Below are 57,671 nucleotides of genomic sequence, written 5' to 3' on the forward strand. Positions count from 1 at the left end.
ACGCAGCAGATTGTCCATCATGCCACAGGTGGTAAAACGCTGGAGTTTGCCGATGGCAGCGCGCTGGATGTCGATTTCATCGTCTTCTCCACCGGTATTCGCCCGCAGGATAAGCTGGCCAAACAGTGCGGCTTAACGCTGGGCGAGCGCGGCGGCATCGCCATTGACGATCGCTGTCAGACCAGCGATCCGGCGATTTATGCGATCGGTGAATGTGCCGCGTGGCAGAACCGTATTTACGGCTTAGTCGCACCGGGCTACAAGATGGCGCAGGTTGCCAGCGATGCCGTGGTTGGCCGCGACAACCTGTTTGCCGGTGCAGACATGAGCGCCAAGCTGAAACTGCTGGGCGTGGATGTCGGTGGCATTGGTGACGCGCATGGCCGCACGCCGGGTGCGCGCAGCTACCTGTGGCTCGACGAGCAGAAAAACATCTATAAGCGCCTGATTGTCAGCGAGGATAACCTCACATTACTGGGCGCGGTATTGGTGGGAGATACCAGCGATTACGGCAATCTGTTGCAGCTGGCGCTGAATAACATCCCGCTACCGGAAAATCCGGAAGGGCTGATCCTACCGGCAGGCAGCGGCGATAAACCGGTAATGGGCGTTGATTCGCTGCCGGATAGCGCGCAAATCTGCTCCTGCTTTGACGTGAGTAAAGGCGATATCGTCAAAGCCGTGCAGGGTGGTTGCCATACCGTAGCGGCGCTGAAAGCCGAAACGCGCGCGGGTACCGGCTGCGGCGGCTGTATTCCACTGATTACGCAGGTGCTGAACGGTGAATTGAGCCGTCAGGGCATCGACGTTAACAATCATCTGTGTGAGCACTTCCCCTACTCGCGTCAGGAGCTGTATCACCTGATTCGCGTGGAAGAGATCACATCGTTTGACGCGCTGCTGGCCAAATATGGTCAGGGCTACGGCTGCGAAGTGTGTAAGCCCACCGTGGGTTCGCTGCTGGCCTCCTGCTGGAACGAGTACGTGCTGAAGCCGCAGCTGGCACCGCTGCAGGACAGCAACGATCTGTTCCTCGGCAATATCCAGAAAGATGGGACTTACTCGGTGATCCCGCGCTCGGCCGGCGGTGAAATTACCCCGGAAGGGTTGATGGCGATTGGCACCGTGGCGCGTCAGTACAATCTCTACACCAAAATCACCGGCTCGCAGCGTATTGGCCTGTTTGGCGCACAGCGTGACGATCTGCCAGCTATCTGGACGCAGCTGATCGCGGCCGGTTTTGAAACCGGACAGGCGTATGCCAAAGCGCTGCGCATGGCGAAAACCTGTGTGGGCAGCGTCTGGTGCCGCTTTGGCGTTGGCGACAGCCTTGGCTTCGGTATTGAGCTGGAAAACCGCTACAAAGGCATTCGTACCCCGCACAAGATGAAATTTGGCGTCTCCGGCTGCACGCGCGAGTGCGCGGAAGCACAGGGTAAAGATGTCGGCATCATCGCCACCGAGAAAGGCTGGAACCTGTATGTGTGCGGTAATGGCGGCATGAAACCACGTCATGCCGATCTGCTGGCTGCCGATCTCGATCGCGACACGCTGCTGAGCTATCTCGATCGTTTCATGATGTTCTACATCCGCACCGGCGACCGCCTGCAACGCACTTCGCTGTGGCTGGAAAGCATGGATGGCGGCATCGATTACCTGCGCAGCGTCATTGTTGACGACAAGCTCGGCCTGAATGCGCAGCTGGAGAGCGAACTGGCACGTCTGCGTGGCGAAGTGATCTGCGAATGGACAGCAACGGTGCAAGATCCTCAGCAGCAGGCTCACTTCAACACCTTTATCAACAGCGACCAGCGCGATCCGCTGGTGCAGCATATTAACCAACGCGAGCAGCATCGTCCGGCACGTCCCGACGAGCGCATTGCGGTCACTCTGATTGAGGAGATTGACGCATGAGCCAGTGGCATTCCGTGTGTGAACTCAAGCAAATCCTGCCTGCGACCGGCGTGTGTGCGCTGGTCAAAGGCCAGCAGATTGCTATCTTCCGTCCACGTGACGATGAACAGCTCTACGCATTGAGCAATATCGATCCTTTCGCCCAGGCCAGCGTGTTATCACGCGGCCTGATTGCTGAGCACCAGCAAGCGCTGTGGGTGGCTAGCCCGCTGAAAAAGCAGCGCTTCCGCCTAAGTGATGGCTTCTGCCTGGAAGACGAAGCACGTTCGGTGGCGAGCTATCCGGTGCGAGTCAGCAAAGGCCGGGTTGAGATTTGTGCCTGACCGCATTCCTTTACTTAATGAGACGTCACTATGTTTACTGACACCCTGAATAAATGTGCCGCCAATGCGGCACGCATTGTGCGTACCGCGCAGCACAGCCCGCTGGCCTTCTGGATCGGCTCGGCGATGGCTGGTGCTTACGTTGGTTTGGCCATCATCCTGATTTTCACCTTGGGCAATCTGGTCGATCCGGCTTACCGTCCGCTGCTGATGGGCGCCACCTTCGGGATCGCGTTGACGCTGGTGATCATCGCCGGTTCCGAGCTGTTCACCGGTCATACCCTGTTCCTGACCATTGGCGTGAAAGCCGGCACCATCAAGCAAGGCCAGATGTGGTGTGTACTGCCGCAAACCTGGCTGGGGAATTTAATCGGCTCCGTGCTGGTCGCACTGATCTATTACTATGCGGCAGGCCCATTGCTCCCCAATGCTGGCTCGCTAATTCATAGCGCCGCGCTGGCGAAAACCACGCAGCCAGCCATGGCGCTGTTCTTCAAGGGCGCACTGTGTAACTGGCTGGTATGCCTGGCAATCTGGATGGCACTACGCACCGAAGGCACGGCGAAGTTCATCGCGATCTGGTGGTGTTTACTGGCGTTTATCGCTTCCGGCTATGAGCACTCCGTAGCCAATATGACAGTCTTTGCACTGTCGTGGTTTGGTCAGCATAATGCGGACCTCACTTTGAGCGGCATCGGCCACAATTTGCTGTGGGTAACGCTGGGCAACATGTTCTCCGGCATGGTGCTGATGGGTCTCGGTTATTGGTATGCCACCCCGCTGGCGCAGCGTCCACAGGCCGAAGCGCAAGCCACGCCGCTCAAAGCGGTATAACCATTTTCAGCCCGCCCCGTGCGGGCTTTTTTTAGGATGAGCTATGGACTACTTTCCGCTGTTTTGCCGCCTGCAAGGCAAACGCTGTTTGCTGGTAGGAGCGGGAGATGTAGCAGAACGCAAAGCGCGTTTGCTGCTGGATGCCGGTGCCGATCTGCACGTTGGCGCGCTGGATTTCTCCCCCGCGTTTCAGCAGTGGGCACAACAGGGAAAGGTGACCTTATTAACCGGCGCGTTTGATGATGGCTGGCTGGACTCGTGCTGGCTGGTGATTGCCGCCACCAATGATGATGCGGTCAATCAGCAGGTGGCTTTCGCAGCCGAGCAGCGTCGCATCTTCTGCAATCTGGTGGATGCGCCGCAGGAAGCCAGCGCGATCATGCCATCGATTGTCGATCGCTCACCGCTGATGATTGCCGTTTCGTCCGGCGGCCGCGCGCCGGTGCTGGCACGTTTGCTTCGGGAGAAGCTCGAAGCGATGCTGCCACAGCATCTCGGAGAGCTGGCGTCCCTGGCCGGTTCGTTGCGTGGCCGTGTGAAGCGCACCTTTGCCAGCATGGCGCAGCGCCGCGCGTTCTGGGAACGCTTCTTCGTGAGCGATCGTCTGGCACAAACCCTGGCGAATGGCGATCGCCCACGTGCTGATGCCATCGTCGATAACTTGTTCGATGCCCCGCTGTCGCAGCAAGGTGAAGTGGTGCTGGTCGGCGCCGGGCCGGGTGATGCCGGATTGCTCACGTTGAAAGGTTTGCAGCATATTCAGCAGGCCGATGTCGTGGTGTATGACCGCTTGGTTTCAGAACCGATTCTCAATCTGATACGTCGCGATGCTGAGCGCATCTTTGTCGGCAAACAGGCCGGTCATCACTGCGTACCCCAAGCGCAAATCAACCAGGTTTTACTCGAACAGGCGCAAAGCGGCAAACGCGTAGTACGCCTTAAAGGCGGCGATCCCTTTATCTTTGGGCGCGGTGGTGAAGAGCTGCAGTTGCTGGCACAACACCATATTCCGTTTAGCGTGGTGCCAGGCATCACGGCCGCATCGGGCTGTGCTGCCTACAGCGGCATTCCGCTTACGCATCGCGACCATGCGCAGAGCGTACGATTCGTGACGGGCCATTTACAGCAGCATGGCGAGATTGAATGGCGCAAACTGGCGGCGGAGCAGCAAACGCTGGTGTTCTATATGGGGCTGGCGCAAGCGCCGGAAATCCAACAACAGCTGTTGCAGCACGGCATGGATGCCGCTATGCCGGTGGCGATCGTACAGAACGGCACCACGCCGCAGCAACGCGTGGAAACCGCAACGCTGGCAGAGCTGGCGACGTTGGCGCAGCAGTTTGAAAGTCCAGCGCTGATTATTGTCGGTCGCGTAGTGGCGCTGCGGCCTCAATTACGCTGGTTCTGAACCACCAGACCATCGCACAAATAAAAACGGCGGATCATGATGATCCGCCGTCGCGTTCTCGCCGGCCAACCGCTTAGGGTTGTGCGACAAAACCTACCGCTTCGTACACTTTCTTCAGCGTTTCCTGCGCATGCGCGCGGGCTTTCGCTGCGCCATCGCGCATCACCTGATTCAGTAGCGCTTCGTCGTTACGGAAACGATGATAGCGCTCCTGCAAGTCGGTCAGCATGCCTGAAACGGCATCCGCGACCGCGCCTTTCAGATGGCCATACATTTTGCCTTCAAACTCCTGTTCCAGCTCGGCTATGGTTTTACCGGTTACGCCCGCCAGAATATCCAGCAGGTTAGAAACACCGGCCTTCTCTTTGACGTCGTAGCGCACCACTGGCGGCTCAGCAGAGTCTGTTACCGCGCGCTTGATCTTCTTCACCACTGCGGTGGTGTCTTCCAGCAGACCAATCACGTTATTACGGTTGTCGTCTGACTTAGACATTTTCTTGGTCGGTTCAAGCAGCGACATGACGCGCGCGCCTGATTTCGGAATGAACGGCTCCGGCACTTTGAACACATCGCCGTACAGCGCATTGAAACGCTGCGCGATATCGCGGCTCAGTTCCAGATGCTGCTTCTGATCTTCGCCCACCGGCACCTGATTGGTTTGATACAGCAGAATGTCAGCTGCCATCAGCACCGGATAATCAAACAGGCCCGCGGTGATGTTTTCCGAGTAGCGCGCTGATTTATCTTTGAACTGCGTCATGCGGCTCAGCTCGCCGAAGTAGGTGTAACAGTTCAGTACCCAACTCAGCTGCGCATGTTCAGGCACGTGCGACTGAACGAAGATGGTGCTTTTCGCCGGATCGATGCCGCAGGCAAGGTACAACGCCAGCGTATCCAGCGTGGCTTTACGCAGCGCAACCGGATCCTGGCGGACGGTGATGGCGTGCAGATCGACGATGCAGTAAATGCAGTGGAAATCATCCTGCATCTGCACCCACTGACGCAGCGCACCCATATAGTTGCCAATGGTCAGTTCACCGGAAGGCTGGGCGCCGCTGAAAACGATGGGTTTGCTCATGTTATGTCCTGATAATCACAGCCCGATAGCGGGCAAAAGTTCGTCAAAAGAGTCGAGAGTTAAATCGGGATGGCTGGTCGCAATTGGCTCACCGTAGTTGTAGCCAAAAGTCATACCGATGTTCGGTACGCCTGCCGCCTGGGCTGCGAGAATATCATTGCGCGAATCGCCGACAAACAGCAATTGTCCGGGAAGCACGCCAAAATGGCCGAGCACAAGGAAAATGGCCGCTGGATGCGGCTTTTTCACAATCACATCATCGCCGCCAATAATCTGGGTAAAGTAGTCAGCAATGCCGAGCGACTTCAACAATGGCGCGACAAACGGCGTAGGTTTGTTGGTGACTATGGCCAGCGGCAGGCCTTTTGCCTGCAGCGCCGCCAGCGTCTCTTTCACCCGCGGGAACAGGGTGCTGCCCGCTTCCACCGTTTCGGCATAGTACTTATCGAACAGCGCACGCGCATCGCGCTGCTCTTCAGCATGCGGTTCGCGACCCAACGCCCAGGTCAGCGCGCGGGTCATCATCACATCCGCGCCGTTGCCAATCCAGGTTGATGCTAACGCCACACCCGGCGGCGGCAGTTGCAGATCGCCCAGCGCGTGATCGATCGCCTGCGCCAAACCCGGTGCGCTATCCACCAGCGTCCCGTCGAGATCGAACGCCAGCGCGCGGATATCAGTGAAATGAGCCATTAACTTTCTCCAGTTCGCCACGCATTTCATCGATCACTTTTTTGTAATCGGGGTGACCAAAGATCGCGGAACCGGCAACAAACATATCGGCACCGGCGGCAGCAATCTGGCCGATGTTGTCGATCTTCACGCCGCCATCCACTTCCAGGCGAATGTTGTAGCCGCTTTGATCGATCAGGCGACGCGCTTCGCGCAGTTTGTCGAGCGTGCCGGGAATAAAGGATTGCCCACCAAAGCCCGGATTCACCGACATCAGCAGAATGATATCCAGCTTATCCATGACATAGTCGAGGTAGTCGAGCGGTGTAGCAGGATTAAATACCAAGCCGGCTTTGCAACCGTGCTCTTTGATCAGCTGCAGCGTGCGATCAACATGCTCGCTGGCTTCCGGATGGAAAGTAATGAAGGTGGCGCCAGCTTTCGCGAATTCCGGGATCAATGCATCCACCGGCTTTACCATCAGATGCACATCAATAGGTGCAGTGATACCGTAATCGCGCAGCGCTTTCAGCACCATCGGCCCCATCGTCAGATTGGGAACGTAGTGGTTATCCATCACATCGAAATGGACGACATCGCCACCTGCCGCCAGCGCTTTGGCTGTGTCTTCACCTAAACGCGCGAAGTCAGCAGACAGAATTGAAGGGGCCAGTAAAAATTGTTTCATCCGATTCTCCCAATTTTGTGCGCCAGCCGGAGCTGGCGTAATGCCTTGGTCGCGGACGAAACAGGCTAGCGGAAAAGCGCTAGCAGTTCGTCGACCTGTGTGCGACCACTTATGCTTCGGCTGATGGAACGCCGGGCTTTAACTACGTGTAAATCCGCATTCTGGTACCACTCACGCGTGAGCACCGTATCGTGATTAGAAATCAGCACCGGTATGCGGTTTTGTTGCGCCAGCTTATTGGCCAGTTCCGCCAGATGTTGCTGCTCACGCAGGCTAAAACTGTTGGTGTGGTAAGCGGTAAAATTCGCTGTCGCCGACAGCGGCGCGTACGGCGGGTCACAATAAACCACCGAGCCCGCTGGGGCGTTAGTCAGAGTAACATCGTACGATTCACAGACAAAGGTCGCTTTTTGCGCCCGTTCGGCAAACCACAGCAGTTCAGCTTCCGGGAAATACGGCTTACGGTAGCGACCAAAAGGCACATTAAACTCACCGCGCAGATTGTAACGGCAAAGACCGTTGTATCCGTGGCGATTGAGATAGAGGAACAGTACGGCGCGCTGATATTCATCTTTGCTGGCATTGAATGCGATGCGCTGCGCGTAGTAGGTTTCCGCCGTATTACCTTCGGCATTGAAAAGCTGGCGTGCGTCTTCAATGAACGCCGCAGTACGCGTTTTGACGATGTTATAGAGATTGATGAGATCGCCGTTGATGTCCGCCAGGTGATAGCGGTCATAATCGGTGTTGAGGAATACTGAACCAGCGCCGACAAAGGGTTCGATTAAACAATCACCTTGTGGCAAATGACGACGGATGTCATCAAGGAGCGGGTATTTCCCTCCGGCCCATTTCAGAAAAGCGCGATTTTTTTTCATGCTGTCGTGGTTATTACATCTTAATGATTGGCTGTGGTGAAACCGACAGCAGCTCTGCGCTTAAAACGGGGCCGCACCTGCGCGGCCCCACATCAATTACTGACTTTCTTTTTTCACCTGGCTAAGCGGTTTGACCCACGGATTCGCGGCACGCACTTCTGCTGGCAACGATGCCACCGCGCGTTTCGCATCGGCTGGCGTAGCATAAGCTCCGCTCACCAGCACATACCAGGGTTCACCGTTGCGCGTGGTTTTATACACGTGATAACCGCTCAGGTTTTGTTTTCTCGCCCAGGCATTCAGGCTCTCTTCTTTCGACGCACCGCTCAGCTGCAGCGTGTAATTGCCGCCCGACGGCAGCGATTTGCTGGCGCTGCTGCTTGCAGGCGCAGCATTGCGCGCCGGCGTAGTGTGCGTCTTGCTCTCTTTTACCGGTGCGGGTTTGGTCGCGGCCGGTGCTTTGTGCGTGTTGCTGGCAGCGTGAGTCTCACGTGCGCCATTGCTGGTGTTACGCGACGGCGTTTCCGCATGCATCACCGGCGGCGTCATCGCTTTACCATTACCGCTTACCGTTGCCGGTGCCGTTGGCAGCGAGCTATTGCCCTGTGCACCTTGGGCTGCGGCATCAACAGAACCTTGCTGATTATTCAGCGCCGTATTCAGATCGCCTGGGAGGGTGACACGCTGTTGATTTGCTGGAGTATCCACGGGTGCAGCCTGAGTCGGCGTTGAAGAGACCGATGGCATAGAGATGGACTGGGAATCATTGCCCGCTGGTGCAGCCGTTCCCGCCGTGTTTTGCGGTGCGCTGCCTTCAGCAGAAGGTGTAGCGTTTTGCTGACCGCTCATGGACGTCGAACCTGAGAGATCGATGTTCTTTTCGCTGCCACTGGCAGAAGGTGCTGCGCCGCTATTGGCGTTATTCGTCGCGGGTTTCTTCTCATCCGGACCGGTCAATGCCGAACCGATACCCAGCACCACCAACAGCAGAACCAGAATACCAATGCCCATCATCATATGCTGACGAGAAACCGGCACTTTAACTTTCGGCGCAGAAGACGATTTACGTGGCCGCGTTGGACGGCGGTCACTGGCGTCAGGTTTTAACTCGTCTTCCGGTTTGAACTCATCCATTTAGCCTCCTCCGTAAAACGACGCGCTTCCCACACGCCGCATCACCACTCATCACTTCTAATAATCAGGGTTTCTGGCAATCATTAATTGCTGCCAGCACCATATCATGTGCAACACCGGCACGCACTTCAGAGCGGCCAATAGCGAGAGGCAGCACCAAACGCAACTCGCCAGCCAACACTTTTTTATCGCGCATCATGTGTGGCAGATAATCTTCCGCTGCCATGCTTGCCGGACCGTGCACCGGCAAACCGGCACGCAGCAACAGCGCGATGATGCGATCGGTATCGGCAGAGGTGAACTGCCCTAAACGTTCAGCGGTGCGCGCAGCCATCACCATGCCAGCCGACACGGCTTCGCCGTGTAGCCAGTTGCCGTAGCCCATGTGCGCTTCAATCGCATGACCAAAAGTATGGCCCAGATTAAGCAGTGCGCGTACGCCGGTTTCACGCTCATCCGCCGCAACCACTTCAGCTTTTAACTCGCAGCAGCGGCGGATGCAGTACGCCATGGCTTTTTCATCCAGCGCCAGCAGAGCATCAAGATTATGCTCCAGCCATTGGAAGAATTCGCCATCAAGAATAATGCCGTATTTGATCACTTCTGCCAGACCGGACGCTAATTCGCGCGGCGGCAGCGTGGCCAGACAATGCGTATCCACCACGACAGAGGCGGGCTGATAGAACGCCCCAATCATGTTTTTGCCGAGTGGATGGTTGACCGCGGTTTTGCCACCGACGGAGGAATCAACCTGAGACAGCAACGTGGTCGGCACCTGAATAAAGCGCACGCCACGCTGATAGCTGGCTGCGGCAAATCCGGTTAAGTCACCAATCACTCCACCACCGAGTGCAATCAGCGTGGTATCTCGTCCATGCGGCTTTTTAAGCAGCGCGGTGAATACCTCGTCCATGACCGCCAGCGTTTTGTACTGCTCACCATCAGGCAAAATGACCTGATCTACCTTTACGCCGGCATTGCTAAGGAGCGCTGACAGAGGTTCGAGATAGATCGGCGCCAGTGTCTGGTTTGTCACCAGCATGGCATTGTCGCCTGCTTTGAGCGGCCAAAAAGAAGCCGGATCGTTAAACAGTCCGGCAGCGATGGTGATGGGGTAACTGCGATCCCCGAGTGAGACAGTGATCTTCTCCATGATGACCGATACCTATTGCTGAGCCCTCAGGGCGCTGGATTAGTTCTTTTCCAGCATGTTGATGATCTGATTGGCCACCACTTTTGCACTCTGATCGTCAGTGCGAATAGTGACATCAGCGATCTCTTCATAAAGCGGATTACGTTCACCTGCCAGCGCTTCCAGTACTTCGCGCGGCGGTGATTCAACCTGCAACAGCGGACGCTTTTTATCACGCTGGGTACGAGCAAGCTGCTTTTCGATGGTGGTTTCAAGGTACACGACCACACCGCGGGCGGAGAGACGATTACGGGTCTCGCGGGATTTGACTGAGCCGCCACCTGTCGCCAGGACAATGCCCTGCTTCTCGGTCAGCTCATTAATGATCTTTTCTTCACGATCGCGGAAGCCTTCTTCGCCTTCCACATCAAATACCCAGCCTACATCCGCTCCGGTGCGTCGCTCAATTTCCTGATCGGAATCGAAAAATTCCATATTGAGTTGCTGAGCCAACTGACGACCAATAGTGCTTTTGCCGGCACCCATCGGCCCAACCAGAAAGATATTGCGTTTCTCTGCCATTTTATCGGTATTACTAAGAATTCGTTGATGATACCCCGCGTTCAGCATAGCTGGCGGGACAGGAACTGAGACCTCATGAGCGTTAACAAGAGTCAGACGGAAAATTATCTCAACACTCATGGCCGTTTGGCAACCGAATAAATTGCCCCCGGCGACCTCTTAACAGGACCGGTCTGTGGTTCGCGAGACGGTAACGCACCTCCGCTAATCCATCCTATTTCACGCTACAGGTCCGCTGGCTGGGGTCATTCACCCTAATCACTTACCTGGGTAAGCACTGTGAATTCACTCATTTAACGCCTTCCTGCAACGCGAATTATTTTGGAGATATTTCTTTTGACGCCAGTATCGCTTGTGACCGACGTCATTCGGAAGGTTATTCTGCCGCGTTCCGTTACACCGTTTTGAAAATCGCTAAACCTTGTAAGCTAATTCCTGCCCTGCGTCAACGCAGTTGGCCTCACAGAACGAATTTTCCGCTTTATCCGGCGGAAAGCGCTGCTTCCCTGACCAGTCTGGGGGTAATAAAGATAACCAGCTCCTTTTTTTTCTGTTCGTCGGTCTGATGGCTGAACAAATTTCCCAGTAGCGGTAGCTCGCCCAGCCAGGGGACGCGTTTTGCACTCTGCGTACGCTGCTGCTGGAAAATACCGCCGAGCGCTAAAGTTTCGCCATCACGCAGTGTTACCTGGGTTTCAATCTCCTGCTTATCGATGCTGAGCACCTGATTATCGCCAATATTCACGCTGCGCCCGGGTAAATTCTGGCTCAGTTTTAATTTGAGCTGTATTCGACCGTTACCCAGCACCACGGGCGTCACCTCCATGCCCAGCACCGCCTCTTTAAATTCGATCGCCGTTGCCCCGCTGTTGCCAGACTTCACCTCATAAGGGATTTCCGTACCTTGTTTGATCGTGGCGGTTTGTTGATGGGCGGTAAATAGCCGCGGGCTGGCGATAATTTCGATTTGGTTCTCCTGCTCTAGCGCGCTTAACTCCAGGTTTAACAGTTCACCACTAACCTGACCAAGCGTGACGCCGGCACGAAGCGCCGGATTACCCACCGCCAATGGAATATCCAACAGGGGATTTCTCAGCCCCTGAGTGACAACATCTGCCGGAGATGTGCCCCAGTTAACGCCGAGTTCACGCAGATGTTCTTCGTTGATGGTGACGATATGCGCGGCAAGTTCCACCTGCTCCAGCGGTAAATCCAACGCTTTTATCCACCGCTCGGTCTCACGTAGCGCTTGTGCAGTATCGCGCAGCAGCAAACTATTGGTGCGACTGTCCACGGTGACGCTGCCGCGCGCTGTCATCAGCGAGGGCTCAGCCTGCAGGCTGCGGTAAATATCGCTGGCGCTGGCGTAATGCAGCGTCACGCTTTGCTGCTCCAGCGGGGTTTGTTGCTGTTTCTCTTCACGCTCGGCCTGTGCCTGCTGTATCTGCAGCTGTTGCCAGCTTTCCGGGTAGACCAGCAGCACGCCTTCTTCCTGCACGACGGTGAGTTTTGCCATCTGCGTCACTAATGCCAGCGCGCGTTGCCAATCAACGTTATCTAACCGCAGCGATAACCGGCCCTCAACGCCCGGCGCAATGAGCAAGTTAATCTCCTGATAATCCGCTAGCGCCTGCAAAATGCGCTCAACCGGCGCATCGTCAAATACCAGACTTAAGCGATCGTCACTGGCGCGCAGCGGCGCGCTTAGGCACAGCAACATCAGTACCATCATCCATTTCATAAAAACCTCCTTTTATTACCCATGTTATTTGCTGAAGTGGACAGCGTTGGACGGCACTTAACACCAGCGTGTGTGCCGTTAGCTGCTGCACTCGCCAGGGCGGCAGCGGAAAAGGCTGGTTCTCAATGAGCCGATGGCTTTTACCTTGCGGTGAAATCAGCCATGCCACGTAGTGCGGCGGCACGCCAACAATGCCTTGCAGGCGCCAGCCTTCCGGTGCACTGGCCGGTGCCTGACATAGGTTCTCGGTCAGCGGCTGAAAGGGATCGCGTGCCAGCGCCAGAGAGGTACATAGCAGTAACAGCAAGCCGCTACTCCGCATCGTCACTCTCCAGCCAAAACTGCGTGTTCAATACGCCTTGCTCTGCTTGCAGCTGAAAACGTTGCGGCACGGGTAAAGAGGTGCTGGCTAACTCGCTAAACAGCGGCAAAAATTGCGGCCAAATCAGTCGCAGCTGAAGCTGCTGTGGCTGGCTGTCCGGCTGCCAGGCTTCCAGCTGCTTACCGCGTGCAGCCACGATTTTTTCCAGAGTTTGTGGTGCTTCGCTGCCCGTTACGGGTTGTTGCAGCGCAACTATCTCCGCCTCTAAGGCAGCAATGCTGGGGAGAGAAGTCAGTTTTTGCTGTCGCTGTTGCTGCTGTTGTTCCATCTGCTCAATCTTTCGCTCTTGTGCCTCACGCATTAGCTGCTGCGGACGAAGCAGCACGAGCCACGCCAGCGCGAAGAGCAGCAGTGACGGCAACATCGCCCCGGCAATGCGCCACGGTAGCGTCAGCGTCAGCCAGCGCTGCAGGAGATCATTCATCTGCCAACTCCTGCACGCGTGCATGCAGAGCAAAACGGTAGTCGCCGCTGACCTGCCGTTGCACACCGCCCTGCCTCACACTGGAAAAAAGCGGCTGCGTCATTAGCTGGTGGCGAAAGTCACTCACGGCCGCCATGCTCTGCGCCTGACCTTCCAGCATGAGTTGCCCTTGTCGACGTTCGAGTCGGTTCAGCCACAAGGTTTCAGGCATCAATTCCGGCAGCTGCTGCCAGAAACCTTGCCAGCGCCGATGCTGGGCCTGTCGTTGCTGCTCGGCGCGCTGCGTCTGCAGCAATGATTCACGCTGTTGAAGCAGGGATTGCTGCTTTTCCAGCTGTTGTTGCAGCGCGTTAAGGATAAAAGTGATATCCATCAGCTGCTCCAACTGCTGCTGTCGCGTAGCGAACCCGCGCCACCACAGCATTAGCAGCATGAACAAGGTCAACATTAAGGTGAGCGTCAGCAGCGTTATGCTCTGTTTTCGCTGGCGCTGCTGCTGATGCAGGCGCCAGGGCAGTAAATTGACCGCCAGCATCATGAATCCTCCGGTCGCAGAGCCAAACCCAGCGCGACGGTAAAATCACCTTCCTGCGCAGGTAAAGGTGGTTGGAGATAGTGCAGCAGCGTCAACGGCTGACAGCGCTGAACCTGCGCTTCCGGCAAGACGGCTGTTGATGTGCAAAATACGGTTTCCATCTGCGGGAACGTTTCATGCAATAGCGCAAACGTGAGGGGTTCAGTGGCTGCGCCAGACGAGGTGCTTTCACCGGCGAGCGTCCATAACCAGTGATCACTGAGCGGATGAATCAGCAGCTGGTTATGTCGCAAAGGCATGCGCATGGCGATTTGCGTGAGCGCCAGACTGCTCAACTCGAATACGTCTGGTTTCAGGCCCGCCTGCTGCAAAGGAGCCAGCCATTGCGCAATCACTTCGCGCCGTGCGGCGGTGACACACAGCTGCGAGGCTTTACCCGGCAAACGGTAATCCAGCGACAGCGAAGCGGGCTCAACAGGAAACAGACGTTGCGCGGAAGCCGCTACATAGCGACTCAGGGCAGGCTCACGTAGCGAGGTTTCAGGCAGCGGCAAGGTGCGTTGCAATACCAGCTGCGGCGGCAGGCCAACGCGCAGTGAGTAACGCTTCGGCAGATGGCGCTGCCAGCGCCCTAACATATCCAGTAACGCAGGCGTGGTTTGCAGCACGCCGTTTCTTAACGTATCTTGCGGCAGCGTTTGTTGCCACCAATGTCGCAACTGCCAACCGTGACGTCGGCGTTCAATGCCAAGGGCACAGATTTGCCCGTTTTGGATGTCCAGTCCGATTTGCCAGCGCTGAAAAGCCATGTGCGCGATCTCCTTATCGTTGAAGGTAATGAGCTCCAATACCCGGGCAACTTCAAGTCTGACGGGTATATCAAAGCGTCAGGCTTGTCTTTATACTACCGCGCGGTTGCTTATAAACTGCTCAAACGACAACAGATGGGAATTCTCAGGTGAAGTTCGTAAAGTATTTATTGATCCTTGCAGTGTGTTGCATTTTGCTGGGAGCCGGCACGGTTTATGGTTTGTACAAATACATAGAGCCGCAGCTGCCCGATGTGAACACATTGAAAGATGTGCGCCTGCAAACCCCTATGCAGGTTTACAGCGCAGATGGCGAACTGATCGCCCAGTATGGTGAGAAGCGTCGTGTCCCGCTAACGCTGCAGCAGATGCCGCCTGAACTCATCAAAGCGTTTATTGCCACCGAAGATAGCCGTTTTTACGAGCATCATGGTGTTGATCCGGTGGGCATCTTTCGTGCAGCCAGTATCGCGCTGATGTCCGGCCATGCTTCGCAGGGTGCAAGTACCATTACCCAGCAGTTGGCGCGTAACTTCTTCCTCAGTCCGGAACGCACTTTGATGCGTAAAATTAAGGAAGCGTTCCTGGCCATTCGCATCGAACAGCTGCTAAGCAAAGATGAAATTCTTGAGCTGTACCTCAACAAGATCTATCTCGGCTATCGCGCTTATGGCGTTGGCGCTGCAGCGCAGGTCTATTTTGGCAAATCGATTGATCAGCTGTCGCTGAGCGAAATGGCGGTGATTGCCGGCTTGCCAAAGGCACCGTCGACTTTCAACCCGCTTTATTCTCACGCGCGTGCGCTTTCACGTCGTAATGTGGTGCTGGCGCGTATGCTGGATCAAAACTACATCACCCAGCAGCAGTATGACGAAGCCCGCAACACGCCGTTGACGGCCAGCTATCACGGCCCGGAAATCGCGTTCTCAGCACCATACTTGAGTGAAATGGTGCGCCAGGAGATGGTGAAGCGCTACGGTGATGGCGCGTATGAAGATGGCTATAAGGTTTATACCACCGTCACCCGTCGTCTGCAGGAAGCCGCGCAGCAGGCCGTGCGTAACAATGTGCTGGCATATGACATGCGCCACGGCTATCGCGGCCCGACCAATGTGCTGTGGAAACCAGGCGAAGCCAGTTGGGATAGAACCCGAATTCTTAAGGCCCTGAAAGATCTTCCTACTTACGGTCCACTCAACGCAGCCGTGATTACCAGTGCTAATGCCGAAGAAGCCACTGCAACGTTGAAAGATGGCAGCAGTGTTTCCATAGGAATGGCGGGCGTGCGATGGGCGCGTGCTTACAAATCGGATACGCTTCAGGGACCCACACCGCGCAGCCTGACGCAGGTGCTGCAAGCGGGCCAGCAGATTTGGGTACGCAAGGTAGACAATGCCTGGTGGCTGGCTCAGGTGCCGGTGGTGAACTCCGCTCTGGTTTCGCTCAATCCAGAAGATGGTGCTGTTCGCGCGTTAGTCGGTGGCTTCGACTTCAACCAGAGCATGTTCAACCGTGCCACACAAGCGCTGCGTCAGGTCGGTTCCAATATTAAACCGTTCCTCTATACCGCAGCGATGGATCGCGGTTTAACGCTGGCTTCCATTTTGAATGACGTGCCGATTTCGCGCTGGGATGCCGGTGCAGGTGCCGACTGGCGTCCGAAAAACTCACCGCCAACTTACGCTGGTCCGATTCGTTTGCGTCAGGGCCTGGGCGAGTCGAAAAACGTGGTGATGGTGCGTGCGATGCGTGCGATGGGCGTTGATTACGCGGCAGAGTATCTGCAGCGTTTCGGCTTCCCGGCGCAGAACATCGTGCATACCGAATCGTTAGCGTTAGGCGCGGCGTCGTTCACACCATTGCAGGTGGTGCGCGGCTACGCCGTAATGGCTAACGGCGGCTTCCTGGTCGATCCGTACTTCATCACTAAGATTGAGAATGAACAAGGCGGCGTGATCTTCGAAGAGAAACCCAAAATTGCCTGCCCGCAGTGCAACTTGCCGGTGATCTATGGCGACACGAAAAAGTCTGTCGCACTGAATGAAGAGAGCATAGAGAATGTTGCCACCTCCGATCAGTCGCAGAACCAGACCGTGCCGCAGCCAGAACTTGAGCAGGTGCCTGCGCAACCGCAATCGGGTGGCGATCAGCAATATGCACCGCACGTCATCAATACGCCACTGTCGTTCCTGATCAAGAGCGCGCTGAACAGTAATATCTTTGGTGAACCCGGCTGGATGGGAACGGGCTGGCGCGCGGGCCGCGACCTGAAACGTAATGATATCGGAGGTAAAACCGGTACCACTAACAGCTCGAAAGATGCGTGGTTCTCCGGTTACGGCCCGGGTGTTGTCACGTCGGTGTGGATTGGCTTTGATGATTCACGCGCACTGGGTCGTTCAACCATGTCAGGTGCGATTCCGGATCAAATCTCCGGCTACGAAGGCGGCGCGAAGAGTGCGCAACCTGCGTGGGACGATTATATGAAATCAGCGCTGGAAGGCGTACCGGTGCAACCGCTGACTCCGCCAGATGGCGTGGTCACTGTTAATATTGATCGCAGTACCGGCAAACTGGCCAATGGCGGTAACTCGCGCCAGGAGTATTTCATCAACGGTACGCAGCCAACGGAATATTCGGTTCATGATGTCGGCACTACCATCATGGACAATGGCCAAAGCCACGAACTGTTCTGATTAAAAAAGCCGGCAAATCTGCCGGCTTTCTTTTTTAGACGAGACTGCAATGTTAATAGCTTAAGCGGCCCTGCTTCACCAGCCACTCACGCACCATAAACAGAGCGCTGACATTACGTGCTTCGCGGAAGTCGGGTTCTTCCAGCAGTGCCAGCAGATTCTTCAACGGCCAGCGATGGACAATCAACGGTTCCGGCTCATCGCCTTCCAGCTTCTCTTCGTACAAGCCTTCCGCCACCACAATATTCATTTTGCTGGAGAAGTAAGACGGCGCCATGGTCAGCTTGCCCAGCGCTTCCAGCTTAGTGGCACCGAATCCCGCCTCTTCTTTCAATTCACGATCGGCAGCCTCAAATGCGCTCTCGCCGGGATCGATCAGCCCTTTAGGAAAACCCAGTTCGTAGCTTTCCAGGCCTACCGCGTATTCCTGAATCAGGATCACGTCATCACCGATAATTGGCACAATCATCACTGCTTCACGATCGGAAGGCTTCATACGCTCATAGACACGGCGCTCGCCATTGCTGAAAGCGAGGTCGACCGCTTCAATAGTGAATAAGCGGGAGCGGGCAACCGCTTCCACATTGAGGATGTCAGGTTTTTTCATGGGGGTTTTCATATCAGCCTCAAACTTAGCACAACCCTGTGAAACGTGATGACGCCAGCATACCTAAGCCCGAACCATTGTGCGACTCACCGTGTAGGTAAACTATGGTGACACATATCCACTTACTGCTACTAACAACTTCTTGTTATCTATGAAGTTAAAAATTCACAATAAGTCAACGGTGTTTTGTTAAATTCAGAAAATACCGATTTTTAATTGAGTCGCAGCTCGTTAACATCCCGTTAAGGAATAATCTAACAAACTATAATTAAATGATTTTGCGCGTTATTTTATCTGACTTTTCCCTTGTCAGAATGACATCTGCTCGCCAAAATTGACTTGTATTGATGGATTCATCGGGAGTACATCGTAAACGTGAAGGCAGTTTTTTGGCTGGATTGAGCAAAGCATGAGCACTTACATTGTCATTCTGGCTGTCATGCTCGCCTGTTCGTTACTTGCAGGTATCGGCTACTGGTACGCTATGCGGCATCGTCCGCCGTTGGCGAAACCGCTGCCGTTTATCAGTCCTCCAAATCGCAAACTCACCGATGAAGAACGCAGCGCGGTAGAAAAGTACATTGCGCTACTGGCAAAACATCATGACCAGCAGAGTTCACGATCCGCAAAGAAGCCGCGTGAATCCGAAGCGTTAACGCTCACCGCGCAGAGCAATAATGTTTATCCCGTCACCCGCGCGATTACACGCTATGGCCTCTCCACCGACGATCCGCAGAAATGGCGCTACTATCTCGATGAAGTAGAAGTGCATTTGCCGCCGCTGTGGGAGCAGTACATCGCGGATGAAAACTACGTTGAACTGATTCGCACGCAAACCCTGCCGCTGGTGATTTCGCTTAACGGCCATTCGCTGGTGAATTACGCGATTGAACAACCGGCGCTGCCCCCGCTGGTGCGCCCTATATCAACCAACGCTTCAATTCGTAAAGAAGAGAGCGAAAACGTTGAACTGCTGCAGGTGCGCAAAGAGACCGCCGAAGAGTATCAGCTATCTCGCGCAGACGGCACGCGCGAAGCGGTAGCGATCTGTTTCGCTTTCCTGCTGTTCTTCCTTAGTCTGGTACTGCCCGGCAGCTTAATGGTGTGGATTGCGGTGCTCGGCTGCCTGATGATCGCCGTCAGCCTGTGGTTTCTCTACCGCTTCCCGGGTGCGAAAGGCCTGCGCGACGTGCACTGTCTGCGCGGTGCGCCAAAGCGCTGGGGCTTGTTCGGGGAATCAAACCAGGAGCAGAGCAATATCTCCCTCGGCATTATCGATCTCATCTACCCCGCGCACTGGCAGCCTTATGTAGCGCATGATTTAGGCCAGACCACCGATGTAGAGATGTACCTTAATCGTCAGGTGGTGCGTCAGGGGCGTTTCCTGTCACTGCAGGACGAAGTGCGTAACTTCCCGGTACAGCGCTGGCGTAAAAATCTGGTGCTGGCGTGCGGTTCGCTGCTGGTGCTGGTAATGCTCTTTACCTGGATTCCCCTCAGCATGCCGCTCAAACTCAGCTTTGCATGGGTGAAAGGCACTGAAAGCATTGAGGTCAACAGCGTAGACAAACTCAATGCCCTGCCCTTACACATTGGTGACAGCCTGAAAGTCGGCGGTACCGGCATGTGTTCGGTGCCAGGTAACTATCAAAGCAACCGCAGCTACGCTTACATGCCGTTCGACTGCTCAGCCATTTACTGGAACAACGCGCCTGCGCTGCCCCTGCCGCAGTCCGATATTATCGATAAAGCAGCGGCGCTGCTTGATACCACCACGCGCCAGCTGCATCCGGAAACCAATACCGATCCAAAACTTAATCCGCAGCTAGCCTCGGCGATTCAAAAATCCGGCATGATTCTGCTGGATGATTTCTCCGATCTCGTACTGAAAACGCAAGAGCTGTGCAGCCAGCAACAGGATTGCGTACGCCTGAAAAATGCGCTGGTGAACCTCGGTAATGCCAAAGATTGGGATTCGCTGATTCACCGCGCAGATTCCGGCAAACTTAATGGCATGAACGTGCTGCTGCGCCCGGTAAGTGCGGAAGCGCTGGAAAACCTGGTCAACACCGCGACGTCAACCTTCTTCTCGCGTGAAACGCGTCGCGCTGCGGAAAATCTCAATAGCCCGCCGCCGGGTGGCTTCCTGATTATCAGTGATGAAGGCCGCCAGATGGTGACGCAGCCGCAGCCATCAGTATCGCTGTTTGATCTTGACGCCCCCTCGCAGTGGCGCGAGCTACAGCGCATGTCGGAAATGCTGCTGCATACGCCTTTCGCCGCCAGCGGCATCATCACCAGCATTACCACCGATGCTAACGGCACGCGCCATATCGCACTGCATAATGAGCCGGATGCCATGGCGCAATGGCGCTATTTAGGCACCGCGTTGCTGATGCTGGTGCTGATTGCCAGCGCGGTCATCAACGGCTTGCTGGCGCTGCGTCGCATTCATCGTAATCGTCTGCGTATGGCCGAAATCCAGCAGTATTACGACAAGTGCTTCAACCACAATCTGAACACGATGCAGAGCGTGCGCTCGCTGTTCTGAGCCCTCCCCTTCTGTGCTACCCTGTCGCCCACTTTTTTGCGGCGAGAACGAAAATGCAGGTTACGCTTAACTGGTCAGAGATTGATACCGTGCTGCTGGATATGGACGGCACGCTACTCGATCTCGCTTTCGATCGTCACTTCTGGCTGGAACACGTTCCTGAAACGCTGAGCCGTGAGCGCGCTATCACGCTGAGCGAAGCGCATCAGCTTATTCAGCAGAAGTATCAGGCCGTGGTGCATACGCTAAACTGGTATTGTCTCGATTACTGGTCGCAGGAGCTGGCGCTGGATATTCGTGCCATGACGTGGGAAAAGCGCCAGCGCGCGGCGATGCGTGAAGATACCCTGCCGCTGCTGCAGGCGCTGCGCGCCGCCGGCAAACGCACCATTTTGTTAACCAATGCGCATCCTTATAATCTTGATGTGAAGCTGGAGCAGACCGGATTAGCTGCCCATCTTGATTTATTACTTTCTACCCATACCTTTGGATATCCGAAAGAGGATCCGCGTCTCTGGCAGGCCGTCCAGCAGCACACCGCGTTTGATAGTTCGCGCACGCTATTCATTGATGACAGCGAAGCGATTCTGGATGCGGCGACAAGCTGGGGCATTCGCTGGTGCTTAGGCGTCAGCAATCCGGATTCCGGTCGGCCCGATCAATCTTTCCAGCGTCATCCGGCGGTACGAGATTATCGTCAACTGTGTGAGACGCTGCGTTAAAGCAGGAGCCGCAATGAAAGAAAAAATCAGCGAAGGCGTCCGCCTCGACAAATGGCTGTGGGCCGCACGCTTCTACAAAACGCGTGCGCTGGCGCGCGAAATGGTGGAAGGCGGCAAAGTGCATTACAACGGTCAGCGCAGCAAGCCCAGCAAATTAGTGGAGCTAAACGCCGAGTTGACGCTGCGCCAGGGCAATGACGAACGCACCGTGGTGATCACCGCGGTCACCGATCAACGTCGTCCTGCAACTGAAGCGCAAACGCTGTATGCCGAAACCGACGCCAGTATCGAAAAGCGTGAGAAAACCGCACTAGCGCGCAAGATGAATGCGTTAACCATGCCGCACCCCGATCGCCGCCCGGATAAGAAAGAGCGCCGCGATCTGATGAAGTTTAAATTGTCGGGCGATAAATAACGCGCCCCCAACGTGAGAAACACTATGTCTGCAAACGATCAACTGCACCGTTACCTGTTCGAAAATGTCGCCGTGCGCGGCGAGCTGGTTAACGTGACGGAAACCTGGCGTGAAATGATCAAAAATCACGATTACGTCGAGCCGGTAAAAACCTTGCTGGGCGAACTGCTGGTGGCCACCAGCTTGCTAACCGCTACGCTGAAGTTTGATGGCGATATCACCGTGCAGCTGCAGGGCGATGGCCCGCTGACGCTGGCGGTGATCAACGGTAACAACCGCCAGGAGCTGCGTGGCGTGGCGCAGGTGAAAGAAGATGCCGAGATCGCACCGGGCAGTAGCCTGAAAGAGATGGTGGGTAACGGCTATCTGGTGATCACGATTTCACCAAAGAAAGGTGAACGTTATCAAGGCGTGGTGGGTCTGGAAGCGGACACCCTTGCAGGCTGCCTGGAAGATTACTTCATGCGTTCAGAACAGCTGCCAACCCGCCTGTTTATCCGCACCAGCGAAAAAGGCGCAGCGGGCATTTTGCTGCAGGTACTGCCTGCGCAAGAGCCAAGCCTGGATGATTTCAATCACCTCGCCACGTTGACCGAAACCGTAAAAAGCGAAGAACTGATTGAGTTGCCTGCCACCGACGTACTGTGGCGCCTGTATCATCAGGAAGAAGCCACGGTGTTTGATCCATCACCGGTAAGCTTCAAATGCACTTGCTCACGCGAGCGCTGCGGCGAGGTGCTGAATACGCTGCCGGTTGAAGAAGTGGACGAAATCCTCGCAGAAGATGGCAAAATCGACATGCACTGCGACTACTGTGGTTCGCATTATGTTTACGATGCGGTAGATATTGCTGCCATTCGTAACGCGCCAACCAACAATAGCGATCAAGTGCATTAATTACCTGCCGGGCGGTTTATCCGCCCGCATTTCCTTCTGAACGTATCCCTATCATTTATCACGGTTATTAGCTAAATAACGCTGACTTTAATTACATAAGTGGCAGATTTCTCTACTTGTCACGTTCCAGCTCGCATTTCTGACTATCTTCTCTTTTCCGCTGTGCTCATAAGAGTACACTGCGCGCGATCTGCCCTGCGCGGCTATGCGCGGCAGGAGGCAGAATCCCCCATAAAAATACGCAGTAACAGATACCGATTAAAGGAGCAGTCACATGCGCGTTAACGGCCTGACATCGCAAGACCTCGCCTCTATGGGCATCAGCGGCACCACCGAAGTGGTGTACAACCCTGATTTCGACACCCTGTTTCAGGAAGAAACTCGCCCAGAGCTGGAAGGTTATGCGCGAGGCATTCTGACGCAGAGCGGCGCGATTGCCGTGGATACCGGCATCTTCACCGGTCGCTCGCCCAAAGATAAATACATCGTACGAGACGACACCACGCGCGACACGCTGTGGTGGAACGATGTCGGCAACGGCAAAAATGATAACCAGCCGCTGTCACAGGAAACCTGGCAGGCGCTGAAAGATCGCTGCACGCAGCAGCTTTCCGGCAAACGTCTGTTTGTGGTTGATGCGTTCTGCGGTGCCAACCCCGACACGCGCCTGAGCGTGCGCTTCGTAATGGAAGTCGCATGGCAGGCGCACTTCGTCAAAAACATGTTTATTCGTCCGAGCGAAGCAGAGCTGGCTGACTTCAAGCCGGATTTCGTGGTGATGAACGCCGCGCAGTGCACCAATCCGGACTGGCAGGCGCAGGGTCTGCACTCCGAAAACTTCGTTGCTTTCAACCTGACCGAGCGCATGCAGCTGATTGGCGGCACCTGGTACGGCGGCGAGATGAAGAAAGGTCTGTTCGCTATCATGAACTACCTGCTGCCGCTGAAGGGCATCGCGTCGATGCACTGTTCGGCGAACGTCGGCAAAGCGGGCGACGTGGCGGTATTCTTTGGCCTGTCCGGCACCGGCAAAACCACGTTGTCGACCGATCCGGATCGCCAGCTGATTGGCGATGACGAACACGGTTGGGATGACGATGGCGTGTTCAACTTTGAAGGTGGCTGCTACGCCAAAACCATCAATCTTTCTGAGCAGGCGGAGCCGGAAATCTATCGCGCCATCCGTCGTGATGCTCTGCTGGAAAACGTGGTGGTACGCGCCGATGGCAGCGTTGATTATGCCGACGGCAGCAAGACCGAAAATACCCGCGTCTCCTACCCAATTGAGCATATCGAGAATATCGTGCAGCCGGTTTCAAAAGCGGGCCATGCGAAGCGGGTGATTTTCCTCACCGCCGATGCTTTTGGCGTGCTGCCGCCGGTTTCACGCTTAACGCCGGAGCAGACGCAATATCACTTCCTTTCGGGCTTTACCGCCAAACTGGCCGGCACCGAGCGCGGCGTAACGCAGCCGACGCCCACCTTCTCCGCCTGCTTCGGCGCGGCGTTCCTGACGCTGCATCCCACACAATATTCCGATGTGCTGGTAAAGCGTATGGAAGCGGCCGGTGCGCAGGCCTATCTGGTAAATACCGGCTGGAACGGCAGCGGCAAGCGTATCTCGCTGAAAGACACGCGCGCCATCATCAACGCCATTCTGGCCGGTGAGCTGGATGATGTTGAGACCGAAACGCTGCCGGTGTTCAACCTGCAGATGCCGAAAAGTTTACCGCAGGTGGAGAGTGCCATTCTCGATCCGCGCCGCAGCTGGCCGACAGAAGCCGCCTGGCAACAAGCCGCGCAGGATCTGGCGCAGCGCTTTATCACTAACTTTGAGAAGTACACGGATAACGAGGCGGGGAAAGCGCTGGTGCAGGCGGGTCCGCAGCTGTGATGTGAAACCCAGGTGGGCATAAATGCCCACCTACAAACCCACCGTAGGGGCGCATTCATGCGCACCTGGCATCAGACACTATGATTAATACTCACCACCGCAGTACTGCCGCTGCCTTCGGGGATCGGCAACCACGCGCGAATACGTAATCCACCGCGATCGCTTTCACCAATCTCCAGCGAACCGTCGTGCGCATCAATAATACGCTGCACAATTGCCAGACCGAGGCCGGTGCCGCTGGTGCTGCGTGCGCTATCGCCGCGCACAAACGGCTGGAACAGATGCTGTAGCTGATCCGGCTTAATGCCCGGACCATCATCTTCCACCTGGAACCACGCGCGGTTCAGCTCTTTGCCGCTGCTAACCTTAATCCAACCGTTACCGTAACGCGCCGCATTGACCACCAGATTCGCCAGCGCGCGCTTAATCGACAGCGGGTTAATATCCAGCATTAAATCTTCGGACATCACCGCGTTCTCAATTTCACGCTCGTAGCCGCTCTCTGCCGCAACCACTTCACCCAGCACGCTGTTCAGGTCGGCACGTTCGGTCTGCATCTCTTGCCCGGTGCGCAGATAATCGATGAACTGCTCGATGATAGCGTTGCACTCTTCGATATCTTTGTTGATCGACTCCGCCAGATAACCATCCTGCTCACCCATCATTTCGGTGGCAAGGCGGATACGCGTCAGCGGCGTACGCAAGTCATGACTGACACCAGCCATCAGCAAGGTACGGTCGTCGGCCAACTGCTTCACGCCGGCCGCCATTTGGTTAAACGCACGCGTCACCGAACGCACTTCAGATGCGCCATACTCGCGCAGCGGTGGTGGAATAATGCCTTTCCCCACCTGCAACGCCGCATGTTCTAAATCGACCAGGGGTCGGTTTTGGATGCGGATAAACAGCCAGGCTCCGCCTATCGCCAGCAGCATAATCGCCAGCGTGTAGCGAAACAGCGGTGAGAAGTCGCCCTGATGGATTTCAGTGAGCGGTACGCGCACCCAGATATCCGGCGACAGCCAAGTTTTCAGCCACACCACCGGCGAGTTCTTATTCACTTCAACGCGCACATCGGTGGGGCCACCCAGCTGTTGGCCCATCTGTTCACTGAGGAATTCGTAATGCTGCGCCCAGCGCAAACCGCTCTCTTCCGCCGCCGCGTTGGTATACAACGAGATGCCCAGCTCACGATAAATTTCGCGTCGGAAAGCCGGGGGCACTTCCAACTGAGTTCCATCTTCCAGCTGCAGCCGATCGGTCATCAACATACGCACTTCGTACGCGAGAACCTTATTGAACTGCTGCAAACTGGGAAGAATGGCGAAATTGAGCACCACCAGATAGGTCGTTACCAGGCTGACGAACAGCAAGGTAACGATCAATAACAAGGTGCGGGCAAACGAACTGCGGGGTGAGAAGCGCAATCGCCTCATGCTTTGCTGCCGTCCGGAACGAATACGTAGCCAAGACCCCAAACGGTCTGGATGTAGCGTGGATGCGCCGGATCTTCTTCCACCATACGACGCAGACGAGAAATCTGCACATCGATGGAGCGTTCCATCGCACTGTATTCGCGACCGCGCGCCAGATTCATCAGCTTATCGCGTGATAACGGCTCACGTGGATGGCTCACCAATGCTTTCAGCACGGCAAACTCACCGCTGGTTAGCGGCATCGGCTCATCTTCGCGGAACATTTCGCGGGTACCGAGATTCAGCTTGAACTTTCCGAAAGCGATAACCGCTTCTTCCTGCGAAGGCGCGCCTGGCAGTTCATTGGCCTGACGACGCAGCACGGCACGAATACGCGCCAGCAGCTCACGTGGGTTAAACGGTTTAGGAATGTAGTCATCCGCACCGATTTCCAGACCCACAATACGATCCACTTCTTCACCTTTTGCGGTGACCATAATGATCGGCATGGGGTTACTTTGACTGCGCAGACGACGGCAGATAGACAAACCATCTTCGCCCGGAAGCATTAAGTCGAGCACCATCAGATGGAAGGATTCACGGGTTAACAGTCGATCCATTTGCTCGGCGTTGGCAACGCTACGCACCTGAAAGCCCTGCTCGGTGAGATAGCGTTCCAGCAACGCACGCAGACGCATATCGTCATCGACGACCAGAATTTTGTAGTTCTCTTGCATGTTCAACTCCCAAAGGCGCCATTGCCTGAGCCAATATTGTTAAAAAAAGAGGCCCCAGTGTGACAGTCATTAATGGTTTATATTCTAGCCGAAATTGTTACAAAGCATATTAAACAGCAGCTTATATTTATTTTTAGCCCTGAAATGCGCTTCGCTTCGCGTTTTTTATCTGTGCTTTCAAGCCGCTTAGCGCTTATCTGAAAATTCGGCGCTTTTTCTTTCTGTTACTGGAATATTACACATTAAATCGCGGCCAGAACGGCATTCAGCGTGATTTGACTTAAGGTTACGGTGCAGAATATCCCTGTACTGCGTCAAAGGCAGCATAAAATCTCGCGCCTGTCCTTTGTACCGCACATCTGCTCTCGGAATAATTCCACAGTGGAAAAAAACAAGGCCAGCGTTAAATAAAGCTAGATAAATCAGTCGATAACCGCCCCTTTCTTATCACAACACGATCTCCGACACTGCAATCGTACCTGCTGTTATTGAGTTCATGTGGAGAAAGAAAGATGAAAAAAACCGTTATTCTGCTGGGCGCACTGATGCTGACCAGCATCACTCAGGTTCAGGCTGCTACCAGCGCGGGCGAAGCGGCTGGCGCGCAGGCATCCACCACCGCGAAAGGTAATTCTGACGCTATTGGTATCGGCGCCGTTGGTGCATTGCTCGGTGTGGCCCTGGCCACCATGGGCGGCGGCGATAAAGGTAGCAGTGGTACCTCAACCACCACCGCGACCGCGCCAGGCAAATAATACGTACGCACACATCCGTCGTAGGGTCGCCATTCATGGCGACCAGCGCCCTATCTTTAAGGCACATCCTTCACATAATCAATGCTGTTCACAAACCACAGCTTCTGCCCTTCCGGCGTATTCACCAGCACTTCATCATCCACTTCTTTCTTGATGAGCGCGCGCGCCATGGGCGAATCGATCGAGATGTACTCTTTCATCGTCTCGCCGTAAATCTCATCCGGCCCGACAATGCGGAAACGTTTCACATCGCCCTGCTCGTTCTCCACCTGCACCCAGGCACCAAAAAACACATTGCCTTCCTGCTGCGGCGCGTAATCGACGATTTTCAGATCGGCGAGACATTTACGCAGGTAGCGTACCCGGCGATCGATCTGGCGCAGCAGACGCTTGTTGTAGGTGTAATCGGCGTTTTCTGAGCGATCGCCCAGGCTAGCCGCCCAGGAGACAATTTTGGTAATTTCGGGACGCTTTTCGTTCCACAAATGGTCGTGTTCTGCGCGCAGCTTGTTATAGCCTTCGCGGGTAATCAGTTGGGTTTTCATAACGTCAACGCGTTTCTTCACAGCAAAGAGGCTAACAATAAGCGACAGCGTCGCCACCATCAAGACGCAGGCCAGGATGTGCGCGCTGCATTCAGAAAAAGACGGATTCACCGGCCTGCGGCTGGCAATTTTCGCCCTCAGCCCGTATAACTGTCCCCTATTTTCTAACCCTGTTTAAGCATTGTTAATGATGATGAAAGATTCACTGAGCCAGATTATCGCAAGTGAGCTGAAGGCACGCGCCGACCAGGTTGATGCCGCCGTACGCTTACTTGATGAAGGGAACACCGTGCCGTTTATCGCACGTTATCGTAAGGAAGTAACCGGCGGGCTGGACGACACCCAACTGCGTCAGCTGGAGAGCCGCCTTGGTTACCTGCGCGAATTAGACGATCGCCGCCAGTCGATTCTGAAATCTATCGACGAACAGGGCAAACTCACGCCTGAACTTGCCACCGCCATCAACGGCACGCTCAATAAAACCGAGCTGGAAGATCTTTACCTGCCGTACAAGCAGAAGCGTCGCACGCGTGGACAGATCGCCATTGAAGCCGGGCTTGAGCCGCTGGCGGAAACGCTGTGGCAGGATGCGTCGCAGGATCCCGAGCAGCTGGCCGCTGGCTACGTTGACGCCGACAAAGGCGTCGCCGACGTGCGCGCCGCGCTCGATGGCGCACGCTACATCCTGATGGAACGCTTTGCGGAAGACGCCACGCTGCTGGCGAAAGTGCGTGACTATCTGTGGAAAAATGCGCATGTAGTATCACGCGTGGTGGAAGGCAAAGAGGAGGAAGGCGCGAAATTCCGCGACTACTTCGATCACCACGAAGCGCTGAGCGGCGTGCCGTCGCACCGCGCGCTGGCCATGTTCCGCGGACGCAATGAAGGCGTGCTGCAACTGTCGCTGAATGCCGATCCACAATTCGAAGAAGCCCCGCGTGAAAGCTATGGCGAAACGCTGATTGCCGAACACCTCAACCTGCGCCTGAATAACGCCCCGGCAGACAGCTGGCGCAAAGCGGTGGTGAGCTGGACGTGGCGCATCAAAGTGCTGTTGCACCTCGAAACCGAATTGATGGGCACCCTTCGTGAGCGCGCTGAAGATGAAGCCATCAACGTATTTGCGCGTAACCTGCACGATTTGCTGATGGCCGCACCGGCGGGTATGCGCGCCACCATGGGCCTTGATCCGGGCTTGCGTACCGGCGTCAAAGTCGCGGTGGTGGATGCTACCGGCAAGCTGGTCGCCACCGATACCATTTATCCGCACACCGGCCAGGCTGCCAAAGCCGCCACCGCTGTTGCCGCGCTCTGCGCCAAACACCAGGTTGAACTGGTGGCAATTGGTAACGGCACCGCTTCACGCGAAACCGAACGCTTCTTCCTTGACGTGCAAAAACAGTTCCCGCAGATCAAAGCGCAAAAAGTGATCGTCAGCGAAGCTGGCGCATCGGTTTACTCCGCGTCGGAATTGGCCGCGCTGGAGTTCCCGGATCTCGACGTCTCGATTCGTGGCGCGGTTTCCATTGCACGCCGCCTGCAGGATCCGCTTGCTGAACTGGTGAAAATCGATCCGAAATCCATCGGTGTGGGCCAATATCAGCATGACGTCAGCCAAAGCCAGCTGGCGAAGAAGCTGGACGCGGTGGTGGAAGACTGCGTAAACGCCGTAGGCGTCGATCTCAACACCGCCTCTGTGGCGCTGCTGACGCGCGTAGCAGGCTTAACCCGCATGATGGCGCAGAATATTGTCAGCTGGCGCGATGAGAACGGTCGCTTCCAGAATCGTCAGCAGCTGTTGAAAGTGAGCCGTTTGGGTCCGAAAGCCTTTGAGCAGTGCGCCGGCTTCCTGCGCATCAACCACGGCGATAACCCGCTGGATGCTTCAACGGTGCACCCGGAAGCTTATCCGCTGGTCGAGCGCATTCTGGCCGCCACCGAACAGGCGCTAAATGAATTGATGGGCAATCCAGGCAGCCTGCGCGATCTTAACGCACGCGAATTCACCGATGAGCGCTTCGGCTTGCCGACCGTGACGGACATCATCAAAGAGCTGGAAAAACCGGGTCGCGATCCGCGCCCTGAGTTTAAAACCGCGCAGTTTGCGGAAGGCGTGGAAACGCTCAACGATCTGTTGCCTGGCATGGTACTGGAAGGCGCGGTGACCAACGTTACCAACTTTGGCGCATTCGTTGATATCGGCGTGCATCAGGATGGTTTGGTGCACATCTCTTCCCTCTCCGACAAGTTCGTCGAGGATCCGCACCAGGTGGTGAAAGCCGGTGACATCGTCAAAGTGAAGGTGATGGAAGTGGATATGCAGCGTAAACGTATTGCGCTGACCATGCGTCTGGATGAGCAACCCGGTGAAAGCAATACGCGTGGCAACCGCAGCGCAGGCAAAGAAACCGCGCGTCCAGCGGCTACCAACAAAGGCCGTGGCAAACCAGCCAGCTCGTCCGCTGGCAATAGCGCGATGGGCGATGCGCTGGCCGCAGCCTTCGGTAAAAAACGTTAAGTTCCTGCCCTAAAAACGCGCGGAGATAACGCGATCTCCGCGCGCATAAGCCTTGATAAATCTCCTCGCCCAACTACGCTAAAAATTCTGTGAGAAAAAATGACCTCCCGCGTGGCCCAGCGATTCAATGGACATTATCAACGCCTTACTCGATGACATTTACCAGGGCAGCTTTCCTGTCGCAGCGCGCGAGCGTCTGCTTTCGCATATTCGTGCCGCGCGCGATACGGTAAAACTGCCGCGCAAGCCGCACTGGGATGAGAAAGATGTGGTGCTGATCAGCTACGCCGATCAGTTCCGCGAACCGGAGCAACCGACGCTCGCCAGCTTCTCACGCTTTTATCAGCAGCATTTGCAATCCACCTTTAGTTTGGTGCATCTGCTGCCGTTCTTCCCCTATTCATCAGATGATGGCTTCTCAGTTATCGACTATCACCAGGTCAATTCGATCTGCGGCGACTGGCAACACATCAGCGCGCTGCACAGCGAAACTCGCCTGATGTTCGATTTTGTCTGCAATCACATGTCGGCGCACAGTCTGTGGTTTCGCCACTTCCTCGCGCAGGATCCCGGCTGGGATGATTTCTTTATCAGCATGCCGCCCGCTACCGATCTTAGCGCCGTCACGCGCCCGCGCACTTCACCCTTGTTAACGCCGTTTGAAATGGCCAACGGCGAGACGCGCTACATCTGGACCACCTTCAGCGCCGATCAAATCGACCTCAACTTCGCCAACCCGGAAGTGTTAATTCGCATGGTCGACGTGCTGCTCGATTACCTGATCAAAGGCGCGGATTATGTGCGGCTCGACGCCGTTGGCTACATGTGGAAAACGCCTGGCACTACCTGCATTCACCTGCCGAAAACGCATCAGCTGGTGAAGCTATTTCGCGCTATCGCTAATGAAGTGGCGCCCGGCACGGTGATCGTCACCGAAACCAACGTGCCGCACAAAGACAACATCAGCTATTTCGGTAACGGCAAAGATGAAGCGCAAATGGTGTATCAGTTTTCGCTGCCGCCGCTGGTGCTGCATGCCATTCACTCGGGATCGGCGCGTGCGCTGCGTCAGTGGGCCAGCACGCTGGATTTAGGCGGCGGCACCACCACCTTCTTTAACTTTCTCGCCTCGCACGACGGCATTGGGCTGAATCCCGCGCGCGGCATTTTGTCGGAAGTGGAGATTGTGGCGCTGGTACGCGATTTGGCGTTAGAGGGCGCGCTGGTTTCTTATAAAAATAACGCCGACGGCACCACCAGTCCTTACGAAATTAACGTCACCTATTTCGATGCTCTCAATCAACAGAACGACGACGACGATACGCGCCTGCGCCGTTTCCTGCTGGCACATGCCATTCTGCTGTCATTTCCCGGCGTGCCCGCAATCTACATTCAAAGCATTCTTGGCTCACGTAACGATAACGAAGGCGTGCGTGCCGCCGGTCACAACCGCGCCATCAACCGTGAGAAGTACAGCCTGCGCGACATGGAAGCGTGGATTAGCGGTGGCAATCCGCTGCGCCAGCAGGTATTTGAACGCCTCAGCGCGCTGATTCAGCTGCGCACGCGGCAGCCGGCGTTTCATCCCGATAATCCGATGACGCTGCTGGAGAGCGAGAATACCTTGCTGGTGTTGCGTCGCCATAAACCCGATAGCGACGGCTTACTGTGCGTGTTTAACCTCAGCAACCATGACGTAACCACACAGCTGCCGCTGGCACGACAGGTGCAGGATCTCATTAGCGGGGAGAAGCTGGATGGCAGCCAGCCAATAACGCTGGCTGCGTGGCAGTTTATGTGGCTGCGCGGACAAAATTCAGCATCTGCTGACAGAAAGCATCCGGATGGGAGATAAAAGGCGCATGCGCCGCTTTTTCCATTACCACCGATGAAGAAGATGGCCAGCGTGTATCCAGTTGCTGTGCGATACCACGCGGCACCAGCCCATCGAGATAACCGTAAATACGCAGAAACGGCAGGTTAAGATCGTCGAGCGCAGCACGCAGATCGTCCTGACGCAGAATCTCCAGTCCGCCCGCTAACACTTCTACCGATGGCATGGGTTGCGAAAGCACCACCTCTTTCAGCTGACGCGCATCCTGCCGCGCATGTTCGGTGCCCATGGTTTGCAGTGCCAGAAAGCGCTCCACGGTGCGCTGGAAATCCGTGCTCAGCTGCTGCTGGAAATTCTGTAGCGTCTCGGGCTTGATGCCCGGCCACGCATCACGTGCGGTAAAGCACGGCGACGATGCCACGCTAATCAGTGCTGTAACTCGATCGGGGTGGGTTAAGGCCAGCTGACTGGCGACTAATCCGCCCAGCGACCAGCCCATCAGCACCGCACGCTGCGGTAATTTTGGCAGTAGCTGTTGCGCCATTTCCGCTAAGGTCAGCGCTCCAAATCCCTGGCTGCGGCCAAAGCCCGGCAGATCCACCAGGTGCAGGCGAAATTGCGAGCTGAGTCGTGGAACTATGTTTTGCCACACTTCGGCGTTCAAACCCCAGCCGTGCAGCAGCACAAGATCGCAATCGCCCGTGCCTGTGGTGTGCCAGTAAAGCGAACTCATCGGTTACACTCCGGAAAAGTGAAAAGGAGGTCGCTATGCTACCAATGCCGGTACTCTGTTGGCTATGCCGCTTGCCGCTGCGCATCGCCAGCCACGGATTATGCAGCCGCTGTGTGCAACAGATTCCGCGTCTGCCTGCACTCTGCCCACGCTGTGGATTACCGGCCACTGGCATGCAAGCATGCGGCCGTTGCCTTCGTCATCCACCGCCATGGCAAAGCCTGAGCTGCGTGAGCGATTACCTGCCGCCGCTAAGCGATTGGGTACACCAGCTGAAGTTTTCTCGCATAACCGCACTCAGGGTGATGCTGGCGCGGCTGATTTTGTTAAAATTGTTAACAATGCGTCGTGATAATCGGCTTCCGCGGGTAGATTTGGTGTTGAGCGTACCGCTGCATCGTCGTCGTGCCTGGCAACGCGGTTATAATCAGGCCGCGCTGCTGGCAAAACCGCTGGCGCGCTGGTTGAACTGTGAATATCGCGAAGGCATACGACGTCTACGCCACGGTGCGGTGCAGCACTCATTGAGCGCCAGCGCACGTAAAAAGAACCTGCGCGGCGCCTTTTGTCTTGAAATGCCGGTGCGCGGGCGCCATATCCTGCTTATCGACGATGTTGTGACGACCGGAAGTACCGTAGCGGAAATTAGCCGTATCCTGCTGGCGCACGGCGCGGCCAGCGTACACATTGGTTGCCTGTGCCGTACCTTGTAGAGCGTCGGTGTTGGGCGTATTATAACCAAGTAATTTAGTCAACTATTGAGCAATCGCCATGATCGTTATTACTGATGCTGCGCAAGAGCACTTCTCAAAATTGCTGTCCAAACAAGAAGATGGCACTCAGATTCGCGTATTCGTCATTAATCCGGGTACGCCAACCGCAGAATGCGGTGTTTCTTACTGCCCACCCGATGCAGTAGAAGCTTCCGATACGGAATTTAAGTTCGAAAAACTGTCCGCCTTTGTGGATGAACTGAGCGCGCCATACCTTGATGACGCTGAAATCGACTTTGTCACCGATAATCTCGGCTCTCAGCTAACGCTGAAAGCACCGAACGCCAAAATGCGTAAAGTCTCTGACGATGCGCCAATGGTGGAGCGCGTGGAATATCTGCTGCAAGCGCAGATTAACCCGCAGCTGGCAGGCCACGGCGGTCGTGTATCGCTGATGGAAATCACCGATGACGGCATCGCCATTCTGCAATTTGGCGGCGGCTGCAACGGTTGTTCGATGATCGACGTCACTCTGAAAGATGGCATCGAGAAAGAGCTGCTGGCAGCCTTCCCTGAGCTGAAAGGCGTGCGCGATTTAACCGAGCACCAACGCGGTGAGCACTCGTACTACTGATTTAGCACGCGGCAGCAACCCGATGCTGCCGCGCGTTTTTACCCCGCTTTCCGTCCTTCATTTACGGCTTTTAATACCTTCTGCACCTCAAGCGTAAACATCGTTTCCAGCGTGGCATTCAACTTGCGACGCCAATTAGGATATTCATTAACTGTGCCCGGTACATTGACCGGTGAAGACATGCCGAGCCAATCTTCCGGCTGCAACCCAAGTAGTGCGCTATGGGTGCGCGCCAAATAACGGTGAAACGCCAACGTCAGCGCAGGAGATAAAGCCAAACCATCAGCTCGCTTGCCGCTGCGTGCAGGCAGCGCCCCAGCCTGATGCAGTGCATCCAGCAGCGCTTGCTTTTGCTTCACCCGCTGTTGCTGGAGAGATTGCAGCACGCCGTCGCCAGCATAGATACCCAGCTTGTCACCCAGCGTTAAATCATCTGCATGCCAGAACCCGCCTAACGTTGGTAAATCATGCGTACTGGCGCTGGCAATCGACTGACGTGGATACTCCTGCGGCTGGCGATAGCTGCCATCACCGTGCTGCTCGAAGAACAATACTTTCCAGGAAAAAATGCCGCTGTTGCGCAGCAGGCTGACGATCTCTTGCGGTACTGTGCCAAGATCTTCGCCGATCACCATGCAGCGATGGCGCTGACTCTCCAGCGCGAGGATCGCCAGCAGATCGTGCACCGGATACGCCACATAAGCCCCCTTATCGGCACTTTCGCCGTAGGGAATCCACCACAATCGCAGCAGCGCCATGACGTGATCGATACGCAATGCGCCGCAGTCGCGCATATTGGCGCGCAGCAGGTCGATAAATGGCTGATAACCGCGCGCGCGCATCACATGCGGATCGAGCGGCGGTAAACACCAGTTTTGCCCCTGCGGTCCGAGGCGATCCGGCGGTGCGCCCACCGATGCGCCAAGCTTGTAGAGTTCCGGATCTTGCCAGGTTTCTGCGCTGCCCTGCGCCACGCCGACCGCTAAATCACGGTACAAACCTACCGCCATGCCGAGCTGCTGGCTGCGCTGCCAGCAGGCAGCGAACTGCTGCTGCGCCAGCCATTGTAGCCAGCTCCAGAACTGGATCTCCGCTTCATGCTCAGCACACCACTGCTGAACCTCAGGCAACAACGCATTGCGCCAGCCTTCCGGCCAGTTTGCCCATCCCCATTCATCGGGGTGCTGCTGGCTGCGCTCGGCGAGAATGCCATCAAAGGCGGCCTGATAGCGTAAATGCCCGGCACCCTTAAGGATAAACTGCTGGAAATCGGCGTCGTCTGCTGCGCGTGGCTGATAGTTTTGCCAGGCAAAACGCAGCGCGGCTAATTTCAGCTCGGCGACCGCGCTGTAATCAACAAACTCGCTGGCGCGCGCGCGCTCGAGTGCTTTGCGCGTTTTGGCACTTTTCCACCAGCGCTGGCCCTCTTTGCTGTGTTGGAAATCCTCCAGCTGATTGATGTCGATATACAACACGTTAAGCCAGCGCCGCGAGGTTGGACTGTACGGGCTGGCATGTTCCGGCAGTGACGGATAGAGCGCGTGCAGCGGATTGAGGCCAACAAAATCGCCACCGTGTGCAGCAATCTGTTCCAGCATCAACTTCAAATCACCGAAATCGCCAATGCCCCAATTATTTTCTGAACGCAGCGTATAGAGCTGCACCAGCGCGCCCCAGCGTTTTTCGCCCTGCTCGAGCGGTTCGGGCAGATAGCAGCGCCGCGGCGCAATGATGATGCGCGTTTGCCACTGCTGGCGGCCTTTATGCAGAGTCAGCTGATGATAGCCCTGCGGCAGGCGCGGCGGCAGCGTGAGCACTTCGCCGCCCTGCACATCCCCGCTGAACTGTTTGCCCTGCTCGGTTTCAAGCTGCCAGGAAAACGCCCCGCGGCCCTGCGGCGTGAGTTGACGTTTGGCGCGGGCGGCAAACACCTGCACCGGCGGCAGCGGTGGCGCTTTGCCGCTGGGCGTTTCCATTACCGCCAGCAGCGCGCGTTTGGTGGCATCGCTGATGGTTTCAGGCTCGCCATGCGCGTTGATAAAGCGCAGCGCAATGCCTGCATCCTGTGCCGCCTGATCCAACTTATTGAGCGTCATCCTTTCTCCTGATCATGAAATTTGCACTTACCGTAGCGGCGCGATTTATCGCGCATTTTGATGGCAGCACCGCGCCCCTCCAGGCGTTGCGCAATAAATTGCGCCGCTACACAGCACTGACGGATGTGATACATCAACGCGCCGCCTGCCAAATCAACTGCTGGTAATCACGTATTGAGCGGTCAGAACTAAAGCGGCCGGTGTGCGCGGTATTCATGATCGCCGCGCGCGTCCAGGCATCCTGATTTTTCCACAACGCTTCTACCTGCTGCTGCGCGGCAATATAGGCATCGAAATCAGCCAGCACCAGCCAGGGATCGCCGTCCTTCGTCAGGCTCTGCAACATCAGGTCAAATGCGTGCTTATCACCCTCGCTGAACTTGCCCTTCTCCAGCTCTTTCAGCAAACCATCCAGATAAGGATTCTGTTTACGCAGCTTTTTCGGGCTGTAGCCTCCCGCCTTTAGCGCCTTCACTTCCTCCACGCTATTGCCGAAGATGAAGATATTCTTCTCGCCCACCGCTTGCGCAATCTCCACATTGGCACCGTCCAGCGTGCCAATGGTCAGCGCACCGTTGAGCGCCAGCTTCATATTGCCGGTGCCGGAAGCCTCGTAACCGGCAGTAGAAATTTGCTCAGAGAGATCGGCAGCTGGAATGATCAACTCCGCCGCGGTAATGCGGTAATCCGGAATAAACACCACTTTCAGACGATCGCCAACGCACGGATCGTTGTTGATCACCTGCGCCACGTGGTTAATGGCATAAATGATATTTTTGGCGAGGTAATAGCCGGGCGCCGCTTTGGCACCAAAGATAAACACGCGCGGCACGAAATCGGGGTTATCGGGATGATCTCGCAGCTGGCGATAGCAGTGCAGCATATGCAGCAAACTGAGGTGCTGGCGTTTGTACTCATGAAGCCGCTTGATCTGCACATCGAACAGCGCTTCCGGATTGATATCAATGCCCGTAACACGTTTGATATACACCGTTAGGCGCAGCTTGTTCTGCTGCTTAATGGTGCGAACTGCTGGCGAAACGCTTTCTTTTTGGCAAACGGTGCGAGCCATGCCAGCGCATCAAGATCGTTCGCCCACTCCACCTGCAAGTTGTCATCAATCAGCGTCGACAATAGCGGATTACACTGCTTTAACCAGCGGCGCGGCGTAATGCCATTGGTAACGTTATGGAATTTGTTTGGCCACAGCTGGTGATATTCCGGAAACAGATCTTTTACCACCAGCTCGGAGTGCAGCGCCGCGACGCCGTTCACCGCGAAGCAGCTCACCACGCACAAATTCGCCATGCGCACCTGACCTTCCGCCACCACCGCCAGCTTGTGCCACATCGCTCTATCATCCGGCCACTGCTTCTTCACCCTTTTCTTCAGGCGGCGATTAATCTCTTTGATAATTAACATATGGCGCGGCAGCACGTCGCGCACCAATCGCTCATCCCAGCGCTCCAGCGCTTCGGGCATCAATGTGTGATTGGTATAGGCAAAAGTACGGCTGGTGATATGCCAGGCATCATCCCAGCTCAGTTGATGTTCATCCAGCAATACGCGCAGCATCTCTGGAATAGCGATAGTCGGATGCGTGTCGTTCAGCTGAATCACTTCAAAATCGGGCAAGCTGCGGATGGCACGCCCGGCGAGATGGTGGCGGCGCAGGATATCGCCCACCGCACAGGCGCACTGAAAATATTGCTGCATTAAACGCAGGCGTTTACCTTCCGCATGATTATCATTGGGATAGAGCACCTTGGTCAGCTTATCGGCCTCAATGCCTTGCTGCTCGGCCTGCAGGAATTGGCCGTTATTGAATAGCGTGAGATCGAACGGCTGCGCACTACTGGCTTTCCACAATCGCAGCGGCAGCGTAATGCCGTTACGATAGCCCACCACCGGCAGATCCCAGGCTTCTCCTTTCAGCAGGATGTTAGGTCGCCAAATAATGCTGCCATCGTGGTTTTCTTTCACCTTCCCGCCGATACCGACCTGCACATCCAGCGCGGCGTTATGGCGAAACCACGGATAGCGATCGCGCTGCCAGTCGTCCGGTGCCTCTCGCTGCTGGCCATCTTCGAAGGTCTGGCGAAACAAACCATATTGATAGTTGAGGCCGTGGCCCATCGCAGCCTGGCCGACGGTGGCCATCGAATCCATATAGCAGGCGGCTAAGCGCCCCAATCCGCCGTTGCCGAGCGCGGGGTCGATCTCCTCTTCCAGCAGCTCGCTCAGTTCAATGTGATGTTCCGCCAGCGCGGCCTGCACGTCGTTGTACCAGCCTAGATTGAGCAAGTTGTTGCCCGTCAGGCGACCAAGCAAAAACTCCATCGACAAATAATTGACGTGGCGTTGTCCTTGCTTTGGCGGCGCGGGTGGCTGCGTGGCCAGCATTTCCGCCAGCACGCTGCTCAGCGCCTGCCACCATTGGTGCGGCGTCATTTGCTGGGCGGAAGCGAGTCCAAGGTGTTGCCAATGACGGGTCAGTGCGGCGTCGAAACGTGTTTTATTGAATTTTTGCTGCGACATATCAATCCCTTCGTGTCCGTTAACGGTAAAGCCGGGGCGAGCGCAAGAGGTGAATGGATAAGTAAAGCTGCGGGGGCGGAAAAAAGCGACAGGGAAATGCGCGTGTTAAGAAAAAAAACGGTGCGCATAAATGCGCACGCTACATCGTAGGGCCGCCATTCATGGCGACCGGGTTATGCAACATCAACAAAGTTCCAGATGAACTTCGTGCTGTTCAATCACTTTCAGCACGCTAGCGGGCGGGCTTTGATCGGTATACATGTAATCAATCAGGCTCATATTACCCAGATTAACCATCGCGTTGCGGCCAAATTTGGAGTGATCCACCACCAGCATTACGCAGCGCGAATTCTCAATAATGGCGCGTTTGGTGCGGACCTCGTGATAATCGAACTCCAGCAATGAACCGTCCATATCAATGCCGCTAATGCCGAGAATGCCGTAATCGAGGCGGAACTGTGAGATGAAGTCCAGCGTCGCTTCGCCCATGATGCCGCCGTCGCGCGTGCGCACTTCACCACCGGCGATGATCACGCGGAAATCCGGTTTCGCCATCAGCAGAATCGCCACGTTGAGGTTGTTGGTCACAACGCGCAGATTGTTGTGATTAAGCAGCGCATGCGCCACCGCTTCCGGCGTGGTGCCGATATCGATAAATAGCGTGGCGCCATCGGGAATTTGGCTCGCTACCCGCTCGGCGATGCGCGCTTTCTCCGCTGACCACATCATCTTACGATCCTGCCAGGCGGTGTTCTCGGAGCTGGACGGTAGCGCCGCTCCACCGTGATGACGCATGATTTTGTTTTGATCGGCCAGATCGTTCAGATCGCGCCGAATGGTTTGCGGGCTGACCTCAAAGTGATCCACCAGCTCTTCCGTGCTGACATATCCCTGACGCCGGACCAGATCGATAATGGCGTCATGACGTTGCGTCTGCTTCACATCTCTCTCCTCGGCTCGTAGCCGCTTTTTTTATTGCTACTGCTAACGACGCGCGATCTTGCGCGTATCAACAAAGGCCATCGCTAGACCCACCAGCAAACCGGTAACGTGCGCCGCATTGGCAATCGCCAGACCAAATGCGCCGTAAAAACCAATGACCAACCACACCACCGCGAAGCCCATCAGGCCGCGTTCCAGGTAAATGCCACTGTCGGGATCGCGCTCACCGCGCAGCCAGCAGTATCCCATCAGCGCATACACCACGCCAGATAAGCCACCAAACAGCACGCCGCTAAACTTGGCCTGCATCCAGCCGGTTAACAGCGCGGATATCAGCATAATCACAAACAGCTTGCCGCTGCCGAGGCGCTTTTCAACCGCACCGCCGAGATACCACCACCACATCAGGTTGAAGAGGATATGCAGCAGCGAGAAGTGCAGCAGCGCATGGCTGAACCAGCGCCACACCTGGAAATATTGCGACGAATCCGCCGGCCACGCCAGCCAGTCCAACGCCACATCATCGCCGACGATCTGCATCAGAATAAACACCACGATGCAGGCAATCATGATGGTCATGGTGAGCGGACCTGCGCGTTCCCGAATGTTGCCCCAGAGGTTGGTGCGCTCGTAGCGCAAACCACTTTCGGTATTGCCGCTGTGCCAGCTGGCAGCCAGATAGCGTGGATGGTTGGGATCGCGCACAAACTGCGCGAGTTCGTTTTCGACCATCTCAAGCTTACTTTCATCATCCAACATAATGACAAAGTGGCTTTCGCGTTCAATACGTAGCGTTACGCCGCGCGTCGCCATGTAGTCGACAAACGCCTGCGCCATGCGCGGATTATTAAACTGGGTGATGCGCATCATGCGGTGCTCTCCTTCCTTATGCTTATGCGATGGGCTTACGCGTCGCCGATAGCAACCTGCGCCGGGAATGCCGCCCGCCAGGCGTCAAATCCGCCGTCAATGCTGTATGCAGCGTTAAATCCCTGGCTCAGCAGGAACTGCGCCGCGCCTTTGCTGCTGTTACCGTGATAGCACATTACCAGTACCGGTAAATCCTGATTAGCTTTGGCGATAAAGTCCGCCAGGTTGTCGTTGGTGAGATGCTGCGCACCGGCGGCATGGCCCATCATAAAGCTTTGCGGATCGCGGATATCCACCAGCTGCGCACCTTGTGCCAGATGCTCTTGCGCCTGCAGGACATTAATACACTCGAAGGTTTCCATGGTGTCTCTCATTACTTCGTCACAATTAGCGGTTGATAAAATCGCCGGTGTTGGTGCCAGGTCGCCATAAATGGCGCCCCTACGACTGCTCGATGCGGACGTTGTAGGGCCGCCATTTATGACGACCTAACCGTCTTAACTACCAAGCATTACACAATTAGCGCCTAGTTTAACCTGAGAATCGGTCGCGATAACCTGACAAGTCCTGTGGTTATGTGATTTTTTTCCTGTCGGAATGTTAGCTATATCACGCAAAAATGTTTTTATTCAGTTAACCGCTGGCATCGATGTTGGTTTCCGATTATTATTACGCTCGAAAACGAACATTTTAGAACTATTCCGAACATCGGAGGAGATGACGTGGAAACCAAAGACCTGATCGTGATCGGCGGCGGCATTAACGGAGCCGGCATTGCAGTGGACGCTGCAGGACGCGGACTGTCGGTGCTGATGCTGGAGGCGCGGGATTTGGCCTGTGCAACCTCCTCCAACAGCTCAAAGCTGATTCACGGTGGCCTGCGCTACCTTGAACACTATGAATTCCGCCTGGTAGGCGAAGCCTTAGCCGAGCGTGAAGTGCTGCTGAAGATGGCTCCGCATATCGCTTTCCCAATGCGCTTCCGTCTGCCGCATCGTCCGCACCTGCGCCCTGCGTGGATGATCCGCATGGGCCTGTTCATGTATGACCGCCTGGGCAAACGTACTACGCTGCCGGGCAGTAAAAGCCTGCGTTTTGGCGCGGATTCGGCCCTCAAGCCGGAAATCACGCGCGGTTTCGAATATTCTGACTGCTGGGTCGATGATGCACGCATGGTGGTGCTCAACGCGCAGGAAGTGGAGAAACAGGGCGGCGAAGTGCGCACCCGTACCCGCGTGACCCGCGCCTGGCGCGAAGGCGGTTTGTGGATGGTGGAGGCCGAAGATATTGATAGCGGCAAAACGTACACCTGGCGCGCGAAAGGTTTAGTCAATGCCGCCGGTCCGTGGGTGAAAGAATTCTTCGACGACGGCCTGAAGCTGAAATCGCCGTACGGCATTCGGCTCATCAAGGGCAGTCACATTGTAGTGCCGCGCGTCCATCGCGAAAAGCAGGCCTATATCCTGCAAAACGAAGACAACCGTATCGTGTTTGTGATTCCGTGGATGGATGAGTTCTCCATCATCGGTACTACCGACGTGGAGTACAAAGGCGATCCGAAAAACGTGAAGATCGATGACAATGAAATCAGCTATCTGCTGAAAGTGTTTAACGGACACTTCAAGCAGCAGCTGAGCAAAGATGACATCGTCTGGACTTACTCGGGCGTGCGTCCGCTGTGCGATGATGAATCGGATTCTCCGCAGGCCATCACCCGCGACTACACGCTGGATGTGCATGACGACAATGGTCAGGCGCCGCTGCTGTCGGTGTTCGGCGGCAAGCTGACGACCTATCGCAAACTGGCGGAGCACGCGCTGGAGAAACTGACCAAGTATTACCCGAATATTGGCCCGGCCTGGACCAAAAGCGCGGTATTGCCGGGTGGTGATTTCTCCGGTACGCGTGAAGATTACGCCGCGGGCCTGCGTCGTCGCTATCCGTTTATCAGCGAAGGCATGGCGCGTCACTTTGCCCGCACTTACGGCAGCCGTACCGAAGTGCTGCTGGAAGGCGCGAAGAGCATTGATGATTTGGGTGAGAACTTTGGGCATGAGTTCTACGAAGCCGAGCTGCGATATCTGGTGAAAAACGAGTGGGTGCGCGAGCTGGATGATGCAATTTGGCGTCGTACCAAACAAGGTATGTGGCTGAGCGAAGCGGAACAGGCGCGTATTCGCGAATGGCTGGCGGTCAACGCGCAGAAACCGGCGCTGTCGTTGGCTTCTTAACTATCGCCCTTTGTTAAAATGAACCCCGCGAAGCCAGCGGGGTTTTATTTTTTTGTCTGAATTTACTTATTACATCTCGCACATCTTAACTACTGCGCAAGATCACACCCTGCCAGCGCGATTTCTGACTGAATAACTCTCCACGTATTTCAGGAATAATTATCAGAAGGATATACGCATGGTGATGGCAACCTTTCCGCTTAATATCTACTCTACACGCCGCGCATTCAGTGATTGCAGTGCGGACGATATGCGCTATGGCGACATTTCAGAACATCGCCTTAAACACGAATTTGATCTGATCAATATTTCCAATGTGGTTGATCCCTACACCATGACGCGACTTAACCCGTTTCATAATCCGCAGTCCCGTTTTTCGGGCGCATTAGGTAGCCAAACTGGCGAAAAGCTGACACCAGAAGAGTGTGCAAATTTATTGTTTGCCGAGATGCAAACCACCTCCTTGCCGTTTGCTATGGTTGGCCCACAACGTTTTCTGATAAATAAAATGCTGGAACATTTTAGGCGTTCTACCGGTATGCCATTTTGTGACATGTCGCTCGATATGGCATATCGTGATCAGATCATTAATGATCGAAGTGAAGATAGCACTCGCCAAAACGTTATTGATTTTTTTAATAAGAACATGGATTATAAAAATCATGGAATTTCTAAAGATAAAATACATGATTTAACCAAAATCATTGCAGGAACAGTATTACCAAAATTCGATTCTCTTGCCGACAGAATAAATGGTTTAGGCATAACGGTACATGATGTTCATGCCACTCAAATAGAGGTAATGAACCTTGAAGTTAGTCATGAACATTGGCATGCACGGCTTAAATATAAGGGACAAGATCATTTCGGATTAGATACCAACGATATCCTTAAAATCAAGTTTAGACAGTTTCAGTTTTTCAAAATCTGGTTCACTCTTCAACGTTACGATCAGTTTGGATATCGCCCTTTTTTAACTAATATGGAAGCGGTTATTGATATTGAGGGCCGAAAATAATGATCAAACGCATTGTATTAATATCAGTAATGAGCATTGCCATTATTTTATATTTACTATATTTGAATAGGAAGCCAGTTGACATAATTGCGGTACATAGCAATGACACCGTTGTAGATATTCTTGTTCGCGATCTTCCTTTATCATCTAAAGCAAGTATTGAATGGTGGACAAGAAATAGACTAAACATACTCTCGAAAAATAATATCAAGCCAGCAGAACAAGGCGGACCAGAATATTTCGTGTTCTTTAAGTTTGATGGTAAATATAAAGAGTTGGAAGATAAAGATCGTCTATGTTTTGATGATATTACATCACCTCAAAACTGCATTGATAAACACAGGTTAATGTCAGTTTCCCCAAATCGTGAGAAGAACACTATCTATAGATTCAGTCATTCAGCTTTCATTCAATCAGTTGATGGAAAGTTATCAGAATTTGAAGAAAAAAAATGAAAAAAGGCTCCATACGGAGCCTTTCTGTTGCAACCTAAACTTACAACCCCGCATTCTCACGAATATATTTACGCGCTTTCACCGCATATTCGAACGGGTTAGCCAACGCCGGATCCTGTTCAGCTTCCACCACCATCCAGCCTTTATAGCCGTAATCATCGAGGATTTTGAACACCGGTTTGAAATCAATCACACCGTCGCCCGGCACGGTAAAGGTGCCCTTCTTCACGCCATCGAGGAACGACAACGATTTTTCGCGCACTTCCGCAACCACGCTGTCGCGCACGTCTTTAAGATGCACGTGGAAAATACGCGGCAGATATTTGGTCAGCACGTCCAGCATCGCCTGCTGTGAACCTTCGGAATAGTAGATGTGGCCGGTGTCATACAGCAGGCCGACATTCTCATTCGTCGATTCCATAAAGCGATCGATTTCGGCGGGGGTCTGGATACCGGTGCCCATGTGATGGTGCAGCGTTAAGCGCATACCTTTCTGCGCGGCGATCTCGGCCAACTCGTTGTAGCCTTCCGCCGTCAATCGCCACTCTTCATCGGTGAAAATCGGCTTCTGCTCCAGCACGGCGAGCGTGGTGCCCTGAATACTTTTGCTCTGCTCAGAGCAGCCAATCACGCGCGCGCCCATCTCATACAGAAAATTCATGTGATTGGTGAATTCGTCGATGGTTTTTGCTTTGTCGCCGTTGGCAAAGAAAGTGCTGAACCACGCGTTACAAATCTGAATACCACGGATATCCAGCATTGGCTTAAGGATCGCCGGATCGCGCGGGTATTTGCTGCCCACTTCGCTACCGGTAAAGCCTGCCAGCGCCATTTCACTGACGGTTTGCTGGAAGGTGTTTTCACTGCCCAGCTCCGGCATATCGTCGTTGGTCCAACCGATTGGCGCAATCGCCAGTTTTACGTTGTCTTGGTTCATCTTCAGTTCCCTGATCCACTCAGAGGCGGCCCTTAGCCGCCGGAGATTATGCGCAAACGGCTCAGTTATTTAGCGTAGAAATCCGGACGTGGCGGCATGGTAACCGGCTCAATCGCACCGCTGTTCTGCGCTTTCTGGCAGGCATCGGCGGCCACGGAGGCAGCAAAGCCATCCCAGGCCGAAGGACCGGTCAGCTCGCCACTCTTCACGTCATTAATGAACGCCTGCAGCTCAACGTCGTAGGCATCGATGAAGCGATCTTTCCAATCCGTCAGCAAGGGTGTACCGAGGCGCGCGTTTTTGCGCGTTTGAATCGCCGAAGGCTCAGGCAGCTTAGCGATGCCCTCTTCACCCACCACTTCACATTGGATGTCGTAGCCGTATGCACAGTTGACGAAAATCTCGACATCAATGCGGATGCCTTTCTGCGTTTCGAACAGCACGATTTGCGGATCTTTCAGTTTGGCGTGGGATTTCGACGTGGTACGCGGGAACACCACCTGCACGGTTTTGTAATCGTCTTCCGTCAGCCAGCGCAGCACATCCAGCTCGTGAATCAGCGTGTTAGTAATCGCCATGTCGGTGGTGTAATTCTCGCCAACGCTCTGGTTGCGGTGCGCGCAGTGCAACATTAACGGTTCACCGATTTCACCGTCGGTAATCACTTTTTTCAGCGCGCGATAGCCGGAATCGTACGGGCGCATAAAGCCCACCTGCACCAGACGTTTACCGTGTTTGATCTCCGCATCGACAATGCGACGGCAGCCTTCCGCGCTCAGCGCCAGCGGCTTCTCACAGAACACCGGTTTGCCCGCAGCAATGGCGGCCAGCGTGAACTCTTCGTGGGTCGGATCCCAGGAAGTCACCAGCACGGCATCAACTTCGGGCGAGTTGATCACCTGATGGCCATCCTGATACACCTCGGCTTCGATATTCAGACGTTGCAGCGCCGCACGCGCACCTTCCACGTTGATATCAGAAACCGCCACCACTTTCGCACCCTGCAAGACGTTATTGCAGCGACGAATGTGTTCCTGACCAATTGCACCGGTACCAATTACACCGAGTTTTAGCGTCATAATTACACCTGTAGAGTTCGTTCGGATACATTAAGATAAACAAGGCCGGAGAACCCCGGCCTTAAAGAGGATTTAGTACTTACGCGCCTGTTCGATATGCACGTTAAGGTTGTCGGCCACTTCCTGCGTGCGGGTCGAGGTTGAGGTTTGCGCCACGCCCACATGCCACCAGCTGAAGTACTTGTGCACCATGGTTTTTGGCAGCACTTTGATGTCGAACAGCGTTGAAACCGTCTGCTTCTGCGCATCAATCAGCGCCGCTTCCAGCTGCTCCAGCGTGGTGATGCGATAGGTTTTGCAGCCGTAACCGCCGGCAATCGCCGCAAAGTCCACCGGCACAAAGCCGCCATCCAGCTTGCCGCCTTCCGGATTACGGAAGCGGAACTCGGTGGTGAAGCTGTCCATGCCGTGCTCCATCTGCAGGTTGTTAATACAACCGTTGGTCATGTTATCCAGCAGCACGACGTTGATTTTGGCCCCTTCCTGAATCGAGGTGACCAGCTCGGAGTGCAGCATCATGAACGAACCGTCGCCGACCATGACGTAAACTTCACGCTGCGGCTGCGCCAGCTTCACGCCCAGCGCGGCGTTCACTTCATAGCCCATGCAGGAGTAGCCGTACTCAACGTGGTACGAGTTGTAATCTTTGGTGCGCCACACGCGTTGCAGATCGCCCGGCAGACTGCCCGCTGCAGCCACAATCACCGCATCCTTTGGGAGCTGCTCGTTTAAGGTGCCCAGCACGCTGCTCTGCGTCAGCACCGATTGCGTCAGGCGTTCGAACTCGGCAAACAACGCTTCACGATCGGCGTGATCGGCGATTTCAGGAATGAAATCGTCGCTGTTATAGGTCGCGGCATAAACGCGCTGCGTCTCTTTCAGCAGTTTACTTTGCGACAGTTCAATCTGGTCGCCCCAATGATTTTCAAACCCTTTCAGCCCGCTTTCCAGCGCCGTTAAACCTTCACGCGCATCCGCCAGCAGCTGTACCGCATCCAGCTTGTAGCTATCAAAGTTGCTGACATTAAGATTCAGATAGCTGACGTCCGGATTCTGGAAAATCCATTTTGAGGCGGTGGTGAAATCGGTGTAACGCGTACCGATGCCAATCACCAGATCGGCCTCTTTCGCCAGCAGATTCGCTGCCAGACAGCCGGTTTCACCCACGCCGCCCACATTCAAAGGATGATCGGAAACGATGGTGCCTTTACCGGCCTGGGTTTCGGCAAAAGGAATGTTGAAGCGCTCGGCGAATTTCAGCAGCGCATCACCGGCGTCGGAGTATTTCAAACCGCCACCGACAACGATCAGCGGCTTGTGTTTACGCGCAATCAGCGCCAACGCATCGCCCAACTGTGCAGCCGTGGGCAAACGGCGATCCAGACGATGCACCCGCTTCTGGAAGAAGTATTCCGGGAAATCCCAGGCTTCAGCCTGTACGTCCTGCGGCAGCGCGAGGGTTACCGCGCCGGTTTCGGCTGGATCGGTCAGTACGCGCAGGGCATTAATGCACGCGGTCATCAGCTGCTCTGGGCGGCTTACGCGGTCCCAGTATTTGCTCACCGCGCGAAACGCGTCGTTGGTGCTGATGCTGAGATCGTGGCTCTGTTCGATCTGCTGCAATACCGGATCGGGTTGGCGCGTAGCAAACACATCGCCCGGCAGCAGCAGTAAAGGAATGCGGTTGGCCGTGGCCGTGGCGGCGGCGGTGATCATGTTGGCAGCACCTGGTCCAACGGAAGAAGTACAGGCAATAATCTGACGACGCAGCGACTGTTTGGCAAACCCAATCGCCGCGTGCGCCATGCCCTGCTCATTACGGCCCTGATGCACCACCAGATCGCCGCTATCCTGCTCCAGCGCCTGGCCCAATCCCAGCACGTTACCGTGACCGAAAATGGCAAAAATGCCTTTCACGAATTTGGTTTCCACGCCGTCAACGTTCAGGTACTGGTTATCCAGAAATTTTACCAGCGCCTGTGCCGTGGTGAGTCTGATTGTGCCCATATGCTTCTTCCTTTACATGCTGGTACCTGTGGTGAGGTACATCGCGGTTCGGGTAACAACTGCCGCTTACGGCGCCCGCGGATTAAGTGAAACGTGTGGCGATTATAAACAAATATTTTTTTCATTAAATACGATTACAGAAGAAACATTTCATTTTGCGATAGAGATCAAATTCAGCGATGAAACGAACGCTTTCAGGGCGAGCAAAGGGAGGAAAGTGGAACGGTAAAAGGTTATTTAACGGCCATAACGAAATTTCATTTCACTTCAGTAGCTTCCTTGATTTATCGCTCTTTTCCTGAGACCTGGCTCACAAGCCCGAGTATCGCTGGAATTCAGCGCTTAACACCTGCTGTATTACACCTTTGTCAGAGTTTTACCTGGCTCACAAAATCGCGACGGACGTTTCATTTCATATTGTGTTTGGAATTTTTATTCCTCATACTGCGTAAAAGCCAATCAGGCACCTTGAGAACCCGGAAGCAAAGCGCTCGATGATGGGCGGCAGCGCCCGCAGTGTCTGCTTATCACAGAAGGAAACAATAGGTATGAGTACACAACAGAAGCGGCTTGATGTGATTTGTATTGGACGCATCGCCGTCGACCTTTACGGTCAGCAAATTGGATCACGTCTGGAAGATATGACCAGCTTCAATAAATATCTGGGTGGATCTTCTGGCAACGTGGCCTACGGCACGGCTATTCAGGGCCTGAAGTCTGCCATGCTGGCGCGCGTAGGTGACGAGCATAATGGCCGCTTTTTACGTGAAGAGCTGCAGCGGGCAGGCTGCAACACCGACGGTTTGATCACGGACAAGCATCGCCTGACGGGTCTGGTGATTCTTGGGATTAAAGATGAAGAGACCTTCCCGCTAATTTTCTACCGTGATAACTGCGCCGATATGGGCCTGGTGCCGGAAGATATTAAAGAAGAGTTTATCACCTCCTCACGTGCGGTCGCCGTTACCGGCACGCACTTGTCACACCCGCAAACCCGTGCCGCAGTGTTGAAGGCGCTGGATATCGCCCGACGTAACGGGCTGCGTACCGCACTGGATATCGATTATCGCCCGGTCCTGTGGGGCCTGACCTCACTCGGCGACGGTGAAACGCGTTTCATTGAATCGGGCGAAGTAACGCAACAGTTGCAGGAAGTTCTGCACTATTTCGATTTGGTGGTGGGAACGGAAGAAGAGTTTCATATTGCCGGTGGCAGCACCGATACCTTGACCGCGCTGAAAAACGTGCGTAAATCGAGCCAGGCAACGCTGGTGTGCAAACGTGGCCCGCTGGGCTGCGTGGTATTTGAGGGCGAGATCCCAGATAGCTGGGAACAGACCACATTACAGAGCGGCGTGCGCGTGGAAGTGCTGAATGTACTTGGCGCGGGCGATGCCTTTATGTCTGGCCTGCTGCGCGGCTGGCTAAACGACGAAAGCTGGGAGCAGGCATGCCGTTACGCAAACGCCTGTGGGGCACTGGTGGTTTCCCGCCACGGCTGCGCGCCAGCGATGCCAACCAAAGAAGAGCTGGATGATTTCCTTAGCCGCGATAACGACGTGAAGCGCCCGGATCTCGATCCACGCCTGAATCATTTACACCGCGTGACGACACGTAAGCAGCAGTGGCCCGAGCTGAATGTGTTCGCCTTTGACCACCGCAAGCAGCTGGCCGATATGGCGCGCGAAGCGGGCGTCAGCGAAGAGCGCATTCCACAGCTGAAACTGCTGCTGCTGCGCGCCGCTGAAGAAGCGGCAAACGAGGCAGGTTTGCATCAGAAAAGCGGCATCCTCGCGGATACCACCTATGGCCAGAAAGCGCTGAACGCGATTACCGGTAAAAACTGGTGGATTGGTCGTCCCATCGAGCTGCCAAGTTCCCGCCCGCTGCGCCTTGAGCACGGTAATATTGGTTCGCAGCTGGTCGACTGGCCGGCCGAACACGTAGTGAAATGCCTGGTGTTCTACCATCCGCATGACAGCGCGGAACTGCGTAAAGAGCAGGATGATCTGGTGCTGGATGTGTGGAAAGGCTGCAATAAAAGCGGTCACGAACTGCTGCTGGAAGTGATTCTGCCGGAAAGTAATCCGGACCGGAAAGAGTCTTACTATTACGATATGCTGAGCCACTTCTACAGCCTGGGTATTCAGCCGGACTGGTGGAAACTGCCGCCGCTGTCCGCGGAGAGCTGGCAGTCCATCAGCGGCTTGATCGAGCAAAACGATCCGCACTGCCGCGGCATTCTGCTACTGGGTCTGGATGCACCAGAAGAGACGCTGAAAGCCGGTTTTGCGGCGGCGGCGCAAGCGCCATGGGTGAAAGGTTTTGCGGTAGGTCGCACTATCTTCGGCCAGCCGTCACGCCAGTGGCTGCAGGGCGAACTGGACGACAAGGCACTGATCGAAACCGTGAAAGGCAATTATCTGCGCCTTATCGGCTACTGGCGCGCGGTGCGCGGTTAAGCTGTTGAATTAGCATCAAAGAAGCGGCCGATGGCCGCTTTTTTTGCATTGTGCGCGTTGGCCCTCATCCTAACCTTCTCCCGCTGGCGGGAGAAGGAACTGTCCTCTGCGATTTTGCGGACCGAATGCATTCCTCAACTTTCACTCGATAGGTTCCCTCGCCCGCTTGCGGGAGAGGGTTAGGGTGAGGGGAAAACATGCACATTCTGTGAGGCAATTCATAAACCGATGAAATAAGCGTCACGAAGATGTCAAACGAATGAAATTTTCCATCCATCTGGTACTATAGCGCTCATTATCCAGCCATATTTTCTTTTTTAGCGGGCCGAAGTAATGACCAATAATCCAACACAACTTACCCTGTTACAGGACGATATCCGTCGTCGCTATGAGACGCTGAGTAAACGCCTGAAGCAGGTGGCTCGTTATATCCTTGATAACAGCAACAGCATTGCGTTCGATACCGTTGCCTCCATTGCGCAGCATGCTGATGTGCCGCCCTCCACGCTGATCCGCTTTGCCAACGCTTTTGGCTTCAGCGGCTTCAACGAAATGAAACAGGTTTTCCGCCAGCATCTGATGGAAGAAACGGTTAACTATACCGAGCGTGCACGTCTATTCCGCCAAACCGCCACCGACGACAGCGCCAGCTCACCCGAGAGCCCGGCTGAAATTCTCAACGTCTTTACCATGGTGAACAGTCAGGCGCTGCAACAGCTGGCGATGCAGGTGAATCCGGACCAACTCAACCGCGCGGTGAAAATGCTCGATGAAGCGGAGAATATCTACATTATCGGCCTGCGCCGCTCGTTCAGCGTGGCTTCTTATCTGGTGTACGCGCTGCGCCATCTGGAGCGTCGTGCGTTCCTGATCGATGGCCTTGGCGGCATGTTCACCGAGCAGCTCAGTATGGTGAATCCCAAAGACGTGGTGATTGCCATCAGCTATTCGCCTTACGCGCGTGAAGCGGTGGAGTTGGTTGAGCTGGGTGCCAAGCGTGGCGCGCATCTGATCGCCATCACCGACAGCCAGGTCAGCCCGCTGGCCGCCTTCAGCGATGTGTGCTTTGTGGTGCGTGAAGCGCAGGTGGATGGCTTCCGTTCGCAGGTGGCATCGCTGTGTCTGGCGCAGACGCTCGCCGTATCGTTAGCGCTGAATAACAACGTTATTAACGAATAATCTCTTCGTAGAGTCGCCATTCATGGCGACCAGCCAACAAAAAGGGCAGCCATGTGGCTGCCCTTTTAACGTTGGTGCGCATAAATGCGCCCCCTACGAACGCGGATACTTATCGCTATTCACCCAGGCATGATCTTTCTCCCAGGTAAATTTCCACAACCGTTTTGGCCCCGCCATCACGTTGAGATAGTAATTATCGTAACCGGCAATGGTCGCCACCGGATGATAGCCGCGCGGCACCGTCACCACATCACGGTTATACGGCGCCATGCACTCGTCGAGCGAACGGTCATCGGTATAAACACGCTGCATGGCGAAACCTGGCTCAGGATCGAAACGGTGATAGTAGGTTTCTTCCAGATAGGTTTCGTCAGGGCTATTTTTCTGGTCGTGCTTGTGGCTAGGGTACGAACTGGTCGCGCCTTCGTCGGTATACACTTCCACCACCAGCAGGCTGTCGGCTTCTTTGTTATCCGGCAGAATGTTGTGCACCAGACGCTGGTTGCGGCCTTTACCACGCTGCTCAACACCCACATCTTCCGGGGCAATCAGGCGCGCCGGCAGATTACCGCTGCCTGGTGCATTACACACCGCCAGCTCCAGATCGCTATCCGCATACACTTCCACTTCATCGTTATGCGGCACATACACCGAGTACGGCGGAATGCGCTCAAACGGCGACAGACGCTTACCGAGATGTGGGAACTCCGCATGGCGGGTTTTTACCGATGCAAAGCCCGCCACCAGCACCAGACACAGCTCTTTATCACCGCTGCTCAGCGTCAGGCGCTGCCCTTTTTTCAGCAGGTAGGCATCAAAGCCTACGTATTCCCAGCCCGCGCTCTCAGGCGTGACGTGCTGAATACGACCGTTGCTGTCGGGTTTTTGCGCTTTCGAAATCAGAGACATCCTGTTCCTCCTGGTTGAGCGAGATTAGCCCAGCGTCGGCATGCTGAACTCAGAGACGGTTTGCTGGCCGCTCGGCCAACGCACGGTGGCGGTTTTCATGCGGGTGTAGAAACGCACGCCGTCTGGACCATGCACGTTCAGCGCACCAAACACCGAACGCTTCCAGCCGCCGAAGCTGTGGAACGCCATCGGTACCGGAACCGGTACGTTAACGCCCACCATGCCCGCTTCCACGTTCTGTACGAATTCGCGCGCGGTGTGACCGTTGCTGGTAAAGATGGCGCTACCGTTGCCAAACTCATGGCTGTTAACCAGCTGCAGCGCGCTATCGAAATCTGTAGAACGCATGATGCTTAATACCGGCCCGAAGATCTCTTCGCGCCAGATGGTCATGTCTGAAGTCACGTTATCAAACAGGGTGCCGCCCACGTAGTAACCTTCAGCGTGACCTGCTACCTCAACACCGCGACCATCAACCACCAGCTTCGCGCCTTCCTGCTCGCCTTTATCGATATAGCCCAGCACTTTCTTCTGGTGCGCGGCAGAAACCACCGGCCCCATTTCATTCTCTTCGGCACCTTTCTGAATTCCCGGGCCGATGCGCAGCGCTTTAATCAGCGGCGTCAGGCGTGCAATCAGTTTGTCAGCCGTATCGTCGCCCACCGCCACCACCACCGGCAGCGCCATGCAGCGTTCACCAGCAGAGCCAAACGCGCCGCCCATAATGGCGTTCACGGTGGCATCAAGATCGGCATCTGGCATCACGATAGCGTGGTTTTTTGCCGCGCCGAATGCCTGAACACGTTTACCGTGGGCGCTGGCGGTTTTGTAGATATGCTCAGCCACGCCGGAAGAACCGACGAAGCTGACTGCCGCGATGCGCGGGTCTTTATACAACTGCTCGGCATCTTCGTTAGACGAGTGCACCACGTTGAACACACCATCTGGCAGGCCCGCTTCTTTCAGCAGTTCGGCCATACGCACCGAGGCTGAGGGATCCAGCGCCGGTGGCTTGAGGATGAAGGTGTTGCCGCACGCCAGCGCGATGGGGAACATCCACAGTGGCACCATCGCCGGGAAGTTGAATGGCGTGATACCCGCCACCACGCCCACGGGTTGCATCAGCGAGTAGCTATCTACGCCGGTGCCCACGCTGGGCGAGTTTTCACCTTTAATCAGATGCGGAATACCGCAGGCAAACTCGATCACTTCAATACCACGCGTCAACTCACCCAGCGCATCTGACCACACTTTACCGTGCTCAGAAACAATCAGTGCCGCCAGCTCATCGCGGTGTTTTTCCATCAGGGCTTTGAAGTTGAACATCACACGGGCACGACGCAGCGGCGCGGTTTTCGACCATTCCGGGAACGCAGCATGGGCGACTTCAATCGCTTTTTCCACTTCCGCCGCGGTGCTCTGCGTCAGTTCGCGCACCACTTTGCCGGTCGCCGGATCGTACACGGGAATGGTTTCATTGCTGGCGCTATGGGTAATTTTTCCGCCGATAAAGTTTCCTACGATAGTCATGTCGTTGCCTCTTAGATGTGAAGTTCCCTGCAGACAGCCGGTTCAAACCGCAACGCTGCGTGAGCAGGCAATACTTAAAGCGTGCTATGAAGCTATAGCAATGAAATAAATTTTTCAAATACTTCTTTTTAGAAAATTTCCTTTTAGCGGCATGGATCGCATTTTTTCGCTGGCGGTTTTCAAGCGGCTGTAAACCAGCCTGCAGCGCTGACGTACCGGCATTTTTCCGCGGCTGAAAACGCGGCACACTAAGCCGCTGAGTGGACAGAATTTGTGTCACAAATCCAGTCACAACATACAACGTGAAACGAAATATGAAATTTTTGCGAGACAGATCCAATATCTGATATTTCATAATTCAATAATAATGAAATAAATGTTTTCTTTGCTGCATCTTATCCGCATCACCCTACAGGAGCCGCAAATGGCCATCGATCCAACCCGTTTCTGTATTAACCGTAAAATTGCCCCCACGCTTTCGCTGGAAGCCTTCTTTCAGCTGGTACAGCGTTTAGGATTGAATAAGGTTGAGCTACGTAATGACATGCCGAGCGGTAAGGTGACCGATGATCTTAGCGCGGCAGCGCTGCGGGCGCTGGCGGATAAGTATCAGATTGAGGTCGTCACGATTAATGCGCTCTACCCGTTTAACCGTGCCGATGATGCGCTGCTGGCAAAAGCCGAAGCGCTACTGCAGGAAGCGCAAGCTATTGGCGCAAAAGCGCTGGTGATGTGTCCGCTGAATGAAGGGATTGAGATATCGCCGCAGCAGACGCTTGAAGCGCTGCAGGTGCTCGCACCGCGCTTTGAAAAATACGGTATTCAGGGATTAGTGGAACCGCTGGGCTTCCCGGTGAGTTCGCTGCGTTCAGCGGTGCAAGTACAGACGTTGATTCAGCAAGCCAAAGTCCCGTTTAAGGTGCTGCTCGATACCTTCCATCATCACCTGTATGAAAACGCGGAGAATGAGTTCCCGCAGGAGATCGATGTTAATCATATTGGCCTTGTGCACTTGTCTGGCGTGGAAGATACCCGACCGACCGCGCAGTTAACCGATGAAGAGCGCATTATGCTCAGCGACCGTGATGTGCTGAACAGCGTGGCGCAGGTAAAACGTCTGGAGATACTCGGCTACAAAGGACTCTACGCGTTTGAGCCGTTTTCATCGACGCTGGAGAAGTGGGACACCGCAGAGATTGAACGCCAGATACGCCACAGCATCGAATTGCTGCAAGCCTAAACAAACCCTTATCTGTGTCTCTTAGACACTTTTGCTAGTGTTGGCCTCGGTCGGAGGCCCTTTTTTTATACCACATACATCTGAAAGTCCCGGTGCGCATGAATGCGCACCCTACGCGTTTTGTAGGGTCGCCATTTATGGCGACCGCCAACTACGCATTCTCTTTGATCTCTGCTGCGGCTGTTTCCGGCATGCTTTTGATCATGCGCAGCGTGCACAACAGCGCTAAACACACCAGCAGCGCGGTAAGAAAATAGACCAACGACACGCCGGCATAGCTCATGATGAAACCGGCAATCGGGCCGGTAATCCCCAGCGACAAATCCATAAACGCGGTATAGGTGGCGAGCGCGCTGCCCTGATTCTGCTGCGGTACCACTTTCACCGCCACCACGCCAATTGCCGGGAACACCAGAGAAAAACCGGCGCCAGTAAGGAATGCCCCCGTCTTCGCCATCCACGGATCAAACGAACCGGCCACCAGAAACAGGCCAATCGCCTCCACCGCAAAGCAGATACTCGCCACGCGCAGCCCGCCCAGTTTATTGATGGCGTTGGGAAACAGCAGGCGCGTACCGACGAACGCGGCACTGAACATGGTCAGCGCGAAAGCCGCCCCGTCCCAGCCTTTATCCTGATAAAACAGCGTGATAAAAGTGGCGATAACGCCGAATCCGGCAGAGCCCATCGCCAGAATCAGACCAAAACCGTACACCTTGCTCAGCACATCACGAAACGGCAGCGGCTTGGCTTTGCTGCCTTTCACCGCTGCTCGCGGCAATGCCAGCGCAATGGCTAACAGACAAATAGCGATGATGATGCTGGAGAGCAGCAGTAAACCGCCGCTACGGAAGATCACGACGCCGAGCGGCGCACCAATCGCCATCGCCCCATAAGTGACGATACCGTTCCAGGAAATCACCCGGCCGATATGCAGCGAGCCGACACGCGCCACGCCCCACAGCGAAGTTCCGGTACCAGAAAAACTTTGACCCACGCCTAAAATCACGCGGCCGAGGCACAGTAACACCAGACTCAGCACGCCCTGCCCATCGCTCAGCGCCGATAAAAGAATACAGATACCGCTCAGCAAGCAGCCCACCAGCCCAATCACCACCACCTTTTTCGGTCCCCACACATCGGCATAGCGCCCGGCGTGTGGGCGACTCAGCAGCGTGGCGATGTATTGCAGGCTAATCACTAATCCCGCCCAAAAGGCGTTATAACCCAACCCGTCATGGACAAAACCCGGCAGCACCGCCAGCGGCAAACCGATGGTGAGATAGCTGGCAAAGTTGAACTTCACGATGGAGAGAATCAGTAAGTTAAGGCGAAAACGGCCGTGTTCAGGTGCGGCGGCGGGCAGGTCAGGCATGAGTAATTGCGCTCGTGGGTGACGGAATTTTTATAACAGAAGGATAACTATACGCCTTTTGCCGCGCTGCGCATCAGTGGAATGCCCAGGTTTATGGTCATCATTTCGTCATATCGCCCTCGTAGACTCGCCGTCATCAAATCCCAAAGAGGATGAAAATCTGATGACGCTCCTGATTTCTACGCAGGCGCGCGTGCCTGACGCCCACTCTCGCAAGGGAGGTGGCCGATGACGCATGCCGCGCTGCCTATTGAACTGAAAAATCTCAGATGGTCAGTGGGTAACCTGACTATTCTGCACGATCTCTCTCTGACCATTCCCGCCGGCGAAATCCTTGCGCTGCTCGGCCCAAGCGGCTGTGGCAAAAGCACGCTGCTAAAACTGCTGGCGGGCTTGCTGCAACCGACAGAAGGCGAGCTGTGGATTGGCGCACGCTGCGTCGCATCGGCACATCACTGCGATGCGCCAGAGAAGCGCAACCTCGGCATGGTGTTCCAGGATTACGCGCTGTGGCCGCATATGTCGGTGGCACAAAACGTTGCCTTCCCGCTGCGCATGCGCGGCATCAGCAAAGCTGCCGCTCGTGAACAGGCCGATGCCGCC

General features: G+C 55.2%; 49 protein-coding genes and 1 pseudogene (2 of these 50 only partly in view). 22 read left to right on the top strand and 28 right to left on the bottom strand.

Going from position 1 to position 57,671, the window contains the following annotated elements:
- The 4 genes in view from nirB to cysG are tightly spaced (at most 43 nt apart) and all read left to right on the top strand, a layout consistent with a single transcriptional unit that may run on beyond the window.
- Positions 1-1,914: the 3' portion of a nitrite reductase large subunit NirB gene (nirB, locus tag AC07WB_RS17990; RefSeq protein ID WP_494940943.1), read on the top strand. The gene continues 627 nt to the left of window position 1, outside the view; only the last 1,914 of its 2,541 coding nucleotides appear in the window; the start codon falls outside the window, past its left edge; the stop codon is at positions 1,912-1,914.
- A complete protein-coding gene (gene nirD, locus AC07WB_RS17995) occupies positions 1,911-2,237 on the top strand; it encodes a nitrite reductase small subunit NirD (RefSeq protein ID WP_345827934.1) in 327 nt (108 codons plus the stop codon). Before nirB ends, nirD begins: the two co-directional genes overlap by 4 nt.
- Before the next feature lie 30 nt (positions 2,238-2,267).
- Entirely contained in the window at positions 2,268-3,071 is an 804-nt protein-coding gene (gene nirC, locus AC07WB_RS18000) for a nitrite transporter NirC (protein ID WP_345827933.1), read from the top strand.
- A 43-nt stretch (positions 3,072-3,114) separates the two neighbouring features.
- Positions 3,115-4,479 (top strand): siroheme synthase CysG, encoded by a 1,365-nt coding sequence (cysG, locus tag AC07WB_RS18005; RefSeq protein WP_097095797.1) that lies wholly within the window; start codon positions 3,115-3,117, stop codon positions 4,477-4,479.
- Between the two features lie 73 nt (positions 4,480-4,552).
- Here the strand turns inward: cysG and trpS are convergent, their stop codons facing one another.
- From trpS to pilM, 12 genes are all read right to left on the bottom strand, one after another.
- A complete protein-coding gene (gene trpS, locus AC07WB_RS18010; RefSeq protein ID WP_097095796.1) occupies positions 4,553-5,557 on the bottom strand; it encodes a tryptophan--tRNA ligase in 1,005 nt (334 codons plus the stop codon).
- Positions 5,558-5,572: 15 nt separating this feature from the next.
- Positions 5,573-6,250 (bottom strand): phosphoglycolate phosphatase, encoded by a 678-nt coding sequence (locus AC07WB_RS18015; RefSeq protein WP_097095795.1) that lies wholly within the window; start codon positions 6,248-6,250, stop codon positions 5,573-5,575.
- Positions 6,234-6,917, bottom strand: a complete 684-nt coding sequence (gene rpe / locus AC07WB_RS18020) for a ribulose-phosphate 3-epimerase (RefSeq protein WP_097095794.1) — start codon at positions 6,915-6,917, stop codon at positions 6,234-6,236. Before rpe ends, AC07WB_RS18015 begins: the two co-directional genes overlap by 17 nt.
- 65 nt (positions 6,918-6,982) lie before the next feature.
- The gene (gene dam / locus AC07WB_RS18025; RefSeq protein WP_097095793.1) at positions 6,983-7,795 is read right to left on the bottom strand and encodes an adenine-specific DNA-methyltransferase; all 813 of its coding nucleotides are present in this window, start codon (positions 7,793-7,795) and stop codon (positions 6,983-6,985) included.
- A 96-nt stretch (positions 7,796-7,891) separates the two neighbouring features.
- The gene (locus tag AC07WB_RS18030; RefSeq protein ID WP_097095792.1) at positions 7,892-8,929 is read right to left on the bottom strand and encodes an SPOR domain-containing protein; all 1,038 of its coding nucleotides are present in this window, start codon (positions 8,927-8,929) and stop codon (positions 7,892-7,894) included.
- A gap of 64 nt (positions 8,930-8,993) precedes the next feature.
- On the bottom strand, positions 8,994-10,082 hold the full coding sequence (gene aroB, locus AC07WB_RS18035; protein WP_097095791.1) for a 3-dehydroquinate synthase: 1,089 nt from the start codon (positions 10,080-10,082) through the stop codon (positions 8,994-8,996).
- Between the two features lie 39 nt (positions 10,083-10,121).
- A complete protein-coding gene (gene aroK / locus AC07WB_RS18040) occupies positions 10,122-10,643 on the bottom strand; it encodes a shikimate kinase AroK (protein ID WP_008107887.1) in 522 nt (173 codons plus the stop codon).
- Between the two features lie 481 nt (positions 10,644-11,124).
- A complete protein-coding gene (hofQ, locus tag AC07WB_RS18045) occupies positions 11,125-12,384 on the bottom strand; it encodes a DNA uptake porin HofQ (RefSeq protein ID WP_494940944.1) in 1,260 nt (419 codons plus the stop codon).
- The gene (locus AC07WB_RS18050) at positions 12,326-12,706 is read right to left on the bottom strand and encodes a HofP DNA utilization family protein (RefSeq protein ID WP_494940945.1); all 381 of its coding nucleotides are present in this window, start codon (positions 12,704-12,706) and stop codon (positions 12,326-12,328) included. The genes hofQ and AC07WB_RS18050 overlap by 59 nt, the downstream gene beginning before the upstream one ends.
- Positions 12,696-13,190 (bottom strand): HofO family protein, encoded by a 495-nt coding sequence (locus tag AC07WB_RS18055; protein WP_097095788.1) that lies wholly within the window; start codon positions 13,188-13,190, stop codon positions 12,696-12,698. Before AC07WB_RS18055 ends, AC07WB_RS18050 begins: the two co-directional genes overlap by 11 nt.
- Positions 13,183-13,728: a PilN domain-containing protein gene (locus tag AC07WB_RS18060; RefSeq protein ID WP_494940946.1), complete on the bottom strand. Its 546-nt coding sequence runs from the start codon at positions 13,726-13,728 to the stop codon at positions 13,183-13,185. The genes AC07WB_RS18055 and AC07WB_RS18060 overlap by 8 nt, the downstream gene beginning before the upstream one ends.
- Positions 13,725-14,534 (bottom strand): type IV pilus biogenesis protein PilM, encoded by an 810-nt coding sequence (gene pilM, locus AC07WB_RS18065; RefSeq protein ID WP_400458908.1) that lies wholly within the window; start codon positions 14,532-14,534, stop codon positions 13,725-13,727. The genes AC07WB_RS18060 and pilM overlap by 4 nt, the downstream gene beginning before the upstream one ends.
- A gap of 149 nt (positions 14,535-14,683) precedes the next feature.
- On the opposite strand from pilM, the gene mrcA reads away from it, so the two are divergent.
- Positions 14,684-17,230 (top strand): peptidoglycan glycosyltransferase/peptidoglycan DD-transpeptidase MrcA, encoded by a 2,547-nt coding sequence (gene mrcA, locus AC07WB_RS18070; RefSeq protein WP_494940947.1) that lies wholly within the window; start codon positions 14,684-14,686, stop codon positions 17,228-17,230.
- A gap of 52 nt (positions 17,231-17,282) precedes the next feature.
- Here mrcA and nudE read toward each other — a convergent pair whose 3' ends face one another.
- Positions 17,283-17,849 carry an ADP compounds hydrolase NudE gene (gene nudE, locus AC07WB_RS18075; RefSeq protein ID WP_097095785.1) on the bottom strand — a complete coding sequence of 189 codons (567 nt, stop codon included), beginning with the start codon at positions 17,847-17,849 and terminating at the stop codon, positions 17,283-17,285.
- 397 nt (positions 17,850-18,246) lie between these two features.
- Here nudE and AC07WB_RS18080 point away from each other — a divergent pair, with 397 nt between their 5' ends.
- The 5 genes from AC07WB_RS18080 (at position 18,247) to pckA (ending at position 24,316) form a co-directional block, all read left to right on the top strand.
- Positions 18,247-20,388, top strand: coding sequence for an intracellular growth attenuator family protein (locus tag AC07WB_RS18080; RefSeq protein WP_494940948.1), 2,142 nt, complete (start codon positions 18,247-18,249; stop codon positions 20,386-20,388).
- Between the two features lie 53 nt (positions 20,389-20,441).
- On the top strand, positions 20,442-21,110 hold the full coding sequence (yrfG, locus tag AC07WB_RS18085; protein WP_097095783.1) for a GMP/IMP nucleotidase: 669 nt from the start codon (positions 20,442-20,444) through the stop codon (positions 21,108-21,110).
- 13 nt (positions 21,111-21,123) lie between these two features.
- The gene (gene hslR / locus AC07WB_RS18090) at positions 21,124-21,525 is read left to right on the top strand and encodes a ribosome-associated heat shock protein Hsp15 (RefSeq protein ID WP_097095782.1); all 402 of its coding nucleotides are present in this window, start codon (positions 21,124-21,126) and stop codon (positions 21,523-21,525) included.
- A gap of 24 nt (positions 21,526-21,549) precedes the next feature.
- Positions 21,550-22,422, top strand: a complete 873-nt coding sequence (gene hslO, locus AC07WB_RS18095; RefSeq protein WP_494940949.1) for an Hsp33 family molecular chaperone HslO — start codon at positions 21,550-21,552, stop codon at positions 22,420-22,422.
- Between the two features lie 274 nt (positions 22,423-22,696).
- Positions 22,697-24,316, top strand: a complete 1,620-nt coding sequence (gene pckA / locus AC07WB_RS18100) for a phosphoenolpyruvate carboxykinase (ATP) (protein WP_097095780.1) — start codon at positions 22,697-22,699, stop codon at positions 24,314-24,316.
- 71 nt (positions 24,317-24,387) lie between these two features.
- On the opposite strand, the gene envZ is transcribed toward pckA, so the two are convergent.
- Both envZ and ompR read right to left on the bottom strand, forming a co-directional pair.
- A complete protein-coding gene (gene envZ / locus AC07WB_RS18105; RefSeq protein ID WP_097095779.1) occupies positions 24,388-25,752 on the bottom strand; it encodes a two-component system sensor histidine kinase EnvZ in 1,365 nt (454 codons plus the stop codon).
- The gene (gene ompR / locus AC07WB_RS18110; protein WP_001157751.1) at positions 25,749-26,468 is read right to left on the bottom strand and encodes an osmolarity response regulator transcription factor OmpR; all 720 of its coding nucleotides are present in this window, start codon (positions 26,466-26,468) and stop codon (positions 25,749-25,751) included. The genes envZ and ompR overlap by 4 nt, the downstream gene beginning before the upstream one ends.
- Before the next feature lie 512 nt (positions 26,469-26,980).
- Between ompR and yjbE the strand changes: the two genes are divergently transcribed.
- Positions 26,981-27,223: an exopolysaccharide production protein YjbE gene (gene yjbE, locus AC07WB_RS18115; protein ID WP_400458888.1), complete on the top strand. Its 243-nt coding sequence runs from the start codon at positions 26,981-26,983 to the stop codon at positions 27,221-27,223.
- A 56-nt stretch (positions 27,224-27,279) separates the two neighbouring features.
- Here yjbE and greB read toward each other — a convergent pair whose 3' ends face one another.
- A complete protein-coding gene (greB, locus tag AC07WB_RS18120; RefSeq protein WP_494941085.1) occupies positions 27,280-27,768 on the bottom strand; it encodes a transcription elongation factor GreB in 489 nt (162 codons plus the stop codon).
- A gap of 193 nt (positions 27,769-27,961) precedes the next feature.
- Between greB and AC07WB_RS18125 the strand changes: the two genes are divergently transcribed.
- Entirely contained in the window at positions 27,962-30,286 is a 2,325-nt protein-coding gene (locus tag AC07WB_RS18125) for a Tex family protein (protein WP_494941086.1), read from the top strand.
- A 127-nt stretch (positions 30,287-30,413) separates the two neighbouring features.
- Positions 30,414-32,141, top strand: coding sequence for an alpha-amylase family glycosyl hydrolase (locus AC07WB_RS18130; protein WP_494940950.1), 1,728 nt, complete (start codon positions 30,414-30,416; stop codon positions 32,139-32,141).
- Here AC07WB_RS18130 and bioH read toward each other — a convergent pair.
- Positions 32,080-32,853 (bottom strand): pimeloyl-ACP methyl ester esterase BioH, encoded by a 774-nt coding sequence (gene bioH / locus AC07WB_RS18135; protein WP_494940951.1) that lies wholly within the window; start codon positions 32,851-32,853, stop codon positions 32,080-32,082. The genes AC07WB_RS18130 and bioH overlap by 62 nt on opposite strands.
- 35 nt (positions 32,854-32,888) lie before the next feature.
- Between bioH and gntX the strand changes: the two genes are divergently transcribed.
- Positions 32,889-33,566, top strand: coding sequence for a DNA utilization protein GntX (gene gntX / locus AC07WB_RS18140; protein ID WP_345827910.1), 678 nt, complete (start codon positions 32,889-32,891; stop codon positions 33,564-33,566).
- 58 nt (positions 33,567-33,624) lie between these two features.
- On the top strand, positions 33,625-34,200 hold the full coding sequence (nfuA, locus tag AC07WB_RS18145; protein WP_007892316.1) for a Fe-S biogenesis protein NfuA: 576 nt from the start codon (positions 33,625-33,627) through the stop codon (positions 34,198-34,200).
- Between the two features lie 38 nt (positions 34,201-34,238).
- Here the strand turns inward: nfuA and malQ are convergent, their stop codons facing one another.
- From malQ to glpE, 5 genes and pseudogenes are all read right to left on the bottom strand, one after another.
- Positions 34,239-36,296 carry a 4-alpha-glucanotransferase gene (malQ, locus tag AC07WB_RS18150; protein WP_494940952.1) on the bottom strand — a complete coding sequence of 686 codons (2,058 nt, stop codon included), beginning with the start codon at positions 36,294-36,296 and terminating at the stop codon, positions 34,239-34,241.
- A gap of 133 nt (positions 36,297-36,429) precedes the next feature.
- Positions 36,430-38,834: pseudogene (malP, locus tag AC07WB_RS18155) on the bottom strand (maltodextrin phosphorylase).
- Between the two features lie 183 nt (positions 38,835-39,017).
- Positions 39,018-39,776, bottom strand: coding sequence for a DeoR/GlpR family transcriptional regulator (locus AC07WB_RS18160; RefSeq protein ID WP_008107931.1), 759 nt, complete (start codon positions 39,774-39,776; stop codon positions 39,018-39,020).
- A 42-nt stretch (positions 39,777-39,818) separates the two neighbouring features.
- Positions 39,819-40,643, bottom strand: a complete 825-nt coding sequence (gene glpG, locus AC07WB_RS18165) for a rhomboid family intramembrane serine protease GlpG (protein WP_345829944.1) — start codon at positions 40,641-40,643, stop codon at positions 39,819-39,821.
- Between the two features lie 38 nt (positions 40,644-40,681).
- The gene (gene glpE / locus AC07WB_RS18170) at positions 40,682-41,008 is read right to left on the bottom strand and encodes a thiosulfate sulfurtransferase GlpE (protein ID WP_494940953.1); all 327 of its coding nucleotides are present in this window, start codon (positions 41,006-41,008) and stop codon (positions 40,682-40,684) included.
- A gap of 360 nt (positions 41,009-41,368) precedes the next feature.
- Here glpE and glpD point away from each other — a divergent pair, with 360 nt between their 5' ends.
- The 3 genes from glpD to AC07WB_RS18185 all read left to right on the top strand — a co-directional run bounded on the left by glpD (position 41,369) and on the right by AC07WB_RS18185 (position 44,350).
- Entirely contained in the window at positions 41,369-42,877 is a 1,509-nt protein-coding gene (gene glpD, locus AC07WB_RS18175; RefSeq protein WP_097095770.1) for a glycerol-3-phosphate dehydrogenase, read from the top strand.
- A gap of 178 nt (positions 42,878-43,055) precedes the next feature.
- The gene (locus AC07WB_RS18180; protein WP_494940954.1) at positions 43,056-43,895 is read left to right on the top strand and encodes a DUF3289 family protein; all 840 of its coding nucleotides are present in this window, start codon (positions 43,056-43,058) and stop codon (positions 43,893-43,895) included.
- Positions 43,895-44,350 (top strand): DUF943 family protein, encoded by a 456-nt coding sequence (locus tag AC07WB_RS18185; RefSeq protein ID WP_494940955.1) that lies wholly within the window; start codon positions 43,895-43,897, stop codon positions 44,348-44,350. The genes AC07WB_RS18180 and AC07WB_RS18185 overlap by 1 nt, the downstream gene beginning before the upstream one ends.
- Positions 44,351-44,390: 40 nt before the next feature.
- On the opposite strand, the gene iolE is transcribed toward AC07WB_RS18185, so the two are convergent.
- From iolE to iolD, 3 genes are all read right to left on the bottom strand, one after another.
- The gene (gene iolE / locus AC07WB_RS18190) at positions 44,391-45,287 is read right to left on the bottom strand and encodes a myo-inosose-2 dehydratase (protein ID WP_097095768.1); all 897 of its coding nucleotides are present in this window, start codon (positions 45,285-45,287) and stop codon (positions 44,391-44,393) included.
- A 65-nt stretch (positions 45,288-45,352) separates the two neighbouring features.
- Positions 45,353-46,366 (bottom strand): bifunctional inositol 2-dehydrogenase/D-chiro-inositol 1-dehydrogenase, encoded by a 1,014-nt coding sequence (iolG, locus tag AC07WB_RS18195; protein ID WP_097095767.1) that lies wholly within the window; start codon positions 46,364-46,366, stop codon positions 45,353-45,355.
- Between the two features lie 72 nt (positions 46,367-46,438).
- Positions 46,439-48,373: a 3D-(3,5/4)-trihydroxycyclohexane-1,2-dione acylhydrolase (decyclizing) gene (gene iolD, locus AC07WB_RS18200; protein ID WP_097095766.1), complete on the bottom strand. Its 1,935-nt coding sequence runs from the start codon at positions 48,371-48,373 to the stop codon at positions 46,439-46,441.
- A gap of 548 nt (positions 48,374-48,921) precedes the next feature.
- Between iolD and AC07WB_RS18205 the strand changes: the two genes are divergently transcribed.
- Together AC07WB_RS18205 and AC07WB_RS18210 are read left to right on the top strand one after the other, a co-directional pair.
- A complete protein-coding gene (locus AC07WB_RS18205) occupies positions 48,922-50,835 on the top strand; it encodes a bifunctional 5-dehydro-2-deoxygluconokinase/5-dehydro-2-deoxyphosphogluconate aldolase (RefSeq protein ID WP_494940956.1) in 1,914 nt (637 codons plus the stop codon).
- 333 nt (positions 50,836-51,168) lie between these two features.
- Positions 51,169-52,014, top strand: coding sequence for a MurR/RpiR family transcriptional regulator (locus AC07WB_RS18210; protein WP_097095764.1), 846 nt, complete (start codon positions 51,169-51,171; stop codon positions 52,012-52,014).
- Positions 52,015-52,107: 93 nt separating this feature from the next.
- Here the strand turns inward: AC07WB_RS18210 and iolB are convergent, their stop codons facing one another.
- Together iolB and AC07WB_RS18220 are read right to left on the bottom strand one after the other, a co-directional pair.
- Positions 52,108-52,923, bottom strand: coding sequence for a 5-deoxy-glucuronate isomerase (iolB, locus tag AC07WB_RS18215; RefSeq protein WP_494940957.1), 816 nt, complete (start codon positions 52,921-52,923; stop codon positions 52,108-52,110).
- 24 nt (positions 52,924-52,947) lie between these two features.
- Positions 52,948-54,453 (bottom strand): CoA-acylating methylmalonate-semialdehyde dehydrogenase, encoded by a 1,506-nt coding sequence (locus AC07WB_RS18220; RefSeq protein ID WP_097095762.1) that lies wholly within the window; start codon positions 54,451-54,453, stop codon positions 52,948-52,950.
- A 424-nt stretch (positions 54,454-54,877) separates the two neighbouring features.
- Here AC07WB_RS18220 and AC07WB_RS18225 point away from each other — a divergent pair, with 424 nt between their 5' ends.
- A complete protein-coding gene (locus AC07WB_RS18225; protein WP_494940958.1) occupies positions 54,878-55,693 on the top strand; it encodes a TIM barrel protein in 816 nt (271 codons plus the stop codon).
- Positions 55,694-55,844: 151 nt separating this feature from the next.
- Here the strand turns inward: AC07WB_RS18225 and AC07WB_RS18230 are convergent, their stop codons facing one another.
- The gene (locus AC07WB_RS18230) at positions 55,845-57,068 is read right to left on the bottom strand and encodes an MFS transporter (protein ID WP_494940959.1); all 1,224 of its coding nucleotides are present in this window, start codon (positions 57,066-57,068) and stop codon (positions 55,845-55,847) included.
- Positions 57,069-57,296: 228 nt separating this feature from the next.
- On the opposite strand from AC07WB_RS18230, the gene AC07WB_RS18235 reads away from it, so the two are divergent.
- Positions 57,297-57,671, top strand: the 5' portion of a protein-coding gene (locus AC07WB_RS18235) for an ABC transporter ATP-binding protein (RefSeq protein ID WP_097095760.1). 339 nt of this gene lie beyond the right edge of the window; the window shows 375 of its 714 coding nt (coding positions 1-375); its start codon is at positions 57,297-57,299; its stop codon lies off the right edge, out of view.

It is taken from the genome of Pantoea sp. GW821-FHT03E06 (genome assembly GCF_059420725.1).

Excerpts from the sequence above, each read along its gene's own strand:
- nirD (WP_345827934.1), top strand. The coding sequence starts at position 1,911 with ATGAGCCAGTGGCATTCCGTGTGTGAACTCAAGCAAATCCTGCCTGCG.
- nirC (WP_345827933.1), top strand. The coding sequence starts at position 2,268 with ATGTTTACTGACACCCTGAATAAATGTGCCGCCAATGCGGCACGCATT.
- cysG (WP_097095797.1), top strand. The coding sequence starts at position 3,115 with ATGGACTACTTTCCGCTGTTTTGCCGCCTGCAAGGCAAACGCTGTTTG.
- trpS (WP_097095796.1), bottom strand. The coding sequence starts at position 5,557 with ATGAGCAAACCCATCGTTTTCAGCGGCGCCCAGCCTTCCGGTGAACTG.
- AC07WB_RS18015 (WP_097095795.1), bottom strand. The coding sequence starts at position 6,250 with ATGGCTCATTTCACTGATATCCGCGCGCTGGCGTTCGATCTCGACGGG.
- rpe (WP_097095794.1), bottom strand. The coding sequence starts at position 6,917 with ATGAAACAATTTTTACTGGCCCCTTCAATTCTGTCTGCTGACTTCGCG.
- dam (WP_097095793.1), bottom strand. The coding sequence starts at position 7,795 with ATGAAAAAAAATCGCGCTTTTCTGAAATGGGCCGGAGGGAAATACCCG.
- AC07WB_RS18030 (WP_097095792.1), bottom strand. The coding sequence starts at position 8,929 with ATGGATGAGTTCAAACCGGAAGACGAGTTAAAACCTGACGCCAGTGAC.
- aroB (WP_097095791.1), bottom strand. The coding sequence starts at position 10,082 with ATGGAGAAGATCACTGTCTCACTCGGGGATCGCAGTTACCCCATCACC.
- aroK (WP_008107887.1), bottom strand. The coding sequence starts at position 10,643 with ATGGCAGAGAAACGCAATATCTTTCTGGTTGGGCCGATGGGTGCCGGC.
- hofQ (WP_494940944.1), bottom strand. The coding sequence starts at position 12,384 with ATGAAATGGATGATGGTACTGATGTTGCTGTGCCTAAGCGCGCCGCTG.
- AC07WB_RS18050 (WP_494940945.1), bottom strand. The coding sequence starts at position 12,706 with ATGCGGAGTAGCGGCTTGCTGTTACTGCTATGTACCTCTCTGGCGCTG.
- AC07WB_RS18055 (WP_097095788.1), bottom strand. The coding sequence starts at position 13,190 with ATGAATGATCTCCTGCAGCGCTGGCTGACGCTGACGCTACCGTGGCGC.
- AC07WB_RS18060 (WP_494940946.1), bottom strand. The coding sequence starts at position 13,728 with ATGATGCTGGCGGTCAATTTACTGCCCTGGCGCCTGCATCAGCAGCAG.
- pilM (WP_400458908.1), bottom strand. The coding sequence starts at position 14,534 with ATGGCTTTTCAGCGCTGGCAAATCGGACTGGACATCCAAAACGGGCAA.
- nudE (WP_097095785.1), bottom strand. The coding sequence starts at position 17,849 with ATGAAAACCCCCATGAAAAAACCTGACATCCTCAATGTGGAAGCGGTT.
- AC07WB_RS18080 (WP_494940948.1), top strand. The coding sequence starts at position 18,247 with ATGAGCACTTACATTGTCATTCTGGCTGTCATGCTCGCCTGTTCGTTA.
- yrfG (WP_097095783.1), top strand. The coding sequence starts at position 20,442 with ATGCAGGTTACGCTTAACTGGTCAGAGATTGATACCGTGCTGCTGGAT.
- hslR (WP_097095782.1), top strand. The coding sequence starts at position 21,124 with ATGAAAGAAAAAATCAGCGAAGGCGTCCGCCTCGACAAATGGCTGTGG.
- hslO (WP_494940949.1), top strand. The coding sequence starts at position 21,550 with ATGTCTGCAAACGATCAACTGCACCGTTACCTGTTCGAAAATGTCGCC.
- pckA (WP_097095780.1), top strand. The coding sequence starts at position 22,697 with ATGCGCGTTAACGGCCTGACATCGCAAGACCTCGCCTCTATGGGCATC.
- envZ (WP_097095779.1), bottom strand. The coding sequence starts at position 25,752 with ATGAGGCGATTGCGCTTCTCACCCCGCAGTTCGTTTGCCCGCACCTTG.
- ompR (WP_001157751.1), bottom strand. The coding sequence starts at position 26,468 with ATGCAAGAGAACTACAAAATTCTGGTCGTCGATGACGATATGCGTCTG.
- yjbE (WP_400458888.1), top strand. The coding sequence starts at position 26,981 with ATGAAAAAAACCGTTATTCTGCTGGGCGCACTGATGCTGACCAGCATC.
- greB (WP_494941085.1), bottom strand. The coding sequence starts at position 27,768 with ATGAAAACCCAACTGATTACCCGCGAAGGCTATAACAAGCTGCGCGCA.
- AC07WB_RS18125 (WP_494941086.1), top strand. The coding sequence starts at position 27,962 with ATGAAAGATTCACTGAGCCAGATTATCGCAAGTGAGCTGAAGGCACGC.
- AC07WB_RS18130 (WP_494940950.1), top strand. The coding sequence starts at position 30,414 with ATGGACATTATCAACGCCTTACTCGATGACATTTACCAGGGCAGCTTT.
- bioH (WP_494940951.1), bottom strand. The coding sequence starts at position 32,853 with ATGAGTTCGCTTTACTGGCACACCACAGGCACGGGCGATTGCGATCTT.
- gntX (WP_345827910.1), top strand. The coding sequence starts at position 32,889 with ATGCTACCAATGCCGGTACTCTGTTGGCTATGCCGCTTGCCGCTGCGC.
- nfuA (WP_007892316.1), top strand. The coding sequence starts at position 33,625 with ATGATCGTTATTACTGATGCTGCGCAAGAGCACTTCTCAAAATTGCTG.
- malQ (WP_494940952.1), bottom strand. The coding sequence starts at position 36,296 with ATGACGCTCAATAAGTTGGATCAGGCGGCACAGGATGCAGGCATTGCG.
- glpG (WP_345829944.1), bottom strand. The coding sequence starts at position 40,643 with ATGCGCATCACCCAGTTTAATAATCCGCGCATGGCGCAGGCGTTTGTC.
- glpE (WP_494940953.1), bottom strand. The coding sequence starts at position 41,008 with ATGGAAACCTTCGAGTGTATTAATGTCCTGCAGGCGCAAGAGCATCTG.
- AC07WB_RS18180 (WP_494940954.1), top strand. The coding sequence starts at position 43,056 with ATGGTGATGGCAACCTTTCCGCTTAATATCTACTCTACACGCCGCGCA.
- AC07WB_RS18185 (WP_494940955.1), top strand. The coding sequence starts at position 43,895 with ATGATCAAACGCATTGTATTAATATCAGTAATGAGCATTGCCATTATT.
- iolE (WP_097095768.1), bottom strand. The coding sequence starts at position 45,287 with ATGAACCAAGACAACGTAAAACTGGCGATTGCGCCAATCGGTTGGACC.
- iolG (WP_097095767.1), bottom strand. The coding sequence starts at position 46,366 with ATGACGCTAAAACTCGGTGTAATTGGTACCGGTGCAATTGGTCAGGAA.
- iolD (WP_097095766.1), bottom strand. The coding sequence starts at position 48,373 with ATGGGCACAATCAGACTCACCACGGCACAGGCGCTGGTAAAATTTCTG.
- AC07WB_RS18205 (WP_494940956.1), top strand. The coding sequence starts at position 48,922 with ATGAGTACACAACAGAAGCGGCTTGATGTGATTTGTATTGGACGCATC.
- AC07WB_RS18210 (WP_097095764.1), top strand. The coding sequence starts at position 51,169 with ATGACCAATAATCCAACACAACTTACCCTGTTACAGGACGATATCCGT.
- iolB (WP_494940957.1), bottom strand. The coding sequence starts at position 52,923 with ATGTCTCTGATTTCGAAAGCGCAAAAACCCGACAGCAACGGTCGTATT.
- AC07WB_RS18220 (WP_097095762.1), bottom strand. The coding sequence starts at position 54,453 with ATGACTATCGTAGGAAACTTTATCGGCGGAAAAATTACCCATAGCGCC.
- AC07WB_RS18225 (WP_494940958.1), top strand. The coding sequence starts at position 54,878 with ATGGCCATCGATCCAACCCGTTTCTGTATTAACCGTAAAATTGCCCCC.
- AC07WB_RS18230 (WP_494940959.1), bottom strand. The coding sequence starts at position 57,068 with ATGCCTGACCTGCCCGCCGCCGCACCTGAACACGGCCGTTTTCGCCTT.